Origin of the sequence: Streptomyces sp. NPDC001663 (assembly GCF_042893105.1) — a bacterium.
Classification (GTDB): Bacteria; Actinomycetota; Actinomycetes; order Streptomycetales; family Streptomycetaceae; genus Streptomyces.
This window is the reverse complement of sequence record NZ_JBIAUR010000009.1, coordinates 55846-113032: the sequence shown is the minus strand read 5'-3', so window position 1 is coordinate 113032 and position 57187 is coordinate 55846. Positions and strand designations below refer to the sequence as shown.

Sequence of the window (57187 nt, the reverse complement as noted above, 5' to 3'; positions counted from 1 at the left end):
CATGCAGCTCCGGTACGCCTTCAGGCTGTACCCCGACGCCGCTCAGCGGGCCGCGCTGGCCAGGGCGTTCGGGTGCGCCCGCGTCGTGTTCAACGACGCGGTGCGGGCCCGCGAGGACGCCCGCAGGGCCGAGCTGCCGTTCCCGACAGCCGGTCAGCTGTCCACGCGCCTGATCACCCAGGCCAAGCGGACGGCGGAGCGGTCCTGGCTGGGCGAGGTCTCCGCCGTCGTACTCCAGCAGTCCCTGCGGGATGCCGAGGCCGCCTACAAGAACTTCTTCGCCTCCTTCAAAGGCACCCGCAAGGGCCCGAAGCTCGGCGCACCGCGCTTGAAGTCCCGTAAGGACGCCCGGCAGTCGATCCGGTTCACCGCCAACGCCCGCTGGCACCTCACCGGCAGCGGCCGGCTGAGCCTGCCGAAGATCGGCGCGGTGAAGGTGAAATGGTCCCGCACCCTGCCCGCCACACCGTCCTCGGTCACGGTGATCAAGGACGCGGCCGGCCGGTACTTCGCGTCCTTCGTCATCGACACCGACCCCGCCGCTGATGCGGCACGGATGCCCGACACCGACCAGAGCATCGGCATCGATCTCGGCCTGAGTCACTTCGCGGTCCTGTCCACCGGCGAGAAGATCGACTCCCCGCGGTTCCTGCGCCGCGCAGAGAAGAAACTGAAGAAGGCCCAGCGAGAGCTGTCCCGCAAACAGAAGGGATCGAAGAACCGCGACAAGGCCCGCCGCAAGGTTGCCCGCGCCCACGCCCAGGTCGCCGACGCGCGCCGGGAGTTCCACCATCAGCTTTCCACGAGGCTGATCTCCGAGAACCAAGGGATCGCCGTAGAGGACCTGTCGGTGAAGGCTCTGGCCCGCACCAGGCTGGCCAAGTCCGTGCACGACGCCGGATGGGCACAGTTCATCAACATGCTCCAGTACAAGGCGCAGCGCTACGGCCGCACCCTGGTGAAGATCGGCCGGTTCGAGCCGACCTCCCAGACCTGCTCCACCTGCGGCGCCGTGGACGGACCCAAACCCCTCAGCGTCCGGGAATGGACCTGTACCGCCTGCGGCACCGTCCACGACCGGGACCACAACGCCGCACTCAACGTGAAGACGGCCGCCGGACTGGCGGTATCGGCCTGCGGAGCGCCGGTAAGACCGGGAGTAATCCCGGCACAGCGCGAAGAAACAGGAAGCCAGGGACTCCCGACCGGAAACCGTGCCGCCTAGCGGCACAGCGCCCAGCCAGGGAAGGCCAAAATCCTCGCCCTTCAGGGCGAGGAGCATGTCAAGGCTTTCCGTCCTCCACCGAGGGCGCGGGAAGACCGGGACCGCGGACGGCGTCCAGCACCGCCTGCCCCTGGTTGTCGACGGACTTCGTGAACAGCTGCTGGGAGTAACCGAAGACGACGGCCCAGGCGATGATCTGAGCCGTCGAGTCGAGCGCACTGAGCCCCGGGATGAACCCACCGCGCATCAGCAGCAGTCCGAGCACCGCGGTGAGCGCACCGGTCGGCAGCTTCAGCAGCGCGAGCACCACCGGCACGTTGTACGGCAGCGAAGTTCCCCTGATCCGCCGCAGTGCCGCCGCGGACGCGATCCCCGCGGACACGACACCGACGATCTCGACGACGAGGTAGTCACCTTCACGGGCGGTATTGGCGATCGACGTTGTCGTGGGTTTGGTCGCGCTGACGGCGCTCGCCTGCGTCGGGCAGACGACCTGGAACTTGCCGTGAACCTCCGGTGTGAAGCACAGCGGGACCATGTCCTTCCACGCATAGGCGGCGATGGCGAGGCCCACCGCCGCGAGCGTCAGACCGATCGTCACCACCACGACGATCCGTACGAAGCTCCGCACCCGCAGCGTCTCCTTGCGCAGCAGCCGCCGGGCCAGGCTGACCGTCTCGGCGAGGAAGGCACGGTCGCTGGGCGCGAGCTTGGAGTTGTTCGGATCGTTGAGCTTGCCGGCGATCTCAGTGATGCGCTCGTGGCGCGGATCGGTGGGTGTGAAGTGCTCCTCGACGAGGGCCACCATCTGCGGAAGGAGCGCCTTGACGTCGTCCAGCGACGCCAGCCACACCATGAGGTTCAGCGCGGCGTCGACGTGCGACTGGGCGACGCCCGTGTGCGCCGCTCCCCTCATCATGGGATGGTCTTCATGCTCGAGGGTCTTCGTGGCCGCATCGAGTTCCGCGCGTGCCTTCTCCGCGTAGTACGGGGCCAGGGCGCTGCGTTCACTGTCCTCGAGCGCTCGCGTTTCGAGGGCATGGAGGACGGCGTCCAGTTCGGCGATCCTCGCGAGCAGGAGTTCCTTCTGTTCCCAGTGCCCGCGCTCCTTGCGAGAGGCCCAGAACGGCATCTTCCGTCCGAGACTGCCCGCCCATGATCCCGTCCTCTTCCCGTTCATTCCGCGTCTCCTCGCCCACACGTGCCACCGACCAGGCATGCAGAGATGAGGTTCGGCGTGCGCACGGGACGACTTGACGGTGCCTCGCCCAAGTGGAGGGAGGAACTCACTGCAGAAGCGTTCTCTCGCCAAGGTGGATCACCCCGTGTTACGAAGAACCATGCCTGCACACGAGGGACTCGCGACGCACCGCACCTACGACGCCGTGATCGTCGGCGGCGGACACAACGGCCTGGTCGCCGCCGCCTACCTGGCCCGGGCCGGACGCTCCGTACTGGTGCTGGAGCGGCTGGACCACACCGGGGGCGCCGCCGTCTCCACCCGGCCGTTCGCCGGTGTCGACGCGCGGCTGTCGCGCTACTCGTACCTGGTCAGCCTGCTGCCGAAGAAGATCGTGCGGGACCTCGGCCTCGACTTCCGCATCCGCACCCGCACCATCTCCTCGTACACCCCCGTGGAACGGGAAGGCCGGCCCACCGGACTCCTCGTGGGCGGCGGCCAGGCGCGCACCCGGGAGGCCTTCGCCCGGCTCACCGGCTCCGACCGCGAGTACGAGGCCTGGCAGCGCCTCTACGGCATGACCGGCCGCGTCGCCGAGCGGGTCTTCCCGACCCTCACCGAGCCGCTGCCGGAGCGCGAGGAACTGCGCCGCCGCATCGACGACGAGGAGGCCTGGCGCACCCTGTTCGAGGACCCGATCGGCGTCGCGATCGAGGAGCGCTTCACCGACGACCTCGTCCGGGGCGTCGTCCTCACCGACGCCCTCATCGGCACCTTCGCCGACGCCCACGACCCCTCGCTGCGCCAGAACCGCTGCTTCCTCTACCACGTGATCGGCGGCGGCACCGGCGCCTGGGACGTCCCCGTCGGCGGCATGGGCGCCCTCACCGACGCCCTGGCCACCGCCGCCCGGGACGCGGGCGCCGTCATCGCCACCGGCCACGAGGCCGTGCGCATCGACACGGACGGCCGAACCGCCGAGATCACCTACCGGACCCCCGACGGCGAGGGCGTCGCCGCCGCCCGGCACGTCCTCGTGGGCGCCTCCCCGCAGGCACTCGCCGAGCTGACCGGCGACGCAGCCCCGGCTCCCGCCGAGGGCGCCCAGCTCAAGGTGAACATGCTCCTCAAACGGCTGCCGATGCTGCGCGACAGCTCCGTCGACCCACGCGAGGCGTTCTCCGGCACCTTCCACATCGCCGAGGGCTACGACCAACTCGCCGCCGCCCACGCCCAGGCCACCGCCGGCGAACTCCCGGCAGCACCGCCCTCCGAGATCTACTGCCACTCCCTCACCGACCCGACGATCCTCGGCCCGGACCTGGTCGAACAGGGCTACCAGACACTGACGTTGTTCGGCCTTCACACCCCCGCCCGGCTCTTCGAACGGGACAACGACGCCGTACGGGACGAGCTGTTGAAGACGACACTCGCCCAACTCGACGCCCACCTCGCCGAACCGATCGCCGACTGCCTGGCCGTCGATGCCGACGGCCGGCCCTGCATCGAGGCCAAGACCCCACTCGACCTGGAACGCGACCTGCGCCTGCCCGGCGGCAATATCTTCCACCGCGAACTCGCCTGGCCCTACGCCCAGGACGACACCGGCCGTTGGGGCGTGGAGACCCGGCACGCGAACGTGCTGCTGTGCGGGGCGGGCGCCGTGCGCGGCGGGGGAGTGAGCGGCGTACCGGGGCACAACGCGGCGATGGCGGTACTGGAGGCGACGGGCGAGTGACCGACTCGGCGCGGGACTTCTACGACTCGCTCGCCGCCGACTACCACCGCATCTTCCCGGACTGGGAAGCGAGCATGACCCGCCAGGCCGCGGCACTGGACGGCCTCGTCCGCCGCCAACTCGGCGCCGGGCCACACAAGTTGCTCGACTGCGCCTGCGGAATCGGCACCCAGGCGATCGGGCTCGCCCGCGCCGGACACCGGGTCGTCGGCAGCGACCTGAGCCCCGTCGCCGCCGCCCGGGCCACCGCAGAAGCCGATGCCCGCGGGATCGGCCTTCCGGTCGTGGCGGCGGACATGCGCCAACTGCCCTTCCGGTCAGGCGAGTTCGACGTCGTTGTCTGCGCCGACAACTCGCTCGCACACCTGCTGACCGGGCAGGACGTGGCGGCCGCCCTCCGCGCCATGCGGCGCGTACTCAGGGACGATGGGCTGCTCCTGCTCACCCTCCGGGACTACGACGAACTCCGCCGGACCCGCCCGGCCGCCGCGCCTCCCCAGGTGTCGCACGGCGCCGACGGCCGCTCGATCACCTTCCAGCTCTGGCACTGGCACGACGACGGCGAACACTACGACCAGGAGTACTTCCAGCTCCTGCCCGACGGGGAGGACTGGGAGGTGCGGGTGCGCCGTACGACGTCCTGGGCGCTGACCCGGAGCGAGGTGACCGACGCGGCGGCCGCGGCCGGCTTCGCCGACCTCGCCTGGCACACGCCGGACACCAGAGGCTTCTACCAGCCTGTACTGGCAGCGAGAGCGGGCTAGGGGCGCAGCCGGGGGAGCCTCGTCCTCGACGCACTGTCGATCATCCGGTGTGAGTCACATCTCGTTGTACACAAACGGCCGATCTGCCTAGCCTGCGGGGGTCCGTCCCGGGTGGCCTCCGCCGCCGGAACGCCCAGACCTGCGGAGACGGGGACTGCGGTCCGTTCAGAACAGCTCCCCTCGCAGGCTCCGTCGAGGAAGCCCCCACTATGCACCTTTCCATGTCTCCTGCCCGCCTGGGCGTGGCCGGCGCAGCCGCGGCGGCGCTGCTCCTGCCGCTCGCCGGCCAGGCCTCCGCCGCCCCGTCCGTCACTCAGGACAGCCTGACCCCGACCACGATGACCGCGGGCGTCGCGACCTCGGCCAAGCTGACCGTGCACTCGTCCAGCTGCTTCACGGCCAAGACGCTCGGCGTCGGCGTGCGGGACGCGGCCGGCAAGAACCTGGACTTCCCGGGCAACGCCTCGAATGTCCGAATATGCCCGAGCGGTGTGAAGTTCACCAGCGGCTCACGCACGCTGCCCGCCGGCACGTACACGATCTTCGGCTTCTGGCAGGAGTCCGGCGGGGCCTGGCACAACCTGCCGTCGAAGAAGCTGACCGTCGGCGCGGCCTCGGCCACCGCGAGCCCGACGCCGACCGGTGGCAGCGGCTCGCCGATCTCCGGCCAGTCCCTGACCTGGTCGGACGACTTCTCCAGCAGCATCGCCTGGGGCTCGAAGTGGGTCGGCGACACGAGCTCGTCCTACCGCTACGGCGACCACAACCCGGACGACAACAAGCTCGACTGGCTGGACCAGGGCAAGGTCACGACCTCGGGCGGCATCGCCACCTTCACCGCCCAGCCCTCCTCGCACACCCTGGAGAACGGCAAGCAGGCGTGGGCCACCGGCCTGCTCACCACCGAGGGCTCCAGCGGCGGCTTCCAGGTGAAGACCGGCGACTACGCCGAGACCCGGGTCAAGCTGCCCTCCGGCAGCGGCGCCTGGCCGGCCCTGTGGACCTGGAAGGACGGCAACGGCGAGATCGACTCCTTCGAGTACCACCCGGACAACCCGAACCTGCTGGAGCTGACCAGCCACGTCACCTCAGGTTCCGACTACTACACCGACTCCGGCGCGATAGCCCCCGGTCAGTGGGTCACCATAGGCACCCACTACGGTGCCGACTCGGTGGACTGGTACGTCAACGGCAAGAAGGTCTACTCCGACGGCCACGGCGTGGGCAGCAACTTCTCCGCGTACCTGATCCTCAACCTGTCGGTCTGCGCCGGCCAGTACCACCCCGCGCCCAGTGGTTCGACGCCGCTCACCATGCAGGCGGACTACGTGAAGGTGTACCGCTGATCAGCTGACGGACAGCGTGAACGGCGTGCGGTCGTTCCCCGGAGCGCAGTCGTCGTCGCTGACCACCTGGACGTGCCCCTCGGCCTTGGCGCCGGGGGGCACGTCGGCGTCCACCCGGACCGGAACCAGCGCGGTGGCCGTCCGCAGCCGCGCCAGCCCGGCCCCGAAGGTGCACCGCACCACGCGGCCGGCCGCGTCGGCCCGGCAGTCCTCCGGGAAGTACGGCCCCTCGGCGGTGAATCCCTGGGGCAGGTCCACGACCACGGTGAACGGCGAGGCGGTCCGGTCCGGCCCCTGGTTGGACACGAAGGCGTGCACCACGGTACGGCCGCCGGGCGGCGCGGGGTCCGGGTCGAGCCGGACCACCTGCAGGTCCGAGTCCGAGGGCGCGGCCGCCAGGCCGGTCGCACACACCACCGCCACGCCCACCGCGAGCGCGGTCGCCACCCTTCTGGCCATCCGACGCCTCCCACTCTCCGTGCATCGATCGCTGCTCACGGTAGTGGGGTGGTGGGGGATTCGCAGGTCAGCACCCGTCGACGGCGGGGCCCGATCGGCTGAAGGCGGCGGCTAATCGGCCGACGGCACCCACCCCGCCGCCACGATCCGCGCCGAGTCGGCCGGTCGCGCCTCGTCGAACAGGACGTCGTCGTCCGTCGTCTCGACGCGGAGCCCGTCGACGTATGCGCCCCGGCCGACGTACAGCTTGTCGGTCGTGTACCGCCAGCGCAGAGCCAGTCCCGCGTGTGCCGGGAGCGCCGCCGTCACTCGGTGCCAGGCCCGGCCCGACCAGCCGGTGACCGAGCCCGAGGGGTGCTCCTGCGGATCCTCGCCCCGGCGCACCGTCGTGAACGGCACCGGCTGCCAGGTCGTGCCGCCGTCCGTCGTGGCCTCCAGGATCAGGACGTCCGACTGGGGTTCGGTGTCCCACCACAGGGCGGCGCACAGTCGTACGTCTTCGGACGTCGTGTCGAGCGCAGGGAGCGTGAGCGTGGCGCTCGCCGCGCTCGCCATGCCGGAGAACCATGCCGTACGGCCGTGGGCGGGACGGACGGGCGCGGCGCGCGCGAGGTTGTTGCCCGCGGCGACCCGCGGAGCGGAACCGGACCGCCAACTGCGCACGGGATGTACCGAGTTGCCGAGCACGACGAGGAAGGAGTCGGTTGTCGGATCCAGGACGAGTGAGGTCCCGGTGAAGCCGGTGTGCCCCGCGGTGCGCGGGGTGGCCATCGCACCCATGTACCAGTGCTGGTAAAGCTCGAAGCCCAGGCCGTGCTCGTCGCCGGGAAACGCCGTGTTGAAGTCGGTGAACATCAACTCGACCGACTCCGGCCGCAGGATGCGCGCCCGGCCGTAGCGGCCGCCGTTGAGCAGCGTCCGGCCGAGCACCGCCAGGTCCCACGCGCAGGAGAACACCCCGGCGTGCCCGGCGACTCCGCCGAGACTGTAGGCGTTCTCGTCGTGCACCTCACCCCACACAAGGCCCCGGTCCAGGCCGGACCAGGGCTTGCGGGCGTCCTCCGTGGCCGCGATCTTCGGCTTCCAGGAGGCGGGCGGGTTGTAGCGGGTGCGATCGAGGTCGAGCGGTGCGGTGATCTCGTCGCGGAGGAGGACGTCCAGCGGGCGGCCGGTGATCCTTTCCAGCACCAACTGGAGGGAGATCAGGTTCAGGTCGGAGTAGAGGTATTTGGTGCCGGGCGGGTTGATCGGTGCCTCGTCGAAGACGAGTTGGATCTTCTCGTCGTGCGTCGGTGCGTTGTACAGCGGGATCCAGGCGCGGAACCCCGAGGTGTGGGTGAGGAGCTGACGGATCGTGATGTCCTGCTTGCCCGCCTTCCCGAACTCCGGGACGTACGAGGCGACCGTGCCCTCCAGCTCGAGCGCGCCTCGCTCCATCTGTTGCACGGCCAGCAGCGAGGTGAACAGCTTGGACACCGAGGCCAGGTCGAAGACGGTGTCCTCGGCCATGGCGATCTGCTGGTCGGCCGGGAACTCGACGCCGGTGTCGGTCTTCTCGTCGTACGCCTGATAGCGCACCGCCATGCCGATGGGCCGGTGCAGTGCGACGGTGCCGCCGCGTCCGGCGAGCAGCACGGCGCCCGCGTACCAGGGGTGCCTGGGGGAGGGGCCGAGGAACGCCTCGGCGTCCGTGACCAGTTGACGCAGGTGGGCCGGGAGCAGGCCGGCGCGTTCCGGGGAGCCGTGGTGCAGGGTGGGGTGCCCGGAGCCGGACGCTGCCTGCGCCGCCGGGCCGGCCGGGAACGGGGCGATGGCCAGGGCGCCGCCCAAGGCCATGGCTCTTCGGGCCAGTTGGCGTCGGGAGAGTCCGAGCCCGCCTGCTGCGTCATCGGTCACCCGAGAAACACTCGTGTCGGCAGTGAGGCATGTCAACAAGGCATCCCGCCCAATAAATCTGACGGTGTATCAGAAAAGCTCTTCCGTCGACCGGAGGACTGCGGCATTCTGCGCCCATGCAGACGGAGCTGAGCAAGAAACTGGGAGTCGAGCACGCCATTTTCGGCTTCACGCCGTTCCCCGCCGTCGCAGCGGCCATCAGCCGGGCCGGCGGCTTCGGAGTGCTCGGCGCGGTCCGCTACACCGCCCCCGACGACCTCAAACGCGACCTCGACTGGGTCGAGGCGCACGTCGACGGGAAGCCGTACGGCCTCGATGTGGTCATGCCCGCGAAGAAGGTCGAGGGCGTCTCCGAAGCCGACGTCGAGGCGATGATCCCGGAGGGGCACCGGCAGTTCGTGCAGGACACCCTCGCCAAGTACGGGGTGCCGGAGCTGGCCGAGGGCGAGGTGTCCGGCTGGCGCATCACTGGGTGGATGGAGCAGGTCGCCCGCAACCAGCTCGACGTCGCCTTCGACTATCCGATCCGGCTCCTCGCCAACGCCCTCGGCTCGCCGCCGGCCGACGTGGTGGCCCGTGCCCACGAGCAGGACGTGCTGGTCGCCGCGCTCGCGGGCAGCGCCCGGCACGCCGTCAAGCACAAGGAGGGCGGCATCGACATCGTCGTCGCCCAGGGTTACGAGGCCGGCGGGCACACCGGCGAGATCGCCTCCATGGTGCTCACCCCCGAGGTCGTGGACGCCGTCGACCCGCTGCCCGTGCTCGCCGCCGGCGGCATCGGCAGTGGGCAGCAGGTGGCCGCGGCGCTCGCCCTCGGCGCGCAGGGTGTGTGGCTGGGCTCCCTGTGGCTGACCACCACCGAGGCCGAACTGCCCTCGCCCAGGCTCATCGAGAAGCTGCTCGCGGCCGGTTCCGGCGACACCGTCCGCTCCCGCGCCCTGAGCGGGAAACCCGCACGCCAGCTCCGTACCGAATGGACCGACGCCTGGGACGACCCGGCGGGACCCGGCACCCTGCCCATGCCCCTGCAGGGCCTGCTCGTCGCCGAAGCCGTCTCGCGCATCCAGAAGTACGAGGTCGAACCCCTGCTCGGCACACCCGTCGGCCAGATCGTCGGCCGGATGACCAGCGAACGCAGCGTCCAGGCCGCCTTCGACGACCTCACCCGCGGCTTCGAGCAGGCCGTCGACCGCATCAACCGCATCGCCGGAAGGAGCGGCAAGTGACGAGCACGCCCCCCGCCGGATTCTGGGCCCAGGCCGGCACCGACCCCGACCGCACGGTGCTGATCGCCCCCGACGGCGAGCAGTGGAGCGCCGGACGCCTGCACGCCGCCGCCAACCGCCTCGTGCACGGACTGCGCGCCGCGGGCATGAAGCGCGGCGACGCCTTTGCGGTCGTCCTGCCCAACGGCATCGAGTTCTTCACCGCCTATCTGGCCGCCAGCCAGGCCGGGTTCTACCTGGTCCCGGTCAACCACCACTTCGTCGGCCCGGAGATCGGCTGGATCGTCGCCGACTCGGGCTCGAAGGTGCTCATCGCCCATGAGCGGTTCGCCGCGCCCGCCCGCCACGCCGCCGACGAGGCGGGCCTCCCGGCCACCCACCGGTACGCGGTCGGCGAGGTCGAGGGCTTCCGGCCGTACGCCGAACTCCTCGACGGACAACCGGAGTCGGCGCCCGCGGACCGCGAGCTCGGCTGGGTCATGAACTACACCTCGGGCACCACCGGCCGCCCGCGCGGCATCCGCCGCCCGCTGCCCGGCAAGCGGCCCGAGGAGGCCTACCTCGGCGGCTTCCTCGGCATCTTCGGCATCAGGCCGTACGGCGACAACGTCCACCTGGTCTGCTCGCCGCTGTACCACACGGCCGTGCTCCAGTTCGCGGGCGCGTCGCTGCACATCGGCCACCGCCTGGTCCTGATGGACAAGTGGACACCGGAGGAGATGCTCCGGCTGATCGACCGTGAGAAGTGCACCCACACCCACATGGTCCCGACCCAGTTCCACCGGCTGCTCGCACTGCCCGAGGACGTCCGGCGCTCCTACGACGTCACGTCCATGCGGCACGCCATCCACGGCGCCGCCCCCTGCCCCGACCACGTCAAGCGGGCGATGATCGACTGGTGGGGCGAGAGCGTGGAGGAGTACTACGCGGCCAGCGAGGGCGGCGGGGCCTTCGCGACGGCCGAGGACTGGCTCAAGAAGCCCGGCACCGTCGGCAAGGCCTGGCCGATCAGCGAACTCGCGGTCTTCGACGACGACGGCAACCGGCTGCCCGCCGGTGAACTCGGCACCGTCTACATGAAGATGAACACCGGCGGCTTCGCCTATCACAAGGACGAGGCCAAGACGAAGAAGAACCGCATCGGCGACTTCTTCACCGTCGGCGACCTCGGCTACCTCGACGAGGACGGCTACCTCTTCCTCCGCGACCGCAAGATCGACATGATCATCTCGGGCGGCGTCAACATCTACCCCGCCGAGATCGAGTCGGCCCTGCTCGCCCACCCCGCCGTCGCCGACGCCGCCGTCTTCGGCATCCCGCACGACGACTGGGGCGAGGAGGTCAAGGCGGTCGTCGAAGCGGCCCCCGGCCACGAACCGGGCCCAGCCCTCGCGACCGCGATCCTCGACCACTGCGCCGAGCAACTCGCCGGCTACAAGCGGCCCAAGAGCGTCGACTTCATCGCCGAGATGCCGCGCGATCCCAACGGGAAGCTGTACAAGCGGCGGCTGCGGGATCCGTACTGGGAGGGGCGTACGCGGCCGGTGTGACTGGGGCACGTCGCATCACGATGCGGCAACAGGGCCCAGTGGACGGTGGCCGAAACGAACCTGGCCCAGGGCCGGTGCGTCACAGGAACGGCACCACGTTCGCCGTATCCGTCGGCCCTTGGGGGACCCCATGCGCAGGCACACCGCTCGCGTAATCAAAGTGCTGGTCGCACTCGCCCTGTGCACCGCCGGAAGCGGAGTCGCCGCCGGCTGCGGCAGTGAGAAGGCCGGCAGCCGCGGCGACGACTCGGTGCGGAACTCGCAGGGCCGCGCCCGTGAGGTCGCCGACGCCTGGCACGGCTCCGAGGCCGCACGGGTGTGGGCGAAGGGCTACTACCCCATGGGGGAGGTGCTCGAGCTGCCCGAGGGCGCCTTCCACACCGACGCCGACAAACGCGCCTACACCACACAGAACTTCGTCCTCCGCGGCACCCTCCCCACCACCCCGAAGAAGAACGGCCAGGTGAAGTGGGAGAGCGGCGGATCGCTCAGTCTGCCGTTGATGACCGCACGCGAGGCCTACGACACCGTGGCCCGCGGCGGCAACGACGGACCGCACCTCACCGTCACCGACGCGAAGCTCGGCGAGACGACGCTGGCCACGAGCCGCGGCCCGGCGACGGTCCCGGCCTGGCTGTTCACGCTCGAGGGCTACGACACCCCGCTCAAGCGGGTCGCCCTGAGCCCGTCACGGCCGCCCAAGGCGCCGATCGACCCGGCGGCGGAGGTGCCCAGTGACGAACTGTGGCCGGTCGAACGGCTGGTGGAGGTGACCGACGGCGGCAGGTCCGTCACCGTGATCGCCTCGCACGGCGCCTGCGACGACGGCCCCGCCGTGGACGTCCTGGAGACGGACGACAGCGTCGTACTGTCCGCCTCGATCGTCGGTACCAAGGACGGTGCCTGCACCAGCCAACTGCTCGGCGAGAGGACGCCGGTGAAACTGGACCGGCCGCTGGGCGACCGTATCCTCCTGGACGCGTTCACGGGCCGCCCGGTACCGGTCGAGCAGGACGGGCGGCGTTGAAGCCGGACACTGAACGGTCCCCGTCCCGCGCACCCTGCGCAGGACGGGGCCGTAGGCCGGTCAGCGGTGCTCGCCGACCTGGATGATCCTCAGCGCCGGCGAGGACAGGATGTCCTTCTCGCAGAACCGGGCCGTCACCCACTTCTCACCGGAGAACAGCGGGGTCTGGTCGCTGTAGTGCGGCGAGTTCGGGTTCTCGGACTGGGAGTACGTCAGCAGGGTGCGGGCCACCGGGCAGTGGCTGCCGTCCCAGCCCACCGCCTGGATGTGGCTGGAGCCGAACGACACCTCCGTGTAGCCGCCCTGAGCCGCGTCCCAAATCGGCTCGATCTTGTTCCACACGCCCAGCTCCTCCGTGCCGCCCGGGACGGGCATGCGCTCGCCGTTCCGCACGACGTACTGGTGCTCCCCGAGCCGGGAGTCCAGCGGGATGCCGGCCGACCGCAGCTCGGCGACCGCGTCCGCGAGGGCCGTGGCGAAGCCGGGCGCGCCGGTGTTGAGCGTGTTCGGGGTGCGGACCGGGTCCGCCGCCGAGAACGGCACCTTCCACCGCCGGGCGGGCGGCACCGCGGCCATCAGCTTGCGCCAGAAGCGGTCGAAGAGCAGGGCGCCACGGCTGTCGGTGTCCATGGTCCGGTCCCAGGCCGCAAGCACCGGGCAGGCTTCGCGCACGTCAACCGCCGTGCCGTCACCGGCAGTTGCCGTGCCCCCGGGCAGCGCGGCACACGCCTTCGCCGCGTCGGCCGCGGCCAGCTCGCCCACGGGCACCCGGTTCGCGAACTCCTGCCGCTGCAGGTCCCCTACGGTCAGGCCACCCCGTTGCGCCATCGCCGCCACGTCCTCGATCGCGCCCCGCGTTCGCAGCGAGCGCTGCGTCCCGACGGTGCCGAAGATCCGCTCGTACCCCGTGAGCGGACGGTCGAGGTTGGTCAGCCACGCACTGTCGTTGGAGTTCTCCGCATACGGCGCGTCCCTGAGCGTGGGCATGCGGGCGGGCCCGAAGATGCCGGGCTGTACGGCGTCGGTGTCACTGCCGATCGCGCAGTCGCCGCGGGAGCCGTCGAGGACCGCCAGGCCCGCCTGCGGGTAGGTGACCTTGCCCAGGTCCGTGGAGCAGCGCGCCGCGAGGTCGTTGGTGATCCGGGGCAGCACCTGCGACTGGGTGTAGAGGGAGTGCCCCGAGGAGTCCGCGGCGACGGTGTTCACCCAGGGCAGCCCTTGATGCCGGGCGAGGGAGGTGAGGACGTCCGCCGTGCTGCGCGCCTTGCCGAAGCCGAGCGAGGTGTCGGCGAACCGCAGGTTCGCGGCGTTGGGGTCGTTGAGCGCATACGCCGTCGTGGCCGTCCAGGGCAGCGGCGGATCGCCCTCGGCGTCGGCGACGACCGGGCCGTAACGCGTCCACCACTGGGTGCGAGTGACCGGGGCGCCGTCCTTGACCGCCACGGACACGGTCCGCTTCGTCATCCGCTCCCGCTTGCCGTCCACCAGATAGACGGTGGGATCGGCAGGGTCGAGGGCCAGCCGGGTCAGGTTGAACGGGACGCCGGTCGAGACGGTATGGCTCCACGCCACACGGGAGTTGTAGCCGATGGAGACGGTCGGCGTGCCCAGCAACGAGGCGCCGGCGACGTCGAGTTCGCCCGGAATGGTCTGCTGAACCTGCCAGAACCGGCGACCACCGTGCCACGGGTAGTGCGGGTTGCCCAGCAGCAGACCGCGGCCGTTCGCCGTGGTGGCGCCGCTGAAGGCGACCGCGTTCGACCCCATGTCCGCGTCGGTGGAACGGGCGCGGACGGCCTTGATCAGGGCCTGGGCGTCGGCGTCCGGAGCGTTGACCGTGGAGCCGGTGGGTGGCCGGGCCGAGGTGATCTCGTCCACGGAGCCGCCCTGGCCCCCGAGTACGGCGATGGCGTAGAAACGGGCGGCCACGTCCACGGAGGTGACCGGCCGCACCCAGGCGGCGCCCCGGCACGCGGGGTCGGTGATCGGGTTCTGCGCCAGCCAGGCGTTGTACCCGGCGGCGAAGCCCCGCATCAGGTCCTTGACGTCCCCGCTGGGGCCCCGGGGCGCCGGTTCGGCGAGCAGTTTCTGCACCGTTCCGGTCTCCCGCATGCCCCGGAAGTACAGGTCGCTGGAGAGATTGTCGGAGGCCGACGAGAGGGAGAAGTCGGTCGCCGCGTCGGGCCCGAAGAAACGCGAACGTTCGCCGCGGACGGTCACGAACCCGTCGGCCAGCGTGCACACCTGGTCGGCGGCCTGCGCCCAACCGGTGCCGAAGCCGAGGTCCGGGTAGTCCCCGGCCACGATGTGCGGAATGCCGTACTCGGTGTAGCGGATGACGGCGGACAGTCCGCCGTGCGAGGGATGTTCCTGGCGACCGTCCTGTTCGGCCGCGGCGGCCGGCAGCGCGGTCGCGGCCGTGAACAGGGCCAAGGCCGCTACGAGCAGTCGTCTCGGGCGGGTGCGCAATGGTGCCTCCCAACGTCATTGAGGGAAGGAGCGGTTGAGCGTGCCTACAGGCGTGACCCTCCCAGGTGCTTGACCCGCCCCGGCGGCGGACCGAGGATCATGAGTCATGACGCAGGGACACGGCAGCACGGTTGACGGGGTGCTGCGGCGCAGCGCCCGGCGCACCCCGGCGAGGGTCGCGGTGGAGTACGGCGACCGCAGGTGGACGTACGAGGAACTGGACGAGGCCGTCTCCCGCGCGGCGAGCGTCCTGCTCGACCAGGGTCTCGCCCCCGGAGACCGGGTCGGCGCCTACGGCCACAACTCGGACGCGTACCTCATCGGCTTCCTCGCGTGCGCCCGCGCGGGGCTCGTCCATGTGCCGGTCAACCAGAACCTCACCGGTGACGACCTCGCGTACATCGTCGGCCAGTCCGGCAGCTCAGTGGTCCTCGCCGATCCCGACCTGGCCGCTCAACTCTCCGACGACGTCCGTACGTTGCCCCTGCGCGACGCGGACGACTCACTGCTGGCCCGGCTGACGACCGCGCCCGCGTACGACGGCCCCGAGCCGCGCACCGAGGACCTGGTGCAGCTGCTGTACACGTCCGGTACGACGGCCCTGCCCAAGGGCGCGATGATGACCCACCGCGCCCTGGTGCACGAGTACCTGAGCGCGATCACCGCACTCGACCTCAGCGCGGGCGACCGGCCCGTGCACTCCCTCCCGCTGTACCACTCGGCGCAGATGCACGTGTTCCTGCTGCCCTACCTCGCGGTCGGCGCGACGAACATCATCCTCGACGCACCCGACGGCGACCGGCTCTTCGACCTGATCGAGGCCGGCCGCGTGGACAGCCTGTTCGCCCCGCCCACCGTCTGGATCGGCCTGTCCAACCGCCCCGACTTCGCCACCCGCGACCTCGGCGGACTACGCAAGGCGTACTACGGCGCCTCGATCATGCCGGTGCCGGTCCTGGAGCGACTGCGCGAGCGCCTGCCGAAGCTGGCGTTCTACAACTGCTTCGGCCAGAGCGAGATCGGCCCCCTCGCCACCGTCCTGGCGCCCGACGAGCACAAGGGCCGCATGGACTCCTGCGGCCGCCCCGTCCTGTTCGTCGACGCCCGCGTGGTCGACGAGGACGGCAAGGACGTCCCCGACGGCACACCCGGCGAAATCGTCTACAAGTCCCCGCAGTTGTGCGAGGGCTACTGGGACAAGCCCGAGGAGACCGCCGACGCCTTCCGCGACGGCTGGTTCCACTCGGGCGACCTCGCGGTGCGCGACGCCCACGGCTACTACACGATCGTCGACCGGGTGAAGGACGTCATCAACTCCGGTGGCGTACTGGTCGCTTCACGCCAGGTCGAGGACGCCCTGTACACGCACGAGTCGGTCGCCGAGGTCGCCGTGATCGGGCTCCCCGACGAGCGCTGGATCGAGGCGGTCACCGCGGTCGTCGTCCCGCGCGGCGAGGTCACCGAGGAGCAACTCATCGACCACGCCCGCGAGAAGCTCGCCCACTTCAAGGCACCCAAGCGGGTGGTGTTCGTGGACGAGCTGCCGCGCAACGCGAGCGGGAAGATCCTCAAGCGGGAGCTGCGGGACCGGTACTCGGACCTGCCCTCCGCCTCCTCGCCAGGCCCATCCGCGGATTCCTGAACCGCCCCGTCTGGTGGGCGAGTCGCTCAGCCGGAGAACAGTCCCAGGAGGGAGGCCAGGATGGCCATCGCCGACTGCGCGATGTCCGCCCCGGCACCGGTCATGAGAGCACGCAGCCGTTCGATGCGGCCACGGACGGCGGGGACGTCGGGCTCGGGCTGGGCCGCGGCACGGGCGAGGTCATGCACGGCGCCGGCCGCCTCTTCGCGCTGAGTGTCGTTCAAGTCCCGGCTGGAAAGCACCAGTTCGAGCAGCTGGGTGAGGTCGGCGGCTCCGGTGGCAGACCCGTAGGTGTTCTGGAAGTCCCGTACGACGGTGTCCTTCGGCCGGTTGATGAACGTCGTGTTCGTCCCCTGGAAGTAGAAGTTCTCCGACACCTTGGCTCCTGACATGACGACGACGCGGCTGTTGTTGATCACGATGCCCTGCTGTTCCGGTCCACGGGCGGGGACGAGCGCCGCCTTGATCGCGTCCTCGGCCTTGCGTACGCGGTCGAACGCGGCGGCATCGGCGGCGCGCGCGGGAGAGACCAGGCTTCGCAGGACGGTGGCGGGAGACCGGGGCGGCTCCGACCCCTGGTAGTCCCGGTACTCCCACTGCGCGTGCAACCGATCCCAGTCGGCTCCACCGCTTTCGTCCGGCACCCCGGAATCGACGCGCAGAGCTTGCTGGATGCCGCCGAAGAGCGCGCGGAAGTAGGCGGTGGAGGTGTCTTCGATACGGAACACGATCTTCTCGCCCTCTTGGGACGGGCCGTATCGAGCGTGGAAGAAGACCAGACACGGCAGCAGTTCGGGACCGAGTCCCAGCGCCGACGCGATCTTGTATGCCCCCTGCGGTTCGTACGGGGCCCATTGGAGCCATCGCATCACGGACAGGGCGCGGTACAGCTCGGGTTCCAGGTGTTCGCGCCAGTAGCGTTTCGAGGCCCGGGAGTCGACTCTGCGTTCGATGACGAACACGCGCGTGGAGGGACCCGACAAGGCGTTGAGATCGTCGAAGTGCGTCCGGACGTACGCGGCGAGCTCCGCGTCGGCGTCCGTGTAGAGCAGGATGCCCCACAGCCGGGGGCCGCCGTCCGGGGCGTCGGCGTTCTCGGTCAGCTGGAGAAGACGGATCAGTTCAGCGGTGTTCGGGATCGGGGCCATTTCGTAGGAGGCCTCGGCAGGATGCTCGATGCGGAGCTCGAGCAGGTCTCCGTCCGCGAGACCGGTCTCGTCCAGGCGCGAGCGCTCCGGCAGACATTCACCCGTGACGGGATCGATGAGTTGGACGGACAGGACGGTGTCCGCCCGGGATTCGAGAGGGTCCGACGTGGCTCGCGTCCCCGGCTCCGGGCGGGCGAGACCCAGTCGCCGTGCTTCGGTCAGGGCGTGGGCGGTGAAATCCGCCACGAGCAGGTCAACGGGCGCCGAGAACTCGAAGGACCGCTCGTGCATGCTCCGATCGAGGTCGGCCCAGCGCTGGAGACCGCCGTTGGCGCCGGCGGCGAACTCACCCGTGCGCAGGCGCTCGGTGAGAGCGCTCCAGTGCCCCCAGCCGTAGGGGCCGTAGCCGACCGTCCAGTCCCCTTCTCTGACGTCGATCGTGAAACGCATGCCCCCGCCTCCCCGTGTTTTCGGACTCCCCAAGTGTGAGGCACGAGGCGGCTCGGGCGCGGGTGTCTCCTGATGTCCTCCCGGTGATCCTCAAAGCGGACGGAGGTCCACGATCCGCCGGATCTTGCCCACCGACCGCTCCAGCGACTCCGGTTCGACGATCTCCACCGCCACCGAGACGCCGATGCCGTCCTTGACGGCCGCCGTGATCGCCCGCGCGGCGGCCTCTCGCACCTCGGGGCCGGCGTCGGGACGGGCCTCGGCCCGCACGGTGAGGGCGTCCAGGCGCCCCTCGCGGGTGAGCTGGAGCTGGAAGTGCGGCGCCACGCCGGGCGTGCGCAGCACGATCTCCTCGATCTGCGTGGGGAAGAGGTTGACGCCCCGCAGGATCACCATGTCGTCGCTGCGTCCGGTGACCTTCTCCATCCGCCGGAACACCCGCGCAGTGCCCGGGAGTAGGCGCGTCAGGTCCCGTGTCCGGTACCGGACGACCGGCATCGCCTCCTTGGTCAGCGACGTGAAGACGAGTTCGCCCTCCTCACCGTCCGGAAGCACCTCGCCCGTGATCGGATCCACGACCTCCGGGAAGAAATGGTCCTCCCAGATGTGCAACCCGTCCTTCGTCTCCACGCACTCCTGCGCCACCCCCGGGCCGATCACCTCCGACAGCCCGTATATGTCGACCGCGTCGATCGCGAACCGCTCCTCGATCTCCCGCCGCATCTGCTCGGTCCACGGCTCGGCACCGAACACACCCACCCGCAGCGACGTGCCGCGCGGGTCGACACCCTGCCGCTCGAACTCGTCGAGGATCGTGAGCATGTACGACGGCGTCACCATGATGATCTGCGGCTCGAGGTCCTGGATCAGCTGCACTTGACGGGCCGTCATGCCGCCGGACGCGGGGATGACCGTACAGCCGAGCCGCTCGGCACCGTAGTGCGCGCCGAGCCCGCCGGTGAACAGTCCGTATCCGTACGCCACATGAACCTTGTCGCCGGGCCGACCGCCCGCCGCACGGATCGATCGGGCCACCATGTCGGCCCACAGGGACAGGTCGTTGTCCGTGTAGCCGACCACCGTGGGGCGTCCGGTCGTGCCGCTGGAAGCGTGGATACGGCGGATACGGTCCTGGGGCACGGCGAACATCCCGTACGGGTAGTTCTCGCGCAGGTCCGCCTTTGTGGTGAACGGGAAACGGGCCAGATCGGCCAGGGACCGGCAGTCGTCCGGGCGGACACCGGCCTTGTCGAAGGACTCCCGGTAGAAGGGCACGTGCTCGTACGCGTGCCGTAGCGAGGCCCGCAGCCGCTCCAGCTGAAGCGCCCGCAGCGCCTTGGCGTCGAGCCGCTCCCCGGGGTCCAGCAGGTCCGTAGCATCCGCCATGGGGACTTCTCCCTAACCAACCGCATCAATCCGGGCGACCGATCATTCGGTCGACGTGTTCGGGATCAGTAATTCAGGCTGCCTTGGCGCAGGCAAGTGGTCTGCGCTCATTTTCTCACCGTGGAAGAGGGACTGCGTGAGCTCGGCCGGGAGACCGAGAGGATTGAGGAACTGCTGCGCAGCGGCGAGCAGGCGACGGCGGAGGCGGCGATCACCGGGTTTGATCGAGCCACTGGTCAGCTTGGAGGAGTTCGTGCGGGAAGCCGCGCGGCCGGCGAGTCCGCGCGTACCCGACATCACGCGCGAGGAGCTCGTCGAGATCGTGCGGAGGGTCCGCCTCCGGTCTGATCTACCACCCGCCGGCCGGATCGGCGGACGCCTCACCCGACCGGAGTCGACGCGGCCCTGGCCCATCGCCCGATCGCCCTGTGACACGTGGAACTCCATTGCGGTACCGGGCCGTTGGACAGGAGGATCGGCGCATGCCGATCTTCACCGCGTCCGACGGGACCGAGCTCGCCTACCACCTCCGGGGTGAGGGCGACCCGCTTGTCGTCCTGCCCGGTGGTCCCATGTGGGCCTCCTCCTACCTCGGCGACCTGGGCGGCCTCGCCGCGCACCGTCGGCTGGTCCTCCTCGACCTGCGCGGCACCGGCGACTCCGCGGTGCCGGCGGATCCGGCGACGTACCGCTGCGACCGCCTGGTGGACGACGTGGAGGCCTTGCGCGCCCACCTGGGCCTGGACCGCATGGACCTGCTCGCGCATTCGGCGGGCGGCAGTCTGGCGATGCTGTACGTCGCCCGGTATCCGCAGCGGGTGGCACGGCTGGCGCTGATCACCGCGATTCCCTGGGCGCTGGGGATGCCGGCCACCGCCGAGCACCGGCTGGCCGCGGCGCGGCTCAGGAGCGGCGAGCCGTGGTTCGCCGACGTCTTCCCGGCGTTCGAGGAGTGGCTGGCGGGCAAGGTCGACTTCGACCCGAAGATCGTGCCCTTCTTCTACGGTCGCTGGGACGACGCGGCCGCCGAGCACGACGCGCGTGCGGAGTTCAACGACGACGCGGCCGATATCTACGGCTCCGACGGCGCCTACGACCCACCGGCCACCCGCGCCGCACTCGCCCGGTTCACCGCGCCGGTCCTCGTCCTCGCAGGCGGGCTCGACGGCGGCCCCAGCCCCGAGCTGGCCCGCAGCGCCGCCGACATGTTCCCGAACGCGCAGTTCGCGGTGCAGCCCGGGGCCGGCCACTACCCCTGGGTGGACGACCCCGAGTGGTTCGCCGGCCGGGTCGCCGCGTTCCTGGACGGGGCGGGCGCCGCTCTGCCGTCGGCAGAGTAGGAGTCCGTAGCGCTGCCCGCTGGTTAGCGTGCCTGGCATGGACACCGCACCCCGCACCGTCAAGGCGAACGGCATCACCCTCGCGTACCGCACCTGGGGCCCCGAGGACGCACCGCCCGTCCTCCTGCTCCACAGCCGCGGCACCGACGGCGCGGACTGGACCCCGATCGCCGAACGCCTGGTATCGGGTGTGCGCCCACGCCGGGTGTACGCCCCTGATCTGCGGGGTCACGGGAGCAGCGACTGGCCGGGCGCGGGCCCGGACACGTACGCATACGCGACCATGCGCGACGACATCCGCGCCTTCCTCACCGCCCTGGGCATCGACCACGCGGACGTGGTGGGCCACTCCCTGGGCGGCGCCGTGGCCTACCTCCTCGCCCAGCAGACGCCGGATCTCGTACGACGCCTCGTGCTCGAGGACGTGCCCGCGCCGATCCCCCTCGACCCGCCCCGGCCGCCCGCCGAACGGCCCGACGGAGAGCTGCCGTTCGACTGGGCGATGATCCGCGCGACCGACGAACAGCGCAATGCGCCCGACCCCGTGTGGTGGGACCAGATGGGCCGCATCACGATGCCCACACTGCTGATCGGCGGCGGCTCCCGCAGCCTCATCCCACAGGACCAGATCGCCGTCCTGGCCGAACTGATCCCCGGCGCCCGGCTGGTGACCATCGACGCCGGCCACCTGGTGCACGAGACCCGCCCGGAGGAGTTCCTGGCGGTGGTGGAGGCGCTTCTGGCGGAGTGACGGCCGGCGGCCGCTGCCATTGAGGCCAGAGCAGCCCCGAAAAGAGATTCCTCCACACCTAAAGGCGCGGGTCCCCTCGCTAGTTCCCTGACCACATAGGTTCACCGGGTTGACGGTTCCGGCGGTTGGATCGGCCGCGAGGCGTTACCGTGCCTGCTGGTCGACAACGTCGTACGGCAGGGCCAGGTCGCCGACGCCCGCAGCACCTCGCCGGACGTGGTGGGCTGCCGGGCCGTGATCGAACTGATCGGCAGCCACGCGAGGTTGACCGGCACGACGCTGCAGACGGTGGGCAGCAAGGGCCACGACGGCTTCGCGCTGGCGCGCGTGCTGGCGTAGCCCCCGGCCGCTCAGGTCTTCGGGGTGAGGTCGAAGGCGGGGTAGGACGGCGTGGACAGCCCGAAGCCGGACGACGGGTAGCCGGACGGTGCGGGGGATGCCGTGGGGATGCCGTTGTCGTCGCAGAGCTGGGGCGCGGACGGCGCGAACACGTGGTAATCGACCACGCGCTTGGTCGGGAAGGTGACGTCGTCGCCGACGATCGTGTTGCCCGTGCTGATCTTGGTCGGCAGTTCGCGGTTCTTGAGCGGTGCGCCGACGTAGATCGCCTCCAGGAAGCCGTCGCAGGGGCTGGCCTTGGCCGAGGCGAAGCCCTTCGGCGGCTTCACGTCGTGGACCTTGCGGCCGTCGATGTGCAGTTCGGTGCGCTTGAGGGACCGCAGGGCGTAGTCGTAGTTCACCTCCCTTGAAAGCGGGTCGGCGGCCGAAGTGGCGCTGGACGGACGGTAGTTGACGCGCCAGTACTGGACCTGGACGGTCACCCGGTCGCACAGGGGCCCGTCGAAGCCGGGCATGGACTTGGGGAACCGGACCTCTCCCGGGCCCAGGGTGGGCGTGCCGACCTGCCCCCAGTGGACCCAGTCCACCGCCTTCGCCGTACTCCACTTCGCGTTCGGATGGCAGCCGGCCGCGTTCGTGGGGTAGATGTCCGACGGTTTGACCGCAGGGGTGGGCGAGGCCGTCGAAGGGGTGGCGGCCGGGGCCGCCGCGGTCGTCGTCGCGGAGGGGCTGGAAGCGGCGTCGTCACCGCCCCCGCCGGAACAGCCGGCGGCCGCCAGCACCGTCGCAACGATCATGACCGCACGAACCCGTCTGTGCGCAGTGGTCATCCCGCTTTCCCCCCGTCCACCCGATGGACAATCATGCTCCCAGGTGAAGTTGCCCGTCGGCCATGACGGAAAACTCACGTTTCGCGGGGTTCGAAGCGGGCGGCGGGCCATCAGGGCGATCATCGCAAGGTAGATCATGGCGGCAGAGCGGGCCGGGAGGGCTTCGTAGTCGCGGGCCAGGCGGCGGTGGTACACACCACCGCCGGCTCTCCGTAGAAGACGGCCAATGCACCCTGCACTGGTTCTGACACCCGGACGACGTGTCAGTTCCCACCGCGGGACCGTCGGGAGAGCGCCAGGGCCATACCACCAGCCAGCAGCAGCGCGCCGGCCGCCCAGGCGATCCAGCCGCCGCCGAATCCGGTGTCGGCCAGCGGTCCGGACCCTGCGGAAGGGCCGCCCGAAACGGAGCCGGACGCTCCGGCCGCGGAGCCGCCCTGCGCCAGCCGCAGGGTCAGCGCCGCGCTGTCGTTGGAGGCGTCGGGGTCGAGCCCCTTCATGACCTCCAGCGTGCGGACCTGGCCCGTGGAGACGGCCGGGGTACGGGGGCCGATGGCGACGGTGAACGACAGGACGTGTCTGTCCCCCGGGGCGGGGTCGTGGAAGGTGCACTGGTAGGAGGACCGGCCCATCCGGGGGCCGGGGTCCGACCCGTCGTCCGTGGGCGGCGGCTGGCAGTTGTCCGGGATCTTGGTGGCCTTCGTGCCCGGCGGCAGCTTGACGAGGACCGGGAGGAAGGCGTCTTCGTCGAGGAGGTCCTGCACCACCGCCGGCCCCCGGTCGATCACCGTGGCGTGCAGCGTGGCGTGACCGCCGCGCCGCCCGGTGGCGGTGTCTCCGGTGACGGCGAAGTCGGCGTGGTTGACGCTGTCGACGTAGGTGGTGAAGTACCGGTCGGTGTTCCCGTCGGACGGCATCGCACCCTTGGGGACCAGGGTCAGCGGGGTCCCGGGGCCGTTCGCCGGGGCGGCGCTGGTCAGCGGGGTGAACTGGTAGAAGATCTTGTCGCGCAGGGCCTCGTCGCCGACCTTGACGCGCAGCGGCGACGACAACGCGTACTGCCGGCCGGGCTCCACCGGGGTGGGGAAGTCGCACAGGGTCTCGTGCACGATGTGCCCCCCGCGGCCGCTCGCGGACACGTCGCGGCAGTTGGACCAGGAGCCCTGGAGGTGCAGCCCGGCGGTGGTGTCGATCAGCAGCTCCACCCCCTTGGCCGCAGGGAGTTGGCCGTTGTTCCACACGTCGAGCGGAAAGCTCAGCGTGTCGCCCGGCACCGCGTTCAGGTGCTCGGCGGACGCGCTCACCTTCAGCTGCGTCTTGCCGTTGGTCAGGGTGAGGTGGTCGCCGGTGACGGTGGCGTCCGACGCCGTGCCGGAGACGGTCACGGTGCCGCTGCTGCCGACGGCCGCACCGGGCTTCGGAACCAGCGTGATGACGTGGTAGTCCGAGGTGGCGGACGCCAGGTCCAGCGTGCAGAGGTTGCCGTTGCAGTGCTCCGACGGTTCCGGCTCGGCGAAGTCGGCCACTCCGGACAGGTCGACGGTCAGGTGGACGTGGTGTGCCGTGCCCCCGCCGGCAACCTTCCACCGGTAGACCATGTACACGCTCGCCGGCTCCGTCCCGATGAAGAGCTCGTGCTCGGTGAACCGGACCGTCATCTCTCGTGCGGCGTCCGCCGTGTCGGCGCGGGCCGGACCCGTGCTGAACGCCCCTGCCACCAGCGCCACCGCGCCCGCCGCCGCCGTCGCGACCGCGCGTACCCGTGATCGTCTTGCCATCCGACCGAAACCTTCCCCGCGCGCCGGGAGGGTCCCGGCCCGCCGTGCTTCACAGGTGTGACCCGCGAGGTGCGGAAATGGTTGCGGCCAGCCGGGCTCAGGTGTCCGCGCTGCCGGGCACGATGTGACGTGGTCCAGGAGGCCGGACACGGATGATCACATGACGGACCGGGAGTACCCCCGGCAGCGGGTCACTCGGGGTGAGCACGACTGGGTGATGGCCTGGACGTCCGAGAGGACCTTTCACATTGCGTGTGGGCCAGGCAACCTGACCGAGGCGCTCTCGATGTTCCGTACCTGGGCGTTTGAAGACGTCGCCCGCACATCCAACCGTCACGACCACCAACCCGGCGAACCTACGCGGTCACAGCACTGGCCGGCTGATGGGGATGGAGTCCCTTCGGGCCCGGTGAAGACGCTCACCGTCACTGCGACCCTAGGGACGCCGTCCCGCACGAGCGCGTCCTGCTAGGCCGTCCGATGACTTCGGACCGCGTCGGCCGAGATCACCCGGACTGCGGACCGTACGCCGTCATGAAGCGGTCCCGGAACTTGTTCATGGTCCACTCCGGGGCGTTGCCAGCCGGCTTGATCCCCTCGGTCCAGCCCCAGTCGGACACACGGTCCAGCACCTTCGGGTCGCGGGCGACGATCGTGACCGGCACGTCCCTGTTGGCGCTGCCCCCGGTGACCGTCGGGACGGGCTGGTGGTCGCCGAGGAAGACGAGGACGGTGTTGTCGTCGCCGTAGCGCTGCATCCACTGGGTCAGGCTGTCCAGGGAGTACTGGATGGCCTTGCGGTACTCGGTGCGCACGCGCTTCGCGCTCTTCCAGACCTGCGTGGGGTTCGTGCCCTCCTTCTTGATCTTGTAGAAGACCTTGCCGTCCCCGAGGTCCTTCCAGTCGATCATGTGGGCGATGGGGGACCAGGGGTTGTGGCTGGAGGCCAGGATGATCTCCGCCATGATCGGGTCGCGGTTCTTCTTGCTGTGCTCCAGCTTCTGGAAGGCCTCCAGGCTGAACTGGTCCGGCACCGGCGTCCAGCTGAAGTACGGACCCTGGTAGCCGAGGTGCGTCGAGTCGTAGATGTGGTCGAGGCCGAAGTACTTGCCCTCGGGCCAGGCCTTGCGCACGCCCGGGACGATGCCGACCGTGCGCCAGGCGCCGGTCTTCTGGAAGTAGCTGGTGAGGGTCGCGCGGTCGCTGGTGGTGAGGGTCCGGTACCGCTGCTGGTTCTTGATCCACAGGCCGGACAGGAACGTCGAGTGGGCGAGCCAGCTGCCTGCGCCGGTGACGGGGGACTTGAGCCAGCCGCTGCGCGCCGCGAAGCCGGCCGACTTGAGCCTGGCGTTGCCTTCCTGGAGCGTCTTGTCGATCTCCGGTGCCATCGACGGATCGTCGATCGCCACCCGGCCGTAGCTCTCGATGAAGGTGAACATCACGTCCTTGCCGCGCAGTCCGGTCAGCAGCTGGTCGGACGGGGTCTTGGCGAAGGCGTCGACGGCCATCTGCTTCTTGAAGACGTCGGCGTCACCGAGGCCGTCGCGGACGTACTGCACACGGTTGGCCAGGTACTGGGCGTAGCCCTTGGTGGCGATCGTGACACCGCCGAACTGCACACCCATGGTGAAGCAGACGATCCACGCGGTGGCGAGGACCAGCGTGGTGCGTACGGCCATGGGGCGGTGCAGGGCCATCACGTCCGCCAGCCGCATCATCGCGAGCGCGCTGAGCACGAGCACGAGGATGAGCAGGACGATCGCCCCGACGATCGCGAGCACCTCGCCCGAGCGCCCGAACGAGTCCTTCACCCAGTCCGCCCCGTCGCTCAGCAGAACCCAGTCGAAGACCAGGTCGAACGGCCGGGCCAGGGTCTGGCGGAAGCCCATGTCGAGGCACTTCAGGACGGCCGACAGCCCGAGGAAGGCCCCCAGGGCGACGGCCGTGATCCGCCGTGCCTTGGACGGCAGTACGAGGAGGACCGCCGCGAGGAAGATCGCTTCCACGGGGAGGCGGAGGAAGGACCGGACAGTGATCCAGTCGAGGCGGTTGGGCACGAGGAGCACGACGAGCACCAGCGCACCGGCCAGCACACTCGTGCCCACCCGCACGGCACGGGCGGTGCGGGGGTAACGACGGCGCCAGCCGAACCAGCCGGGGCGGCTTGCGGCAGGTTCGGGTGCAGCCTCGGCGCTCGGAGGCGCCGACTCTTCGGAGATCTCGGAAGCCTCGGAAGCGCCGCCCGCCTCCGTAACCTCCTCAGCCTCAGCAGCCTCCGCATCCGCAGCCTCGGCCGCTCCGCCGTCGATCACCGGCTCCGCCGGTCCGCCCGGTTTTGCCGCCGTGTCCTTCCCCGGCCCGTCGGTATCAGGGTCGACGGCCGTGTCGGCGTCCGGCAGTTGACGATGGGGCGTGAGGTGCGACACCCGTAGGTCCTTCCGTGCGAAGCGCGCTGATGGCACGGCGAACCGGACCCGCCGGGCCGGGCCGCCAACCTCGCGTACGGCCCTACGTCACCCTCCGTTCAAACACCCGGGTCAACCGCGCGCAAAGAGTACGCCCGTCGCCCCCGGCGGGCCCACCTGCGAGTCGCTGCCTCCCGCCTACCGGTCCGCCGCGACGGCCACCTCCCGGGCCCACCGGTAGTCCGCCTTGCCGCTGGGCGACCGCCGTATCGTCTCCGCGATCACCAGCTGCCGGGGGATCTTGTAACCGGCGAGATGCGTACGGCAGTAGGACTGCACGTCCTCCAGCGAAGGCCGTGGCGCGCCCTCCCGCAGTTGTACGACCGCCGCCACATGGTTGCCCCACTTCGTGTCCGGCACCCCGGCCACCAGCGCGTCGTACACGTCCGGATGGGACTTCAGCGCCTGCTCGACCTCCTCCGGATACACCTTCTCCCCGCCCGTGTTGATGCACTGCGAGCCCCGGCCCAGGACCGTGACCACGCCCTCCTCGTCCACGGTCGCCATGTCGCCGAGCAGCACCCACCGCTCGCCGTCCTTCTCGAAGAAGGTCTCGGCGGTCTTCTTCGGGTCGTTGTAGTAGCCGAGCGGGACGTGACCGCACTGCGCGACCCGGCCCACCTCGCCCACGGCGACCGGTTCGTGGGTGGCCGGGTCGACCACCTGCGTACGGGAGTTGACGCGGATGCGGAAGCTCTGCCCGGCGCCGGAGTCGGCCGTCGCCGTGCCGTTGAAGCCGGACTCGGACGAGCCGTAGTTGTTGAGCAGCATCGCGTTCGGGACCAGCTCCTGGAACTGTCGGCGCACCGTCTCCGACAGCACTGCGCCGGACGAGGACACACTGAAGACGGACGAGCAGTCCGTGCCCTTCATGGGCCCGCCCAGCGCGTCGATCAGCGGCCGCAGCATCGCGTCGCCGACCAGCGAGATGCTGGTGACCTTCTCCTTCTCGATCGTCCGCAGCACCTCCTCGGGCACGAACTTGCGGTGGATCACGACCCGTTGCCCGAAGTTGAAGCCGATGAAGGAGGTGAGCGTCGAAGTGCCGTGCATCAGCGGGGGAGTGGGGAAGAAGGTGATCCCGGAGCCGCCGGCCGCGACCCGCTCGGCCAGCTCCTGCGGCTTCTTGACCGGCTCACCGGTCGGCGCGCCCCCGCCGAGCCCCGAGAAGAACAGGTCCTCCTGGCGCCACATCACGCCCTTGGGCATCCCGGTGGTGCCGCCGGTGTAGATGATGAACTGGTCGTCGCCCGACCGCGCCGGGAACCCGCGTTCCGGCGACCCGCCCGCCTCGGCCTGCGCGAACGGCACGGCGGCAACCCCGTCCTTTGCCCCGCCCACCCGCACCAGATGCCGCAGTTTCGGACACTGTGGCAGCGCCGCCGCCACCCGCCCGTCGAACTCCGCGTCGAAGACCAGCGCCACCAGATCGGCGTCCCGGTACAGGTACACCAACTCGTCTTCTACGTACCGGTAGTTGACGTTGACGGGGACGACCCGTGCCTTCAGGCACCCGAACACCGTCTGCAGGTACTCGATCCCGTTGTAGAGGTGCAGCCCGAGGTGTTCCCCGGGGCGTATCCCGGCGTCGATCAGATGGTGGGCGATGCGGTTCGCCGCCACGTCCAACTCCGCGTACGTCAGACGGCGTTCCGCGCCCGTGCCCGGGTGGTCGAGGTACACCAGGGCCTCGCGGTCCGGCACCACGTCGACGATCGACTCGAACAGATCGGCAAGGTTGTACTCCACCGCTCCTCCTGACCCCGGGCGTGCCTGGCAGTTGCCGGTTCGCCGGTCATCAGAGCAAAGGGGGCGACAACTGTGAAGGGTCCGCGCGAAGAAATCTGACTGACTGTCAGAAAACCCTTGAAGTGACTCCCCTCCTACTGCAACCTGTTCTCGTTCTTTCAGAGGGGAGATAGGTGATGGGTGGGACCGAACACCTCACCGTGCAGCGCGAAGGCGCCACACTGGTGCTCACGCTCAACAGGCCCGACGCCAAGAACGCGCTCTCGCTGTCCATGCTCGTCGGCCTGTACGACGGCTGGATCGAGGCCGACGAGGACGACGCGGTCCGCTCGATCGTGCTGACCGGTGCCGGCGGCGCATTCTGCGCCGGCATGGACCTCAAGGCCCTCGCCGGCAAGGGCATGGAGGGCGAGCACTACCGGGACCGCCTCAAGGCCGACCCGGACCTGCACTGGAAGGCGATGCTGCGCCACCACCGCCCCCGCAAACCGGTGATCGCCGCCGTCGAGGGGTACTGCGTGGCCGGCGGCACCGAGATCCTCCAAGGCACCGACATCCGCGTCGCGGCCGAGTCGGCGACCTTCGGCCTCTTCGAGGTCAAACGCGGACTGTTCCCCATCGGCGGCTCCACGGTCCGCCTGCAGCGCCAGATCCCACGCACCCACGCCCTGGAGATGCTGCTCACCGGCCGCCCCTACACCGCCCGCGAGGCCGCCGACATCGGCCTCGTCGGCCATGTCGTCCCCGACGGCACCGCGCTCGCCAAGGCCCTGGAGATCGCCGAACAGATCAACGCCTGCGGCCCGTTGGCGGTCGAGGCCGTTAAGGCATCCGTCTACGAGACCGCCGAGATGACGGAGACGGATGGCCTCGCCTCCGAACTCAAGCGCGGCTGGCCCGTCTTCGACACCGCCGACGCCAAGGAGGGCGCCCGCGCCTTCGCGGAGAAGCGACCGCCCGTCTACAAGCGCGCCTGAACCCCACAGGCTTGGCGTCCAAAGGAGATCGGCATGCCCGAAGTCCTCAAAGCCCCCCTCGCCGTCGAGTTCCCCTTCACCCGCTCCCTCGGCCCCGTCCAGAGCGCCTTCCTGACCGGGCTGCGCGAGCGCGTCGTCCTCGGGGTGAAGACCGTCGACGGCCGCACGCTCGTCCCACCCGTCGAGTACGACCCCGTCACCGCCGACGAGCTGCGCGACCTCGTCGAGGTCGCCCCCACCGGCACGGTCACCACCTGGGCCTGGAACCACGAACCCCGCCGCGGCCAGCCCCTCGACACCCCCTGCGCCTGGGTCCTGGTCCGCCTCGACGGCGCCGACACCGCCCTCCTGCACGCCCTCGACGCGCCCGGCCCCGACGCCGTGCACACCGGCATGCGCGTCCGAGTCCGCTGGGCACAGGAACGCAAGGGCGCCATCACCGACATCGCCTGCTTCGAGCCGTACGACGGCGAAGCAGCACAACTGACGGGCCACACCGGCGAGTTCGAAGACGCGATCACCGGCATCGTCGCCGCCGCCCGCCTCGACTACACCTACTCGCCGGGCCGCGCCCAGACCGCCTACATCCACGCCCTCTCCGACCGGCGCACCGTCGGCGAACGCTGCCCGTCCTGCCGCAAGGTGTACGTCCCGCCCAGGGGCGCCTGCCCCACATGTGGCGTCGCCACGTCGGAACAGGTCGAAGTGGGTCCGCGCGGCACGGTCACCACCTACTGCATCGTCAACATCAAGGCGAAGAACCTCGACATCGAAGTCCCGTACGTCTACGCCCACATAGCCCTCGACGGCGCCGACCTCGCGCTGCACGGCCGTATCGGCGGCATCCCCTACGACCAGGTGCGCATGGGACTGCGCGTGGAACCGGTGTGGACGGAAGGGGCCCGCTACCCCGACCACTACCGCCCCACCGGCGAACCCGACGCGGAGTACGACACCTACAAGGAGCTGCTGTGACGCGTGAGATCCGTGAGATCGCGGTCGTCGCCTTCGCCCAGACCGACCACCGTCGCACCAGCGCGGAGCTCTCCGAGGTGGAGCTGCTGATGCCGGTGCTGCACGACGTCCTCGCCCAAACCGGCCTCAAGACCGCCGACATCGGCTTCACCTGCTCCGGCTCCAGCGACTACCTCGCCGGCCGCGCCTTCTCCTTCACCCTCGCCCTCGACGGCGTCGGCGCCTGGCCGCCGATCTCCGAGTCGCACGTCGAGATGGACGGCGCCTGGGCCCTGTACGAGGCGTGGACCAAACTCCTCACCGGCGACGCGGACACCGCCCTCGTCTACTCCTACGGCAAGTCCTCACCGGGCTCCGTACGCGACGTCCTGACCCGCCAGCTCGACCCCTACTACGTGGCCCCCCTGTGGCCCGACTCCGTCGCCCTGGCCGCCCTCCAGGCACAGGCGCTCATCGACGCGGGCGACACCGACGAGCCCGCGCTCGCCGCCGTCGCCGCCCGCAGTCGCGCGGACGCCGCCGCCAACTCCCACGCCCAGCTGCGGGGTTCGGTACCGCAGGGCGACTATCTCGTACGGCCCCTGCGCACCGGCGACTGTCCGCCCATCGGCGACGGTGCCGCCGCCGTGGTCCTCGCGGCGGGGGAGCGGGCCCGGGAACTGTGCGGGCGGCCCGCCTGGATCCGCGGCATCGACCACCGCATCGAGGCCCACAGCCTGGGCGTCCGTGACCTCACCGACTCGCCCTCCACCCGTCAGGCCGCCGAACGGGCCGGAGCCTTCGAACAGCCCGTCGACACCGCCGAGTTGCACGCACCCTTCACCTCGCAGGAGGTCGTGCTGCGCAAGGCACTGCGGCTCGGCGACAGCGTTCGCGTCAATCCGTCCGGCGGGGCCCTCGCCGCCAACCCGATCATGGCCGCCGGGCTCATCCGCATCGGAGAGGCGGCCGCCGCCATCCACCGCGGCGAGTCCGACCGGGCGCTCGCCCACGCCACCTCCGGGCCCTGTCTGCAACAGAACCTGGTCGCCGTACTCGAAGGGGATCCCCGTTGACGTCTTCCCCCGCCTAGAGGCGGGGGATTCCAGCGGTCGCCCGCTGGGTTTCCTGCTTCACCGACGACCGCCCCGTCCGGGAGGACTCCCGTTGAGGTCTTACACCGTCTCCACAGGCAGACGCCGCCAGCCCGGCGGCCAGGATGTTGCGTGCCGCGTTCACGTCGCGGTCATGCACCGCGCCGCAGTCACACGTCCACTCGCGGACGTTCAGCGGCAGCTTCCCGCGCACCGTCCCGCAGGTTCCACACAGCTTCGAGCTGGGAAACCACCGGTCGATCACGACGAGTTCGCGCCCGTACCAGGCGCACTTGTACTCCAACATGGAGCGCAATTCCGTCCAGGCCGCATCCGAGATGGCGCGTGCGAGCTTGCCGTTGTTCAGCAGGTTGCGGACGCTCAGGTCCTCGATCACCACCACTTGGTTCTCGTGGACGATGCGCGAGGTCAGTTTGTGCAGGAAGTCGCGGCGCCGGTCGGCGATCCGCGCATGAATTTTGGCGACGCGACGCCGCGCTTTTTCCCGGTTCGCCGAGCCCTTCACCTTCCGCGACAGCTCACGCTGCGCGCGGGCCAGGCGGGCGCGGTCACCCCGCTCGTGCCGCGGGTTGGTGACCTTCTCCCCGGTGGACAAGGTCACCAGGGAGGTGACCCCGGCGTCGATGCCGACCGCGTTCGTGGTGGCGGGGGCTGGGGTGATGGTGTCCTCGACGAGCAGCGAGACGAACCAGCGGCCGGCCGCGTCGCGGGACACGGTCACCGTGGTCGGCTCCACACCTTCGGGCAGCGGACGCGACCAGCGGATGTCCAACGGCTCCGTCATCTTGGCCAGCGACAGGTGCCCATCGCGCCACGTGAAGGCGCTGCGGGTGTACTCGGCCGACGCGCTCGACTTCTTCCGGCTCTTGTAGCGCGGGTACCGCGCCCGCTTGGCGAAGAAGTTGGCGAACGCCGTCTGAAGGTGACGCAGCGCCTGTTGGAGCGGGACGGAGGACACCTCCGCCAGGAAGGCGAGTTCCTCGGTCTTCTTCCATTCCGTGAGTGCGGCGGACGACTGCACGTAGGAGATGCGGCGCTGCTCGCCGTACCAGGCCCGGGTGCGTTCCTCCAGCGCCTTGTTGTAGACGAGGCGGACGCAGCCGAACGTGCGCGACAGCTCAGCCGCCTGCTCGTTCGTGGGGTAAAAGCGGTACTTGAACGCCCGCTTGACCTGCCGCGACATGGCTCACATTCCATCAGCTCCCATGTGAGTAGAGGATGGTGGCCGATGGCCGGAGACCGCTGGTCCGCCTTGACGGCGAACCAGCTCTTCCTGCCCTTCTCCGCAGGAGCTTCGTTTCCTCCCCGGCCCGAAGGTCGGCGTATCCACGAAGGAAGGCCCCGATGAGCAAGGAGCCCGTGGCCGTCGTAGGGATCGGCCAGACCAAGCACGTGGCGGCCCGGCGGGACGTGTCGATCGCGGGGCTTGTGCGCGAGGCGGCCAGGCGGGCTCTTGAAGACGCCGAGTTGACATGGGCCGACATCGACGCCGTCGTCATCGGCAAGGCGCCCGACTTCTTCGAGGGCGTGATGATGCCCGAGCTGTATCTCGCCGACGCGCTCGGCGCGGTGGGCAAGCCGATGCTGCGCGTGCACACGGCCGGTTCGGTCGGCGGCTCGACTGCGCTCGTCGCTGCCAACCTGGTCGCGGCCCGCGTGCACGGCACCGTCCTGACGCTGGCCTTCGAGAAGCAGTCCGAGTCCAACGCCATGTGGGGCCTGTCCCTGCCGATCCCCTTCCAGCAGCCGCTGCTCGCCGGGGCGGGCGGCTTCTTCGCGCCGCACGTGCGCGCGTACATGCGACGCAGCGGCGCGCCCGACACCGTCGGCTCCCTGGTGGCGTACAAGGACCGGCGCAACGCGCTCAAGAACCCATACGCCCACCTCCACGAGCACGACATCACCCTGGAGAAGGTCCAGGCCTCGCCGATGCTGTGGGACCCGATCCGTTACTCGGAGACCTGCCCGTCCTCGGACGGTGCCTGCGCGATGGTGCTGACCGACCGGGCGGGCGCGGCCCGTGCGCCGCGGCCGCCGGCCTGGATGCTCGGCGGCGCGATGCGCAGCGAGCCCACCCTCTTCGCGGGAAAGGACGCCGTGTCGCCGCAGGCCGGGAAGGACTGTGCCGCGGACGTGTACCGGCAGGCCGGGATCGCCGACCCGCGCCGCGACATCGACGCGGTCGAGATGTACGTGCCGTTCTCCTGGTACGAGCCCATGTGGCTGGAGAACCTCGGCTTCGCCGACGAGGGCGAGGGGTGGAAACTCACCGAGGCCGGGGTCACCGAGCTGGACGGTGACCTGCCCGTCAACATGTCGGGCGGTGTCCTGTCGACCAATCCCATCGGCGCCTCCGGCATGATCCGCTTCGCGGAGGCGGCGCTGCAGGCGCGCGGGCAGGCCGGAGAGCACCAGGTGGAAGGGGCCAGGCGGGTCCTCGGGCACGCCTATGGCGGCGGATCGCAGTTCTTCTCCATGTGGCTCGTGGGGAGCGAACCCCCGGACTCTTGAAAGTCTCCGGAAAGGTCCCCCTCACGTGGCCTGTTGGCATCAGAAACCGATCGCTAGGCTGGCCGCGGACGACGAATCGGGAGGAGCACGGACGTGGCCGAGAGCACCATCCAGCAGCACCCGCTTGCGGGCTGGGACAAGCCTGAGCTGGACCTCAGCACCGCCGATTGGCACTCGAGCAGCCGTGGCCTGGGGGATGTCCAGATCGCCTTTGTCGAGGGATTCATCGCGATGCGCAACAGCGGCCGCCCGGAAAGCCCTTCCTTGATCTTCACGCCCGCGGAATGGGGCGCGTTCGTGTCGGGGGCGCGGGAAGGAGAGTTCGACCTGACCTGATCCGGCGGGCGATCCGGGGGGTTGTTCCACCCGTCTTTCCGGACACACGACCTTCAGCGCCCTTCCCGGGCCGATGGCTGAGCGAGGCTGGCCCCGGGAAGGGAAGGTCGTGTTCCGGAGATGAGGAAGCCCATGAGCAGCACCCTGCCGGTCCTCGCGGCGGTCGACGGTTCGGACGACAGCCTGCGCGCCCTGGACTGGGCCCTCGACGACGCCCGCAGACGCGGGGCGCCGCTGCGGGTGGTCCACGTACGGCAGTACGCCGCGTGGGCGCAGCCCGGCGTGCTGGTCGCCGGGCCGCCGGAGCCTGCTGCGGATCCGGTGCTCGAACAGGTGCGCGAGTATCTGGCGGGCCGTGCCGACCGGCGGGTCCTGGAGTACCTGGGCGCGGAGGGCACACCGGGCGCCGTGCTGCCCGAACTGGGCTCCACCGCACGGCTGTTGGTGCTCGGCTCCCGCGGCCGCGGCGGATTCGCGAGCCTGCTGCTCGGTTCCAACGGCCTGGCCGCCGCCCGTGACGCCGAGTGCCCCGTCGTCGTGGTGCCCCGGCCCGGACGGCAGGTGCACGGCGACGCACCGGTCGAGCCCGGCCCGCGCGTGGTCGTCGGACTGCAGGTGGACAGCCCCGACGAGGCGACCCTCGCCTTCGCGTTCACCGAGGCAGCACTGCGCGGAGCCCGCCTCCAGGCGATCGCCGCCTACACATGGCCGTTCCAGAGCTGGGCGGCCCCCGGCGAGCTCGTCCCGTCGATGGTCGACCAGCGCGCCGTGGAGAACGAGACCTGGGCCCTGGCGGAGGGCTTCCTCGCCCCGCACCGCAAGAACCACCCCGAGATCCGGGCCGACGCCTACGCGATGCCGGGCGACGCGGCCGGGCTGCTGGTCGCGGCCTCCAGGGACGCCGACCTGGTCGTGGTGGGCCGGCATCGGCGCCGTCTGCTGGCCCCCGCCCGCATGATGGGCTCGGTCACCCACGCGGTGCTGCTGCACGCGGCGGCACCGGTGGCGGTGATTCCGCCCGCGCCGGGGGAGGAGTAGGGCCTGGGGCGACCGCCGGATCAGAGGCCCGGGTGCCAGAGTCGCCGGGGCGGCGAGAGCCGCCCGGCGGGACAGCCGCAATGGCCCGCGGTCAGAACCGCAGCGGTGCCGGGTCCGGTGCCGTCGTTGAAGTCGCACCCGGTGGGGACGGTCGTAGCCGCGATGCGCGCGCCCGACCTCGTGACGGCCGCGGCAGCCGGGCCGGCTCACGGCCACAGCAGCTGCTTGTGCCAGCCCGCCTCCTCGCGCAGGTAGACGAGCCGCGTGTGCCGGCGCTCCTTGTCGCCCTGCCAGAACTCGACCGACTCGGGCCGTACGGAGTGCAGCGTCCAGCCGGGCGCGACCAGGCCGGGCTCGGCCTCCAGCCGGACCAGGGACTCCCTGACCGCCGCGTCCCGCTCGGCGAGGTCCGCGAGCGGCTGCGACTGGCGGCCGAGCAGCGACTCCGCGCGGGCACCGATGCCTCGCGCCAGGAAGTCGGCGGCGCTGTCCGCGGCGGGCGCCGCGACGACGGGACCCCGCACCCGGACCTGGCGCGCCAGCTGCGGCCAGTAGAAGGTGAGGGCGGCGAAGGGGTGCTCGGCGAGGTCACGGCCCTTGGTGCTGCCGCTGTCCGAGGCGAACTGCCAGCCGTCGGGCCCCACGCCCTTGAGGATCAGCGTGCGTGCCGTCGGATTCCCGTCCGCGCCCGCCGTGGAGAGCGTCATCGCGTGCGGCTCGCGCACACCTGCCTCGACCGCCACGATCAGCCACTCGGTGAACAACTCCACCGGAGTCCCCGGCGTGGCAAGCGGATCGAAGGCAGGCAGCTGCCCGGCGAAGACCTCGAGACCGCGCAGCAGCTCGCGCAGATCCTCCATGAACCCTCCCCCTCAGGCGCTAATGGATGAACTCGAACCTATCATTAGCTGCATGCCGGAACTGCTGACCAGGGACGCCCGCCTCGCCCTGGACCTCGCCCTCACCATCCGCCACGACGGACACGGCGGCGTCGCCGACGACCTGACCGACCCCGCCGGGCTCACCGCCTGGGTCCGCGCCCACCCCGAGGCCCTGCCGGACACCACCGGCTTCGTCGCCGACGACGCGCACCTGGCAGCCGTACGGGATCTGCGCGCCGCCGTCCGTGCCCTCTTCGCCCGCGCCGTACGCCCCGCCGCACCCAGCCCCGCCGACGCCGCCCGCCTCCTGCCCGCGTCCGAAGCCGTCGCCCGCCTCAACGCCGCGGCCGCCCGCACCCCGACCGTCCCCGTGCTGCACTGGGCCGACGACGCCGAACCCGTCGTACACAGAAAGGCAGTTGAAGGCGCGGACGAACTCTCCGCGGCCCTCGCACACGCTGCGATCGCCTTCCTCGCGAGCCCCGACCGGCAGCGGCTGCGCGCCTGCCACGCGCCGCGCTGTGTGCGCTACTTCCTCAAGGAGCACCCGCGCCAGGAGTGGTGCAAGCCCTCCTGCGGCAACCGCGCGCGCGTCGCCCGGCACCACGAACGGCACCGGAACATCGCCTGAATCGACTCCGGTCAGTAATGGTCGAACCGGGTCGCGCGACCCTCGCGAGGCGTACGCTGAGGTGCTTGTAGGTCACGGTGTGCGCCCGCTCCCCGCGCGGACGTGCCACCGCGGCAGGGGGTACGCCATGGGGCAGCGCGTGTGGAGCAGCCGAACCATCTTCGAACGGGAAAGCGAACTCGCCGCCGTCGACGAGGCGTTGGCAGAGCTCACCGGCCTGCGCAGGGACGGCGCCGAGTCTCCCGACCGCCCCCGCGGCGCACTCCTCGCCTTTGCCGGGCGCGCCGGTATCGGCAAGACCACCCTCCTCGCCGAGGTCCGCCGGCGCGCCGCCGCCAGGGGCTGCACCGTACTGTCCGCCCGCGGCGGCGACCAGGAACAGCGCGTCGCCTTCCACGTCGCCCGCCAGCTGCTGCAGCCCCAGTTCGCCGGGTCCGCGGAGACCGATCTGCGTACCTCGCTGGGCAGTTGGTACGACATCGTCGGACCGGCCCTCGGCCTGTGCGCCCCGAGTGGTGGCGCTCCGCCCGATCAACAGGGCCTGCGCGACGGCCTCGACTGGGTGCTCACCCATCTCGCCGCGCTGCGCGCGCCGATGGTGCTCGTCCTCGACGACGCCCACTGGGCCGACGCCGAATCCCTCAGCTGGCTCGCCGCGTTCGCACCCCGCGCCGAACAACTCCCGCTGCTCGTCGTCGTCGCCTACCGGCCCGACGAACTCCCGGACCACGCCGAGTCGTTCAAGGGACTGCCGGGACGTGCGGGCGGGCGTCCCCTCGACCTGGAACCGCTGAGCGCCGCCGCCGTCGGCCGCCTCGTGCGCGAGGCGCTCGGCGCACAGGCCGACGACGCGTTCTGCCGTGAGTGCTGGGCCGTCACCGCCGGAAACCCCTTCGAGACGGTCGAGTTGATCGCCAAGGTGCGCGACCGCGGCGTCACCCCGACCGAGACCGGCGCCCACCTGCTGCGCGACCTCGCCGCCGCCGTCAAGGGCAGCGGCCTCATTGCCCGGCTCGAACGGCTCGGCACCTCGACCGTGCGGTTCGCCTGGGCCTGCGCCGTCCTCGGCACCGAGATCCGCCCCTCCCTCGCCGCCGCCGTCGCCGGGCTCGGCCAGGAGGAGGCCGCCGACGCCGCCGACGCCCTGCGCGGTGCCCGCATCCTCACCGGCGCCGAGACCCTGGAGTTCGTCCACCCGCTGATCGCCACCGCCGTCTACCGGGCCATCCCGCCCGGCGTCAGGGTCGCGCTGCACGGCCAGGCCGCCTGGTGTGTGATCAACGACGGACAGGGCCCCTCCGCGGCCGCCCGCCACATCCTGGAGACCCACCCCGACGGCGACAACTGGGTCGTGCAGCAACTGCGCGCCGCCGCCGAGGAGACCCTCCGCGCCGGCGCACCCGACGCCGCCCGCAGCTACCTCGCCCGCGCCCTGCGCGAACCCCCGCCGTACGAGGACCGCGCCGCCGTCCTGTACGAACTGGGCTCCGCGTCCCTGCTCACCGAACCCGCCACCACCGTCAACCACCTGCGCGCCGCCCTCGAGGAACCCATCGCCCACCCCCGCCTGCGCCAGCACATCGTCTACCGGCTCTCCCAGGTCCTCGCCCACAGCGACCGCCTCGCCGAGGCCTCCGACACCCTGGCCCGCGAGATCCGTGTCACCGACGACGCCCGCGTCAAGCTGCGCATGGTCGCCGAGCAGTTCATGTGGGACGCCTTCCGCGCCGACGAACCCGACCACCCCTCCCGCTCCCGGCGCATGGCCAAACTCGCCGACCGTCTCAGCGGCCGCGACCTCACCGAGCGCTACATCATCGGCCTGCGCACCTGGGACGCGATCCTGCGCGGCGAGCCCTCCCACGTCGCTCTCCACCACGCCGAACGCGCCCTGGCCGGCGGCCTCGGCTGGGCCGAACCCGACCGCGGCTTCGAGGTGCCTGTCCTGGTCGCCCTCGCCTTCATGTACGCCGACCGCCCCGGCCGCACCGAAGAGCTCTTCACGACCGGCATCGCCGACTTCGAACGCCAGGGCTGGCGCGGCGCCCACCTCTCCTTCGCCTACACGCTCCTCGCCTACGTCCGCTACCGGCGCGGCCGCCTCGCGGAGGCGGAGGACTTCGTCCGCGCCGGCCTCAGGCTCGCCGAGCGCGTCGGCCCCGGCACCCCCGCCCACTGGTACGCCGTCGGCATCCTCATCGAGGTGCTGCTCGCCCGCGGCCGGGTCACCGAGGCCGCCGAGACCGGCGACCACTACTCCTTCTGCGCGCCGTTCCCGGCCGCCGTCGTCTTCCCCGACGCCCAGACCGTCCACGGCGAACTGCTGCTCGCCCGCGGCCTGACCAAGGAGGCGGCGGAGGAGCTCGCCGCGGCGGGCCGCCGCCTGGAACCGCGCGGCATGCGCAACCCCGCCTGGTGCCCCTGGCAGCTCCACCTCGCCCGCGCCGAGGCCCACGACACCCCCGAACGCGCCGTCGCCACCGCCCTCGAGGCGGTCGCCCGCGCCCGCCAGTTCGGTGCGCCCTCCGCCGTCGGCCAGGCCCTGCGCGTCGCCGCCGAGGTCTCCTCGGGATCGGCCCGCATCAAGTACCTCGAGGAGTCCGTCGCCCACCTCGAACGCTCCCCGGCCGCCTACGAACTCGCCTGCGCCCTGGTCGCCCTCGGCACGGAGCTCCGGCGTACCGGCCGTGCCAGGGAGGCCGCCGAGTACCTCTACCGGGGGCTGGACGCGGCCGTCCAGTGCTCGGCCGACGGGCTTGTCGAAGCCGCCCGCGACGAACTCGCCGCCGCCGGATTGCGCCCTCGCCGCCTGCACAGCACCGAGACGGACACCTTGACGTCCCGGGAACGTGTCGCGGCGAACATGGCGGCTCAGGGCTGCACCGAGGCAGAGATCGCCAGGGAGCTGAGCATCGACGAACCCGCGGTCGTACGCCTGCTCTCCGCGGTCTACCGAAAGATGGGCACCGAGATCACTGGGCTTACAGTGGCGCTGAAGCCGACCTGAGGGCAGACCTGCCCAGGGGCGCGGGGAACTGCACGATCAGCCCCCAAAACCCGCCCCCGAACGACAACCGCCCCCGGCCCACTGACCGGCGCTGTCCACGTACCATTGGCGACATGTCGTTCCTCCGCCGCCGCAGCGCGACCCCCGCCGGCCCCGACTTCGACGTCCTGGCCATGGACCCGGGCGACTGGCCCGGCAATCTCGGCGCCGGGCTGCTGCCCGCCCCGGACGGCAGCTGCCAGGGCGTCTTCCTGCGGTACGACCTGTTCGGCGGCCGCGGCCCCGCCATGATCATCGGCAACCTCCCCGAGGGCTCGCCGGCCCGCGAGGTCGCCGAGGGCGAGATCCCCTTCGAGGTGGCCCAGCTGCTGCTCGCGCTGGAGAACGAGGAGGAGGTGACCGTCGTCGGCGTCGAGGACATGCCGGTCATGCAGGGCGACAACCTTCTGATCGTGCGCCGCCTCAAGCTCTCCGAGAGCCGCATCTCCTGCGTCCAGTTCGACCGCAGCGACAACGTCCTGGTGACCATCGCCGCCTGGGACCGCCCCATCACCGACGACCTGTACGCCCTGCTGAAGCCGCTCCCGGCGGAGCTTTTCCAGCAGGGCTGATCCCGGCTAGGACACCGACGGCAGCACCTGCACGTCCGCGGCGCGCACGAACGCCACCCGGTGTCCGAACTGGATCTCGTAGTACAGGTCCTTGCCGACCACGACCCGATGCGAGTCGGTGGTGAAGGTGACCGCGTAGTAGTACTCGCCCGGCACCCTGTCACCGACGACGTACTTCTGCCCCTTCGGCAGGGTGTACGGCAGCGGGGACACCGCCTGGGCGGGCACTCCCGTCGGGTAGGCCGTGGCCTCCGGGTAGGCGCGCCCGTACACCGGGACGCTGTCCAGACCGTCCTTGGGCGTCACCACGAAGCCGGACGCGCTCACCGCGGTCGGGTGCTTCTTCGGGTTCTTGAACCAGGCCTTCTGGCCCAAGTACCAGATCGCCGTCCAGTCGCCGTACCGGTCGGCGACCGCGTACTGCTGCCCGGTCGAGACCCGTGAGCCCACGTCGTTGACGTCGATCGTCGAGTCGGCGCCCTTGTGCAGGCCGGCGTCCTTGATCAGGGCGGAGTTCTCGTCGTGGTCGGAGTACAGCCGCACCTCGCTGGAGCCGTGCGCCGCGCAGGGCTCGCCCGCGGTGACGCAGCCCGTGTACTGCGGCTGGTTGGTCGAGTAGTCGGGCCGGATCGTCACCAGCCCGCCGCTCTTGCCGGCGGTCCGCTTGAAGGGGTGGCCGAGCAGCTCGAAGTAGTGCCGCCAGTCCCAGTAGGGGCCGGGGTCGGTGTGCATGCCGGGGATGGTCGAGGTCGTCGGGCCCGGCACGTTGTCGTGGCCCAGGATGTGCTGCCGGTCCAGCGGGATGCCGTACTTGGCGGAGAGGTACTTCACCAGCCGCGCCGAGGACCGGTACATCGCCTCCGTGTACCAGGCGTCCGGGTTCGCCAGGAAGCCCTCGTGCTCGATGCCGACCGACTTGGCGTTGACGTACCAGTTGCCCGCGTGCCAGGCCACGTCCTTCGCCTTGACGTGCTGGGCGATGAGACCGTCCGTCGAGCGGATCGTGTAGTTCCACGACACATAGGTCGGGTCCTGGACCAGCTTCAGTACGCCGTCCCAGGCGCCCTCCGTGTCATGGATGACGATGTACTTGATGCTCTGCGACGCCGGGCGGTCGCCCAGGTCGTGGTTGCCGTAGTCGTTGTCCCCGAACTCCTCGTACGGGGCCGGGATCCACTCGCACGACACCGACTTCGGGCACTCCGTGCCGTCGTCGGAGACGGAGCGCAGACCGGTCTTCTTGATCTGCGCGGTCTCGGGGGCCAGGCCGGGCCGGGCGGCCAGCGCGACCTGCTGACCGGCGTCCGTGGTGCGCTGCTCGCCGGTGCGGATCACGTCGTACACGTCGTTGGCGTACGCCGCCGCCGTTGCCGTGTCGTCCGCGCCCGAGAAGCGGGCCACCGCCCCGTACCAGTCGGCCGGGTCCTCGCTCAGCGGCAGGCCGAGCTGCTTCTGGGCGGCGGCCAGCAGGGCCGCACCGCCCGCCACGTTCGCGGTCTCGTCGCTGCGAAGTCGCTCTGTCGGGATGCCGGTGAGCTGCGCCGCCTTCACCAACGTCTTGAGCCGGGCCGGGAGTTGGGAGTCCTGCGGCACCTTGGTGTCGGGATGCAGGGCCGCGCGGGCGGAGTCGCCGCGGGCGTCCTCCGTGCCCTCGCTGTGGTGGGAGGTCGCGGCGAGCGCGGTGCGGGCGTCGGTGAGGTGCATCGGGCCGTAGCCGCCGGTCACACTCGGCGTGCCGCCGTGTGCGTCCCAGCGGGACTGCAGATACGAGACGCCCAGCAGCACGCTCTGCGGGACGTGGTACGCGGCGGCCGCCGAGGCGAACGCCAGCTGCAGCCGCTCCGTGGCGGGCGGCGCATCGGACGGGGCCATGCCCAGCAGAGGCAGCAGCAGAGCCGCGGAGGCGACGGCGCCGGCGGTTCTGCGGGCTCGTCTGTGGCCGGGTGCGGACGCGGTGTCGGTGGCGGATCCTCGCAATGCAGCCTCCTGGGACGGACGAGCGTGGCGGGGCGTGCAGGGCCGGTCGGTGGGTCTGTGTTACCGGCTGGCCGACGATCCGTCAATCATGCCCAGAGGCAGGGGATTTCCCATGTCAACACGAGCGTGCAGGAGTTTCGCGGCGGCGGTGCACGGGCCTGCGGAGCGTCAGTGGCGTACACCAGTGGCCGTGAGGAAGCAGGTCGGGACATACGAAGGTCCGCGGTGTGCCGCTGTCCCGGGCACACCGCGGACCTTCGTCCCCGTCAGCGAGTGCCGACCGCCGCGCGTACGGCCCGACGGGCCAGCTGGCAGTCGTCGTGCAGCCGCCTCAGCAGCAGCCGCTGTTCCTCGCCGGACGGCGCAGCACCCGGGTGGGCCGCTCCCGGTGCCGCCGGGGTCATCTCGTGCATCGAACGCTGCACGGCCATCTCGTAGGTACGGATCTCACGGGTCAGGACCAGCATCAGGTTCACCAGGAACGCGTCCCGCGAGGCCGGGCCCGCCGACTGCGCGATCTGGCTGATCTGACGGCGGGCCACCGGGGCGTCGCCGAGGACCGACCACAGCGTCGCCAGGTCGTAGCCCGGCAGGTACCAGCCCGCGTGCTCCCAGTCCACCAGCACTGGACCGGCCGGTGAGAGCAGGATGTTCGAGAGCAGTGCGTCGCCGTGGCAGAACTGGCCCATGCCCTGCCGGCCCGCCGAGTGCGCGATGCCGTGCAGCAGCTTCTGCAGGTCGCCCATGTCCCGGTCGGTGAGTAGCCCCAGCTCGTGGTACCGCGAGATGCGGGCCGCGTAGTCGAGCGGCGCGTCGAACGTGCCCGCCGGCGGCCGCCAGGCGTTCAGCCGGCAGATCGCGCCGAGTGCCGCCCTGATGTCCGCCCGCGGCGGGGCCTCCGCCGGGTGGCGCTGCAGTGCCGCCACCCGGCCTGGCATCCGCTCGATGACCAGTGTGCAGTTGTCCGGGTCCGCCGCGATCAGCCTCGGCACCCGCACCGGAGGGCGGTGCCGGACGAACGAGCGGTAGGCCGCTATTTCATGGCGGATCCGCTCGGACCACGCTGGGGAGTGGTCGAGTAAACACTTGGCGACGGCCGTGCTGCGCCCGGTCGTTCCGACCAGGAGCACGGACCGTCCGCTGCGGCGCAGCACCTGCACCGGAGCGAACTCCGGGCAGATCCGGTGCACCGACGCGATGGCCGTACGCAGCTGGGCGCCCTGGGGGCCGGACAAGTCGAGTCTCCCGCTGAGCGGTTGGGTGCCGAGCCCGGCGGGGCGCCGCGTGCGGCCCGCGCCGATCACCGGGGCCGCCGGGCGCGCGGCGGGGTCGAGGTAGGGGCCGCTGCCCGCCGGGCGGGGGTGCAGCGACCGGGGCGGGGCGGACACGGAGGACGATGCTGCGTACATGGGCGAAACAGATCCCTTCGTGTGCCTGCGACGACGGTGCGCTACCCGGCCCGGTCCCTTGGATGCACCCTGGGGAATGCGTCCTCTGTTTCCAGCTCTGTTTCCAGAAGGCGACCGGGTCGGGGTGGCGCGTTCCTACCTGACACCCGATGCCCAGTGGCACACCATCTGGCGCACCCTGGCGAACCCTGGCGAATAGTCGCCCGGCATCTTTCACCGGGCTACTGTCAACTCAGCCGAGAACCTGGGGGCTTGACGTGAGCGGACAACCCAACACCCGTCTCTCGGACCTGTTCGGCCTGGCCGGCTGGTCCAAGGGTGAACTCGCGAGGCTGGTCAACCGGCAGGCGGCGGCCATGGGCCACCCGCAGCTGTCGACCGACACCTCCCGGGTGCGGCGTTGGATCGACATGGGGGAGATCCCCCGCGATCCGGTGCCGCGGGTGCTGGCGGCTCTGTTCACCGAGCGTCTCGGCCGTGTCGTGACCATCGAGGACCTCGGTCTGGTCCGGCACGGGCGTGCGGGGAAACGGCAGGACGCCGGGAGTGTGGAACATCCCGACGGTGTGCCGTGGGCGCCCGAGCGGACGGCTGCGGTCCTCACCGAATTCACGGGAATGGACCTCATGCTCAACCGACGCGGCTTGGTGGGTGCGGGTGTCGCGCTCACCGCAGGATCCGCACTCAGCAGCGCCATGCACGACTGGCTGCACACCGATCCGGCCCTCAGGGCCGACGCTCCCCGACTCGACGATCCCCTGCATGCCGACCCCGCTGGGTTCGACCGCTACGAGGCCGCCCCCATCGGGTCGCAGGAGATCGAGGAACTGGAGCGCTCGGTCGAGGTGTTCCGCGCCTGGGACGCGGCCCGCGGCGGCGGGCTGCAGCGCAAGGCAGTCGTGGGGCAGCTCAACGAGGTGGGCGGTATGCTCGCCTACCGTCACCCCGACCATCTCCAGCGGCGTCTGTGGGGCGTCGCCGCCAACCTCGCCGTCCTCGCGGGCTGGATGTCGCACGACGTCGGCCTGGAGCCCACGGCCCAGAAGTACTTCGTCATCGCCGCCCATGCGGCCCGTGAGGGCGGTGACCGGCCCCGCGCCGGAGAGGCGCTCTCCCGAGCGGCTCGCCAGATGGTGCACCTGGGCCGGCCCGACGACGCACTCGACCTGATGAAGCTCGCCCAGTCCGGCTCCGGCGAAGAGGTGCTGCCGCGCACCCAGGCGATGCTCTACACCATCGAGGCCTGGGCACAGGCCTCGATGGGCAAGGGCCAGGCGATGCGCCGCACCCTCGGCCGGGCGGAGGACCTCTTCGTCTCCGACAAGGGCGACGTGCCACCGCCGAGCTGGATGCAGATGTTCAAGGAGGAGGACCTGTACGGCATGCAGGCCCTGGCCTACCGCACGCTGGCCGAGCACGACCCCGGAGCGGCCGCGCACGCCCAGCACTACGCGGAGAAGGCCCTGGCCCTCAGGATCGACGGGCGCCAGCGGTCGAAGATCTTCGACTTCCTGTCCATGGCCTCGGCCTGCTTCATCGCCGACGACCCCGAACAGGCGGACCGGTACGCACGCCTGGCCCTGATGTCGATGGGATCGAACTCCTCCCACCGCACCTGGGACCGGCTGCGCCAGATGTACCGGCTCACCGCCGAGTACTCCAGCTACCCGAAGATCAACGAGCTGCGGGAGGAGATCAAACTGGCGTTGCCGAGGACGGCGAAGGACGGCAACACCGCACGGGCATAGGGGGTTCGTGCAACTGCCAGTAGTCTCACGCCGCTTTGGCGTTTCACATCACCCGGCCAAGAGGCCTCACATCACCCTGGCCACGAGCACGCACGCGTCGTCCGCGCGCTCGGCCCGGCCGAACTCCTCCACGACCATCCGTACGCAGTCCTGTGCGGTCCGCGCCTCGGCGAAACGCGGGGCCAGGTCGAGGAGCGGGTTCACGGACTCGGTCTCCGTGCTGCCGTGCCTGCGCATCAGCCCGTCGGTGTGCAGCAGGAGGAGGTCGCCCGCCTCGAGGGTCTCGTGGACCTGCTCGTAGGTGGCGCCCGAGGTCGCGCCGAGCAGGACGCCGTCCGGTGCGTGCAGCCTGCGCCCCGTCCCGTCGCGGAACAGCAGCGGGGCGGGGTGTCCGGCCTGCGCCCAGGTCAGGGTGCGGGTCTCGGGCCGGTAGCGGCAGCACACGGCGCTGCCCAGGGCCGGTTGCACGGTGGCGTCGAGTAACTGGTTGAGCAGGGACAGCAGGTGCCCGGGCTCGGTGCCGGCCATCGCCATGCCGCGCACGGCGCCCAGCAGCGTCGCCATGCCCGAGGTGACGACGACGCCGTGTCCGGTGAGGTCGCCGACGTTCAACAGGGTCTGTCCGTCGGGCAGTTCGAGGGCGTCGTACCAGTCGCCGCCGATCAGTGCGCTCGTCGAGGACGGCAGATAGTGCGCCGCCAGGTCCAGCGTCTCGGGTCCTTGGTGCGGGAGCCGCAGGGAGCCACGCCACGGCGGCAGCACGGCCTCCTGCAGCTCGACCGCGAGCCGGTGCTCGGTCTGCGCACGGTGCTGCTGGCGATGCAGCGAGTCACGGGTCTCGCTCACCGCCCTCTGGCTGCGGCGCAGTTCGCTGACGTCCCGCAGCACGGCCCACATGGAGGCGGTGCTGCCGTCGGCGTCGAGCACGGGCTCGCCCATCATGTGCACGGTCCGCACGTCGTCGTCGGGGCGCACGATGCGGAACTCGCCGTCGATGGGCTTGGCGTCCACGAGGCAGTCCGTGACCATCGCCGTCAGCTTCGCGCGGTCCTCGTCCAGCACCACGGACGGCAGTTCGTCGAGGGTGAGCGGGGGAGCGGCGGGGTCACGGCCCAGGATCTGGTAGAGCTCGCCGGACCAACTCGCCTCGTCCGTAAGGAGGTTCCACTCCGCGCTGCCGACCCGGCTGAGCAGCGAGCCGCTGCGCGCGACGGGCGCCGCGGCCCGGGGGCCGGGTGCCGCCTCCGTGGCGGTCACGGGCGCGGGGCCGTCCCGCAGCTGCGCCAAGTGGGCGTCCAGGTCGGTGAGTTGGTGCAGCGCAAGGTCGCACAGCGCGCGCTGCCAGCGCTCCTGCGGGTCCGAGCCGTCGCCGTGCGCGTCCCGCCGTACGGCGTCCACGTCGCCCTTGAGCCGCCGCGCCTGCGATATCAGCGCGTCGACCGAGCCGCGTCCTGGCGGCTGGGCGGCTGGGCGATCCGCAGAGAGATGGGACGGCATGAAGCACTCCGATGCGGGGACGGTTCGACCGGGGCTGACGGCTCGAGGGACCGTTACGACTCTTGCACAGCCCGCGACGCCCTGTAAGGGATTTGGCAACACACGATACGGTGGTGCTTCTGGCATATGCCACAGTCTTCATGGAGCGCCCGTGCGGTGCGAATGGTGTACCTCACCGTGCAGGTCAAGTCGTAGGCCGCGTACGTGATTTGACGGATCGTCGAGGAGCTGCGGCACGCGTTCAGCCGCGTGTTCGACGACTTCTTGTTCTACGGGATCCGGTGGGCGCGGATCAACCCCGTGACGGAGGTGGGCCGTACCCATTGAAGGTGACGCAGGTCACATAAACTCGCAAGCGCTTCCACGTAATGCAAACGGCATCTGCGGGGTCGTAAGAGCACACCGGTAATCCGGCCGACCTCCGACCGCAGTGGAGACCGACCATGGACATCACGCTCGAGCAGCCCGCCCCCGGCCGTCTGATCACGGCCGACGAGCGGGAGCTCCCCGTTCCCGCCACGCTGCGCTACGTCTCCACGGACCCGCTGGCCGTGCACCTCGACTTCCCGCCCGAGGTCTCCCTCGACGGCACCGGCGTCACCTGGGCCTTCGGCCGCGCCCTGCTGGAGGAGGGGCTGCGCGGCCCGGCCGGCAGCGGTGACGTGCACATCTGGCCGTGCGGCGGCAACCGCACGGTCGTGGAGTTCCACTCGCCCTACGGCCTGGCGCTGCTCCAGTTCGACACCGACTGCCTGCGCCGGTTCCTGCTGCGCACGTACGCGGTGGTCGCGGCCGGGCAGGAGGACATCGGTGCGGCCGTCGAAGAGGGGCTGAGCTCGCTGTTCGGCAACGTGTGAGCGTGCTTGACGGCTCGGTCAGTACCGCAGGATGCCGGCGATGCCGTGCGCGTCGCCCAGCATCCCGTCCGGTACGAACCGGACGTCCGCGCCCGTCTCCAGGCACTGCTCGACGATCTCGTCCACGATGTCCTCGCGGGAGTCGAGGTCGCCGCTCTCGGCCGGGATCAAGTGGTCGCCGTGGCTGTCACGCACCGTCACGCGGTAGTTCTCCTCGACGGCGAGCAGGCGTACGCGGCCCTCGCGGGCGCTCTGCCAGACCTCGTCGACGCCGGCCGCGAACGCCTTGCGGCCACGGGCGGATTCGAGCTCCCGGGCCACGGCGTCGGTGCTTCTGCGGGTCTCGGCGGCGACCATCGGCCGTACCGCCTGCCACACGGCGTCGGGAGTGCCGTGCGTGAGGCCGCCGTGCGGCACGTGCACCGCCTCCTTGGTGACGCTGCCGACCTCGTCCAGCACGGACAGCGCCGCCTGCTCGCCGGTGATGTACAGCGGGCGCGGCTGTTCACGCAGGACCATGCCCATCGCGACATCGGCCTCCCGCAGGAAGTGGCGGGTGCCCTCGTCGCGGAAGGTGCTCGGCATGTCGCCGATGCGTTCCTGCCGCTCGGCGTCGAAGTTCTCCAGCCGCCTGGTCAGGGGGAATCCGCCGGTGCGGTCCTCCACGACGCGATCCAGGCCGCCGCTCCAGAGAGTGGCCCGGTCGGGGGAGACCGACAGCACCCAGAACGGCCGTTCGGCGGCGTGCGCGGAGACCAGGTTGCGGGTCAGGAAGGTGTCCGAGAGCACCACACGCTCCGGCACGGTTCGGGCGAGTGACCACACCTGGTGCTCACCCGGGGCGGCGAAGATCACCAGGCCGTCCTCGGCATGCGCCAGATCCACCTCCCTGAGGGCCTGGTCGAGGTGACGGACCACGTCGGAGCGCCGTTCCCGGGTCACCGAGGGATCGGACTCCAGCTGCTTTTTGGCCTCGGCCACCACATTGCGCAGCCGGACCGGATCCTGGGCGTTTTCGGGCTCTCGGCGATGCGTCGGCGTCAGCACGGACACGGCCGGATAGGCACGCGGACGCCGGAGCTCGGACAGGGTTGAGGGACTCAGGTCGTGCTCCATAACAAGCACGATAGGGCCGTTTCGCCGATCGGGCATTAGGGGCAACCGCGCCGGGCATTCGGGATAATTCATTGCTAATCTCGCTCGGGTCGCCGGATGGCGCTCTTCGCATCGCCGATCAACGCCGATGCCTGACCCTCGCGGGACGTCGAATGACGCAGGTCGAGCAGGAAACCGGGGCCCCAGCCACCGCCAAGCTCTCCCTTCCGACGCTCACCACCATGGTGGTCGGCTCGATGGTGGGTGCCGGTGTCTTCTCCCTTCCGAGCCGCTTCGCCCAGGAGACGGGCGTGGCCGGCGCGCTCATCGCGTGGGCCGTCGCCGGTACCGGCATGCTGATGCTGGCCTTCGTCTTCCAGACGCTCGCGGTGCGCAGGCCCGACCTCGACGCCGGTGTGTACGCGTACGCCAAGGCGGGTTTCGGTGAATACCTCGGTTTTTTCTCGGCGTTCGGCTACTGGGCGAGCGCCTGCGTCGGCAACGTGACGTACTGGGTGCTGATCATGTCGACGATCGGCGCGATCGCGCCCGCGCTGGGCGACGGCGACACCGTGCTCGCGGTGGTGCTCTCCTCGGTGGGGCTGTGGCTGTTCTTCCTGCTCATCAGCCGCGGCGTCAAGGAGGCGGCGGCGATCAACCGGATGGTCACGGTCGCCAAGGTCGTGCCGATCCTCGTCTTCGTCGTTCTCGCGCTCTTCTACCTCAAGCCGACCGTCTTCGCGGACAACTTCGGCGGCGCCGACTACGCCGGATCCCTGTTCCAGCAGGTCAAAGGCACGATGCTGGCCACCGTCTTCGTGTTCCTCGGCGTGGAGGGCGCCAGCGTCTACTCCCGGCACGCGGCGCGCCGCGAGGACGTCGGCCGCGCGACCGTCCTGGGCTTCCTGAGCGTCTTCGCCGTCTTCGCGTCGGTCACGATCGTGTCGTACGGCCTGATGCCGATGGCCGAGATCGCCGAACTGCGCCAGCCGTCCATGGCCGGCGTCCTCGAGAGCGCGGTCGGCACCTGGGGCAAGGTCTTCGTCAGCGTCGGCCTGATCGTCTCCGTGCTCGGCGCCTATCTCGCCTGGACGCTGATGGCTGCCGAAGTGCTGTTCGTGGCCGCCAAGGACGACGACATGCCGCGCTTCCTGAAGCGCTCCACGGCGGCCGACGTGCCCGTGCCCGCTCTGGTGATGACCACCCTGCTCAGCCAGATCGTCCTGGTCGTCACGATGTTCTCGGACGACGCGTTCAACTTCGCGCTCGACCTGACCAGTGCGCTGACCCTGATCCCGTTCCTGCTGGCTGCGGGGTTCGCCGTGCGGATCGCCCTGGCCGGAGACCGGTCGGGAAAGGGCGAGTTGGTGGTGGCCGGGCTCGCCACGGTCTACACCGCGTTCCTCATCTACGCGGCCGGGTTCAAGTTCGTCCTCGTCTCCTTCATCATCTACGCCCCCGCCACGGCCCTGTTCGTGATGGCCCGCAGGGAACAGGGCCGACGGCTGTTCTCGCCGCGCGAACTCGTGATCCTCACCGTCTCGGCCGTCGGCGCCGTGACCGGGATCGTCGCCCTGGCGCTGGGCTGGATCAGCCTCTGACCCGCAGACCTCTCGGAAAGGTGCACCGTGACCAGTCAAGACCCCCCTCCCGCGTACGGCGTCCACTCCGAGGTCGGCAGGCTGCGCAAGGTGCTGGTCTGCGCGCCCGGGCTCGCCCATCGCCGACTCACCCCGACCAATTCCCGCGACCTGCTCTTCGACGATGTCATGTGGGTGGAGAACGCCCAGCGCGACCACGCCGACTTCGTCGCCAAGCTGCGTGAACGCGGCGTCGAGGTGGTCGAGTTGCACGACCTGCTCGCCCAGACCCTGGCGGTCCCGGGCGCCCGGGACTGGCTCCTCGACCGCAAGATCGTCGCCAACGAGGTCGGCGTCGGACTCATCGACACCACGCGCGCCTATCTGGAGTCCCTCGGACCCGAGCGGCTGGCCGAGTTCCTGATCGGCGGCCTGGCCACGGGCGACCTGCCGGAGGAGTACCGCACCGGATACCTCGCGCTGGCCCGGGAGTCGATCGGCGTCCGCGAATACCTGATGCCACCGCTGCCCAACACCCTCTACACCCGCGACACCACCTGCTGGCTCTACGGCGGCCTCACCCTCAACCCGCTGTACTGGCCGGCCCGGCACGACGAGACCCTGCTGATGAAGGCGGTCTACACGTTCCACCCCGACTACGCGGGCTCCACCGTGTGGTGGGGCGACCCCGAACTCGACTGGGGGCAGGCGACGTTCGAGGGCGGCGACATCATGCCGGTCGGGGGCGGTGTCGTCCTGATGGGCATGAGCGAGCGCACCTCGCGGCAGGCCATCACCCAGGTCGCCAAGGCGCTCTTCGCGCACGGCGCCGCGGAGCATGTCGTCGTGGCCGGCCTGCCGAAGCTGCGCTCCGCGATGCACCTCGACACCGTGTTCACCTTCGCCGACCGCGATCTGGTGACCCTCTACCCGGCGATCATGGACGGCGTCCACACCTTCTCCCTGCGCCCCTCCGACCGGGCGCCCGGCATCGACATCACCGACGAGGGCTCGACCCCGTTCGTCGACGTCGTCGCCAAGGCGCTCGGCCTGCCGAAGCTGCGGATCGTGGAGACCGGCGGCGACGTGTACGCCTCCGAGCGCCAGCAGTGGGACAGCGGCAACAACGCGGTCGCCCTGGAGCCGGGCGTGGTGTTCACCTACGACCGCAACACCCAGACCAACGCACTGCTGCGCGAGGCCGGCATCGAGGTCATCACCATCGTGGGCGCGGAACTGGGACGCGGGCGAGGCGGCGGGCACTGCATGACATGCCCGATCGTGCGCGACCCGGTCGAGTTCTGATCTAGGGGCGGGGCGTGCCCGGCGTGTCGATCACCGCGATATTGCCCTGGGCCACCGCGCACAGGGTCTCGGCGCCGCTCGCGTCGACCGTGGTCACATCGCAACGGCAGACGACCCGGGTACGGCCGGCCCGCACCACCTGGGCGTGTGCACGCAGCAACTCGCCGGTGGCCGGGCGCAGATAGTCGATGGTGAAGCCGGACGTGATCAGACCCGCCCCCACGACGGTGCCGGCGGCGAGCGTCAGCGTGTTGTCGGCCGCGTAGGAGAGCACCCCGCCGTGGACGAAGCCGTACTGCTGGAGCAGCTCCTCGCGGATGTCCAGCTCGAGCGTGGCCTCGCCGTCGCCGAACGCCGCCACCCGGGCGCCCAGCAGCCTGCTGAACGGCTGCTCCGCAAGGATCTTCCGGGCCAGCTCCAGATCCATCGTCCCGCTCATCTCCACCTCACTTCACCAGTGAAGTGAGGGTGGCGCGGACCGGTGACCTCTGTCAAGATCGGCCCATGCCCGAGCCCGACCAGCGTCTGTACTTCCTGTTGCAGCGGTCCGCGCACCTCCTGCGCACCACGCTGGACAGGCGCTGTCTGGCCGCCGCCGGCGTCACCACCGCCCAGCTCGGCGCGCTGTTCGCCGTGCAGGAACAGCCAGGCATCACCCAGCAGGAGCTGGCCCGCGTCCTCGGGCTGCGCGAGTCCGGGGTCACCGCACTCGTCGGCCGGCTCACCACGGCGAGCCTGTTGCTGAAGCGGACGCACCCGCGTGAACACCGGGCCGTGGTGCTGGAGTTGACGGAGGCCGGGGCCGCCGCCCTGCTGGCCGCGCAGCCGGAGGTCGACCGCTTCAACGCGGAGGTGCGGGAGCTGCTCGGCGACGACGGGTTCGTGTCGACGGCGGGGGCCCTGCAGCGGCTCGCGTACTGGCAGCCCTGACACGGCTCAGTCTTCGTCCTCGTCCGGGCCGCAGGAGCTGCCGCTCGGCGGCAGCCCGCCGTAGAGCAGGAAGTCGTCGACCTTGCGGTGCACGCACTTGGAGGAGGCGTAACCGGTGTGGCCCTCGCCCCTGTTGTCGAGCACCACGGCCGAGGAGCCGAGCCGTTTCGCCGTCTCCACGGTCCAGCGGTACGGCGTCGCCGGGTCGCCGCGGGTGCCGACCAGGAGCATCTTCGCGGTGTGCAGATCGCGCACCTTGTCGCGGATGAAGTCGGTGCCCTTGGGGCGGCCGTAGCACATGAGGAGTTCGGTGAGGCGGTAGCGGCCGAAGACCGGTGAGGCCTGCTCGTACTCGGCGCGCAGCCGGCCGAGGTCCTCGGTGATCCGGTCGGCGCCGGGGCGATCGGGATCGTCCGCGCAGTTGATCGCCATCAGCGCCGCCGGAAGATTGTCGAGCGGGACGTCGTTCTCGTCGACCAGGCCGGCCCCGGGCGTCTCGTTGCCGCGAGGGGCGGCCCCGCCGGCTGTGAAGCCCATGATCCCGCGGGTGTCGCCGTCCTCGACCAGCTGCGCGAGCGCGCGTTCCAGCGAGGGCCACAACTCCTTGCTGTAGAGCGCCTGTCCGATGGCGCCGACGAGGTCCTGCCCGGAGAACGCCTCGCCGAAGTCGCTCGGCACCGGATCCTCGTCGAGTGAGTCGATGAGATTGACGACCTGGTCCCGGGCGTCGCGCGGGTCCTGTCCGAACGGGCAGGCGATGTCCTTGGCGCACCAGTCGATGAAGTCCTCCAGCGCCGTCTGCTGTCCCTCGGCGCCCGCCACTCCCTGCTCGGACATCGGCTCGGTCAGGGTGTCGACTCCGTCGAGCACCATCCGGCCGACCTTCTTGGGGAACTGGGCCGCGTACACCGCGCCGAGCCGGGTTCCGTAGGAGAAGCCGAGGTAGTTGAGCTTCTTGTCGCCGAGGGCCTGGCGCATCACGTCCAGGTCGCGCGAGGCGTTCACCGTGCCGATGTGGGGGAGGACTGGCCCGGAGTGCTTGGCGCACTGGGCGGCCGCCTTGCGTACCTGTTCGAGCACGGCCTGCGGATGGCTGATGTCGGCGCCCTCGTCCGCCGCTGACGAGACCTCGTCGGTGCCGTCGCCGCAGCTGACCGGGGAGGACCTGCCGACGCCGCGCGGGTCGAAGGTCACCACGTCGTAGCCGTTCGTCAGGCCCATGAAGTCGTCGCCGCCGGCGGCGAGTTCGGGGACGCCCGCGCCGCCGGGGCCGCCGAAGTTCAGCAGCACCGAGCCCCGCTTCTTGCCCGTCGCCCGGTAGCGCGCGAGCGCCAGGTCGAGGGTGCCCGCCTTCGGGTCGGCGTAGTCGAGGGGTACGGTGACCTTGCCGCACTGAAGGTCCTTGGGCATGTCCTCGCCCTTGCATTTCGACCACGCGACCTTCTGGTCGTAGAAGCGCGACAGATCCGGCTCGGGCCCGTGCGAGGCCGCCGCGGGCAGCCCCGCGGCCAGCAGGGTCAGGCTTGCGGCTCCGGTGACGGCACAGCGTCGTATGGCGGGCCGCTTCGACAGCTTGGCCAGCATCAATGCCTCCATGGGCGCCCGCCGGGGACCGGTGGAACGGCGCCCTCGATCACGATAAGCGGACGTTCCGGGCCCCGCCTCCCGACGAGCGGGATCGCACCACGTGACCTACCCTGTGCGCCTTCCTCGCGCCTCCTCCGTGCGTATGCGGCGGTTTTGCCGCTAGTTCGATAACCGTGCCGCTCGATGGGGTGAAAGGCCGATAAGCCATAACTCGGATGGTTCGCCCGCGTTTTATCCCGTGCGGGCGAGTGCCCGCTTCCTCGGCGCGGGCACATGTCCGCGACCATGTCTGGAAGGCAGGGAAACCTATGCGAAGGGTTACCCGAAACGGTGTGATCGCCGTCGCCGCTGCCTCGGGCGCGATGGCCCTGACGATGCCGGTGACCGCCGCCTTTGCGGCCGACGGGGCCTCCGCGGACGGTGCCACCGCCGACTCGGGCGGCGTGCTCTCCGGCAACACCGTCCAGGTCCCGGTGCACGTCCCGGTGAACGTGTGCGGGAACACCGTGAACGTGGTGGGGCTGCTCAACCCGGCCGCGGGCAACAGCTGCGCCAACAAGGGCGGCGGCTCTGCGGAACGCGGCAGCGAGGCCCACGGCAGCGGAAAGGATTCACCGGGGGTCGTCTCCGGGAACGTCGTCCAGGTCCCGGTCCATGCGCCGGTGAACGTCAGCGGCAACACGGTGAACGTGATCGGCGCCGGGAACAAGGCCACCGGGAACGAGTCCACCAACGACTCCGGCCGCCATTCCCGCCCGAAGGCGTCCGCCCCCTCCGGGACGGTTCCGCAGCCGGCGTCCGCCCGGCACACCCCGGCGCGGCATTCGGCGGCCTCCCTCGCCCACACCGGCACCGACCAGACCCTGCCCGCCGCCGTGGCGAGCGTCGCGCTGGTGCTGGGCGGAGCCGCCGTCCGCCGCCGCTTCCGCCCTCGGGTCACGCGCTGACCGTGCCCGCACAGCACGGGACCCAAGGCCCTGCCGGCCGGGTGACCGGCAGGGCCTCCGGCGGTTCGGTCCGACGGCCGTGGACTGCCAACTGCCCCACACGCAGGCCCAGTCGGATCCGGCCAACGACCCGATCGCCCCGTGACGCGCGCCGCAAGATCCGCAAGGATGCTGCGGGCGCGTTCGATCATCGCGTACCGAGTCCGCCGTACCGCCACGGAATGGAGCGCACACATGGCCCCTGAGGCCCTCGAAGACCTCGTCGTCACCCAGGCCGGACCCGGCGACTGGCCGGTGATCAGCGGCTGGGCCGCGGACGAGGGATGGAATCCGGGGCTCTGCGACGGACCGGCGTTCTTCGCGCAGGACCCGGAGGGCTTCTTCCTCGGCCGGATCGACGGCGAACCGGTGTCGGCGATCTCCGTCGTCAACTACGGTGACGACTACGCCTTCCTGGGCTGCTACCTCGTCCGGCCCGACCTGCGCGGCCGCGGCCACGGCCTCACCACCTGGAAGACCGCGCTGGCCCACGCCGGCACCCGCACCATCGGACTCGACGGAGTGGTGGCCCAGCAGGACAACTACCGTCGCTCCGGCTTCGAACTCGCCCACCGCACGGTCCGGTTCAGCGGATCCGCGCCCGCGGTGGCCGAGCCTCCCACCGGCGTGCGTGCCGTGGTGGACGCCGACCTCGCGGACCTCACGGCGTACGACAGCGCCTGCCACCCGGCCGACCGCCCCCGCTTCCTCGCGCACTGGCTGACCGCCCCCGGACACCGTGCGGTCGTGCGCCGCACCGGCGGCCGCGTCACCGGCTACGGAGTGATCCGCCCCGGTCGCGACTCACTCCGTATCGGCCCCCTCTTCGCCGACACCGCCGAGGACGCGAGCGCCCTGTTCGCCGCCCTGACCGCCGACACGGCCGGCAGTGAAGTCGCCGTGGACGTGCCCGAGACGAACGCGGCGGGCATCGCCCTGGCCGAGGCGGCCGGCTTCACCCCCTCCTTCGAGACGGCCCGCATGTACACGGGCCCGGTGCGGCCGTACGCCCGGGAAAGGGTCTTCGGCGTCACCACGCTGGAGCTCGGCTAGCGGGCCGTTGCCGTGAGCAGGACCATCCCGGAGTCGCCGTAGTCCGGCAGGGTCGGGTCGGTGTCGATGCGGGCGATGGACAGGGCGCGGGTCAGCGGCGCGAACACCTTCGTGACCAGGTCCGGGTTCACGGGGCAGCCCGGCCAGTGCGACGCCGGGCCGATCCGGTAGGTGGGCATGTTCTCCATGAAGGCGGCCACCAACGACCCGCCGGGGACCACGCACCGGACGAAGGCGCGGCAGAAGTCGGCGAACTCCGCGTAGTCCTCGGTGGCGCCCTCGGCGACGAAGTGCATCGACGCCAGGTCGTATGTGCCGGGCTCGAGGGCCCGGACGTCGGCGTG

General features: G+C 70.8%; 46 protein-coding genes and 1 pseudogene (1 of these 47 cut by a window edge). 28 read left to right on the top strand and 19 right to left on the bottom strand.

The features are described 5' to 3' along the window. The first annotated feature begins 1 nt into the window (after position 1). Positions 2-1225, top strand: a complete 1224-nt coding sequence (locus tag ACFY1L_RS28225; protein ID WP_388830156.1) for an RNA-guided endonuclease InsQ/TnpB family protein — start codon at positions 2-4, stop codon at positions 1223-1225. A 58-nt stretch (positions 1226-1283) separates the two neighbouring features. On the opposite strand, the gene ACFY1L_RS28220 is transcribed toward ACFY1L_RS28225, so the two are convergent. After that, on the bottom strand, positions 1284-2405 hold the full coding sequence (locus tag ACFY1L_RS28220; protein ID WP_388830153.1) for a hypothetical protein: 1122 nt from the start codon (positions 2403-2405) through the stop codon (positions 1284-1286). Positions 2406-2565: 160 nt separating this feature from the next. Here ACFY1L_RS28220 and ACFY1L_RS28215 point away from each other — a divergent pair, with 160 nt between their 5' ends. The 3 genes from ACFY1L_RS28215 (at position 2566) to ACFY1L_RS28205 (ending at position 6253) form a co-directional block, all read left to right on the top strand. Continuing rightward, positions 2566-4143, top strand: a complete 1578-nt coding sequence (locus ACFY1L_RS28215) for a phytoene desaturase family protein (RefSeq protein ID WP_388830150.1) — start codon at positions 2566-2568, stop codon at positions 4141-4143. After that, complete coding sequence (locus ACFY1L_RS28210) at positions 4140-4907, top strand: class I SAM-dependent methyltransferase (protein ID WP_388830147.1); 768 nt, start codon at positions 4140-4142, stop codon at positions 4905-4907. Before ACFY1L_RS28215 ends, ACFY1L_RS28210 begins: the two co-directional genes overlap by 4 nt. A gap of 221 nt (positions 4908-5128) precedes the next feature. Next, on the top strand, positions 5129-6253 hold the full coding sequence (locus tag ACFY1L_RS28205; protein ID WP_388830144.1) for a hypothetical protein: 1125 nt from the start codon (positions 5129-5131) through the stop codon (positions 6251-6253). Here the strand turns inward: ACFY1L_RS28205 and ACFY1L_RS28200 are convergent, their stop codons facing one another. Then, a complete protein-coding gene (locus tag ACFY1L_RS28200; protein ID WP_388830141.1) occupies positions 6254-6712 on the bottom strand; it encodes a hypothetical protein in 459 nt (152 codons plus the stop codon). A 111-nt stretch (positions 6713-6823) separates the two neighbouring features. Beyond that, the gene (locus ACFY1L_RS28195; RefSeq protein WP_388831081.1) at positions 6824-8548 is read right to left on the bottom strand and encodes a serine hydrolase; all 1725 of its coding nucleotides are present in this window, start codon (positions 8546-8548) and stop codon (positions 6824-6826) included. A 176-nt stretch (positions 8549-8724) separates the two neighbouring features. Here ACFY1L_RS28195 and ACFY1L_RS28190 point away from each other — a divergent pair, with 176 nt between their 5' ends. From ACFY1L_RS28190 to ACFY1L_RS28180, 3 genes are all read left to right on the top strand, one after another. After that, positions 8725-9834 (top strand): nitronate monooxygenase, encoded by a 1110-nt coding sequence (locus ACFY1L_RS28190; RefSeq protein WP_388830138.1) that lies wholly within the window; start codon positions 8725-8727, stop codon positions 9832-9834. Continuing rightward, positions 9831-11384, top strand: coding sequence for an acyl-CoA synthetase (locus ACFY1L_RS28185; protein ID WP_388830135.1), 1554 nt, complete (start codon positions 9831-9833; stop codon positions 11382-11384). The genes ACFY1L_RS28190 and ACFY1L_RS28185 overlap by 4 nt, the downstream gene beginning before the upstream one ends. Positions 11385-11544: 160 nt before the next feature. Further along, entirely contained in the window at positions 11545-12411 is an 867-nt protein-coding gene (locus ACFY1L_RS28180) for a hypothetical protein (RefSeq protein WP_388830132.1), read from the top strand. Positions 12412-12471: 60 nt separating this feature from the next. Here the strand turns inward: ACFY1L_RS28180 and ACFY1L_RS28175 are convergent, their stop codons facing one another. Beyond that, entirely contained in the window at positions 12472-14880 is a 2409-nt protein-coding gene (locus tag ACFY1L_RS28175; RefSeq protein WP_388830129.1) for a penicillin acylase family protein, read from the bottom strand. A gap of 106 nt (positions 14881-14986) precedes the next feature. Between ACFY1L_RS28175 and ACFY1L_RS28170 the strand changes: the two genes are divergently transcribed. After that, complete coding sequence (locus ACFY1L_RS28170) at positions 14987-16522, top strand: acyl-CoA synthetase (RefSeq protein ID WP_388830127.1); 1536 nt, start codon at positions 14987-14989, stop codon at positions 16520-16522. A 26-nt stretch (positions 16523-16548) separates the two neighbouring features. On the opposite strand, the gene ACFY1L_RS28165 is transcribed toward ACFY1L_RS28170, so the two are convergent. Together ACFY1L_RS28165 and paaK are read right to left on the bottom strand one after the other, a co-directional pair. Continuing rightward, entirely contained in the window at positions 16549-18120 is a 1572-nt protein-coding gene (locus ACFY1L_RS28165; protein ID WP_388830124.1) for a hypothetical protein, read from the bottom strand. Positions 18121-18210: 90 nt separating this feature from the next. Further along, a complete protein-coding gene (gene paaK, locus ACFY1L_RS28160) occupies positions 18211-19506 on the bottom strand; it encodes a phenylacetate--CoA ligase PaaK (protein ID WP_388830121.1) in 1296 nt (431 codons plus the stop codon). Positions 19507-19988: 482 nt separating this feature from the next. Here paaK and ACFY1L_RS28155 point away from each other — a divergent pair, with 482 nt between their 5' ends. The 3 genes and pseudogenes from ACFY1L_RS28155 to ACFY1L_RS28145 form a co-directional block, all read left to right on the top strand. Continuing rightward, positions 19989-20846, top strand: a complete 858-nt coding sequence (locus ACFY1L_RS28155) for an alpha/beta fold hydrolase (protein WP_388830118.1) — start codon at positions 19989-19991, stop codon at positions 20844-20846. A gap of 37 nt (positions 20847-20883) precedes the next feature. Beyond that, positions 20884-21597 (top strand): alpha/beta fold hydrolase, encoded by a 714-nt coding sequence (locus tag ACFY1L_RS28150; protein ID WP_388830115.1) that lies wholly within the window; start codon positions 20884-20886, stop codon positions 21595-21597. A 153-nt stretch (positions 21598-21750) separates the two neighbouring features. Continuing rightward, positions 21751-21936, top strand: a pseudogene (locus tag ACFY1L_RS28145) (methyltransferase); the annotation flags it as partial. Between the two features lie 11 nt (positions 21937-21947). Here ACFY1L_RS28145 and ACFY1L_RS28140 read toward each other — a convergent pair. Further along, on the bottom strand, positions 21948-22733 hold the full coding sequence (locus tag ACFY1L_RS28140) for a hypothetical protein (RefSeq protein WP_388830112.1): 786 nt from the start codon (positions 22731-22733) through the stop codon (positions 21948-21950). Positions 22734-23029: 296 nt separating this feature from the next. Next, positions 23030-24544 (bottom strand): hypothetical protein, encoded by a 1515-nt coding sequence (locus ACFY1L_RS28135; RefSeq protein ID WP_388830110.1) that lies wholly within the window; start codon positions 24542-24544, stop codon positions 23030-23032. A 160-nt stretch (positions 24545-24704) separates the two neighbouring features. On the opposite strand from ACFY1L_RS28135, the gene ACFY1L_RS28130 reads away from it, so the two are divergent. Further along, complete coding sequence (locus ACFY1L_RS28130) at positions 24705-25016, top strand: Imm53 family immunity protein (RefSeq protein ID WP_388830107.1); 312 nt, start codon at positions 24705-24707, stop codon at positions 25014-25016. 34 nt (positions 25017-25050) lie between these two features. On the opposite strand, the gene ACFY1L_RS28125 is transcribed toward ACFY1L_RS28130, so the two are convergent. Both ACFY1L_RS28125 and ACFY1L_RS28120 read right to left on the bottom strand, forming a co-directional pair. Then, positions 25051-26970, bottom strand: a complete 1920-nt coding sequence (locus ACFY1L_RS28125; protein WP_388830104.1) for a sulfatase — start codon at positions 26968-26970, stop codon at positions 25051-25053. 177 nt (positions 26971-27147) lie between these two features. Then, complete coding sequence (locus ACFY1L_RS28120) at positions 27148-28758, bottom strand: acyl-CoA synthetase (protein WP_388830101.1); 1611 nt, start codon at positions 28756-28758, stop codon at positions 27148-27150. A gap of 176 nt (positions 28759-28934) precedes the next feature. Here ACFY1L_RS28120 and ACFY1L_RS28115 point away from each other — a divergent pair, with 176 nt between their 5' ends. The 3 genes from ACFY1L_RS28115 to ACFY1L_RS28105 are packed head-to-tail and all read left to right on the top strand — an operon-like array spanning position 28935 to position 31765. Then, positions 28935-29735: a crotonase/enoyl-CoA hydratase family protein gene (locus tag ACFY1L_RS28115; RefSeq protein ID WP_388830098.1), complete on the top strand. Its 801-nt coding sequence runs from the start codon at positions 28935-28937 to the stop codon at positions 29733-29735. Between the two features lie 33 nt (positions 29736-29768). After that, the gene (locus tag ACFY1L_RS28110; RefSeq protein WP_388830095.1) at positions 29769-30710 is read left to right on the top strand and encodes a Zn-ribbon domain-containing OB-fold protein; all 942 of its coding nucleotides are present in this window, start codon (positions 29769-29771) and stop codon (positions 30708-30710) included. Next, on the top strand, positions 30707-31765 hold the full coding sequence (locus ACFY1L_RS28105; RefSeq protein ID WP_388830093.1) for a thiolase domain-containing protein: 1059 nt from the start codon (positions 30707-30709) through the stop codon (positions 31763-31765). Before ACFY1L_RS28110 ends, ACFY1L_RS28105 begins: the two co-directional genes overlap by 4 nt. A gap of 13 nt (positions 31766-31778) precedes the next feature. On the opposite strand, the gene ACFY1L_RS28100 is transcribed toward ACFY1L_RS28105, so the two are convergent. Beyond that, positions 31779-32987, bottom strand: coding sequence for an RNA-guided endonuclease InsQ/TnpB family protein (locus ACFY1L_RS28100; protein ID WP_388830090.1), 1209 nt, complete (start codon positions 32985-32987; stop codon positions 31779-31781). Between the two features lie 161 nt (positions 32988-33148). Here ACFY1L_RS28100 and ACFY1L_RS28095 point away from each other — a divergent pair, with 161 nt between their 5' ends. The 3 genes from ACFY1L_RS28095 to ACFY1L_RS28085 all read left to right on the top strand — a co-directional run bounded on the left by ACFY1L_RS28095 (position 33149) and on the right by ACFY1L_RS28085 (position 35689). Further along, positions 33149-34315 (top strand): thiolase domain-containing protein, encoded by a 1167-nt coding sequence (locus ACFY1L_RS28095; protein ID WP_388830087.1) that lies wholly within the window; start codon positions 33149-33151, stop codon positions 34313-34315. A gap of 93 nt (positions 34316-34408) precedes the next feature. Next, positions 34409-34651 (top strand): DUF397 domain-containing protein, encoded by a 243-nt coding sequence (locus ACFY1L_RS28090; RefSeq protein WP_030927201.1) that lies wholly within the window; start codon positions 34409-34411, stop codon positions 34649-34651. Positions 34652-34783: 132 nt separating this feature from the next. Further along, a complete protein-coding gene (locus ACFY1L_RS28085) occupies positions 34784-35689 on the top strand; it encodes a universal stress protein (RefSeq protein WP_388830084.1) in 906 nt (301 codons plus the stop codon). Positions 35690-35895: 206 nt separating this feature from the next. Here ACFY1L_RS28085 and ACFY1L_RS28080 read toward each other — a convergent pair whose 3' ends face one another. Then, entirely contained in the window at positions 35896-36549 is a 654-nt protein-coding gene (locus ACFY1L_RS28080) for a pyridoxal 5'-phosphate synthase (RefSeq protein WP_388830081.1), read from the bottom strand. 52 nt (positions 36550-36601) lie between these two features. Between ACFY1L_RS28080 and ACFY1L_RS28075 the strand changes: the two genes are divergently transcribed. From ACFY1L_RS28075 to ACFY1L_RS28065, 3 genes are all read left to right on the top strand, one after another. After that, the gene (locus ACFY1L_RS28075) at positions 36602-37201 is read left to right on the top strand and encodes a CGNR zinc finger domain-containing protein (RefSeq protein WP_388830078.1); all 600 of its coding nucleotides are present in this window, start codon (positions 36602-36604) and stop codon (positions 37199-37201) included. 127 nt (positions 37202-37328) lie between these two features. After that, the gene (locus ACFY1L_RS28070) at positions 37329-40208 is read left to right on the top strand and encodes an ATP-binding protein (protein WP_388830075.1); all 2880 of its coding nucleotides are present in this window, start codon (positions 37329-37331) and stop codon (positions 40206-40208) included. 113 nt (positions 40209-40321) lie between these two features. Then, positions 40322-40819: a hypothetical protein gene (locus tag ACFY1L_RS28065; RefSeq protein WP_142149023.1), complete on the top strand. Its 498-nt coding sequence runs from the start codon at positions 40322-40324 to the stop codon at positions 40817-40819. Positions 40820-40825: 6 nt separating this feature from the next. Here ACFY1L_RS28065 and ACFY1L_RS28060 read toward each other — a convergent pair whose 3' ends face one another. Continuing rightward, positions 40826-42796 carry an N-acetylmuramoyl-L-alanine amidase gene (locus ACFY1L_RS28060; RefSeq protein ID WP_388830071.1) on the bottom strand — a complete coding sequence of 657 codons (1971 nt, stop codon included), beginning with the start codon at positions 42794-42796 and terminating at the stop codon, positions 40826-40828. Positions 42797-43062: 266 nt separating this feature from the next. Further along, entirely contained in the window at positions 43063-44205 is a 1143-nt protein-coding gene (locus tag ACFY1L_RS28055; protein WP_388830068.1) for an aminoglycoside phosphotransferase family protein, read from the bottom strand. A 257-nt stretch (positions 44206-44462) separates the two neighbouring features. Between ACFY1L_RS28055 and ACFY1L_RS28050 the strand changes: the two genes are divergently transcribed. Further along, entirely contained in the window at positions 44463-45953 is a 1491-nt protein-coding gene (locus ACFY1L_RS28050; RefSeq protein WP_388830065.1) for a hypothetical protein, read from the top strand. Positions 45954-46019: 66 nt separating this feature from the next. Here ACFY1L_RS28050 and ACFY1L_RS28045 read toward each other — a convergent pair whose 3' ends face one another. After that, positions 46020-47450: a PP2C family protein-serine/threonine phosphatase gene (locus tag ACFY1L_RS28045; protein WP_388830062.1), complete on the bottom strand. Its 1431-nt coding sequence runs from the start codon at positions 47448-47450 to the stop codon at positions 46020-46022. 443 nt (positions 47451-47893) lie between these two features. Between ACFY1L_RS28045 and ACFY1L_RS28040 the strand changes: the two genes are divergently transcribed. Further along, a complete protein-coding gene (locus ACFY1L_RS28040; RefSeq protein ID WP_388830059.1) occupies positions 47894-48307 on the top strand; it encodes an SsgA family sporulation/cell division regulator in 414 nt (137 codons plus the stop codon). A gap of 18 nt (positions 48308-48325) precedes the next feature. Here the strand turns inward: ACFY1L_RS28040 and ACFY1L_RS28035 are convergent, their stop codons facing one another. After that, positions 48326-49423 carry a chemotaxis protein gene (locus ACFY1L_RS28035; protein ID WP_388830056.1) on the bottom strand — a complete coding sequence of 366 codons (1098 nt, stop codon included), beginning with the start codon at positions 49421-49423 and terminating at the stop codon, positions 48326-48328. Positions 49424-49575: 152 nt separating this feature from the next. Between ACFY1L_RS28035 and ACFY1L_RS28030 the strand changes: the two genes are divergently transcribed. Both ACFY1L_RS28030 and ACFY1L_RS28025 read left to right on the top strand, forming a co-directional pair. Continuing rightward, positions 49576-51003, top strand: coding sequence for a basic amino acid/polyamine antiporter (locus tag ACFY1L_RS28030; protein WP_388830053.1), 1428 nt, complete (start codon positions 49576-49578; stop codon positions 51001-51003). Positions 51004-51030: 27 nt separating this feature from the next. After that, entirely contained in the window at positions 51031-52287 is a 1257-nt protein-coding gene (locus ACFY1L_RS28025; RefSeq protein ID WP_388830050.1) for an arginine deiminase, read from the top strand. 1 nt (position 52288) lies between these two features. Here the strand turns inward: ACFY1L_RS28025 and ACFY1L_RS28020 are convergent, their stop codons facing one another. Beyond that, the gene (locus tag ACFY1L_RS28020; protein WP_388830047.1) at positions 52289-52726 is read right to left on the bottom strand and encodes a PaaI family thioesterase; all 438 of its coding nucleotides are present in this window, start codon (positions 52724-52726) and stop codon (positions 52289-52291) included. A 65-nt stretch (positions 52727-52791) separates the two neighbouring features. Here ACFY1L_RS28020 and ACFY1L_RS28015 point away from each other — a divergent pair, with 65 nt between their 5' ends. After that, complete coding sequence (locus ACFY1L_RS28015; RefSeq protein WP_388830044.1) at positions 52792-53217, top strand: MarR family winged helix-turn-helix transcriptional regulator; 426 nt, start codon at positions 52792-52794, stop codon at positions 53215-53217. Positions 53218-53223: 6 nt separating this feature from the next. Here ACFY1L_RS28015 and ACFY1L_RS28010 read toward each other — a convergent pair whose 3' ends face one another. Then, positions 53224-54801, bottom strand: a complete 1578-nt coding sequence (locus ACFY1L_RS28010; RefSeq protein ID WP_388830041.1) for an alpha/beta hydrolase — start codon at positions 54799-54801, stop codon at positions 53224-53226. A 311-nt stretch (positions 54802-55112) separates the two neighbouring features. Between ACFY1L_RS28010 and ACFY1L_RS28005 the strand changes: the two genes are divergently transcribed. Continuing rightward, positions 55113-55751, top strand: coding sequence for a chaplin (locus ACFY1L_RS28005; protein WP_388830038.1), 639 nt, complete (start codon positions 55113-55115; stop codon positions 55749-55751). 234 nt (positions 55752-55985) lie between these two features. Beyond that, the gene (locus tag ACFY1L_RS28000; RefSeq protein ID WP_388830035.1) at positions 55986-56843 is read left to right on the top strand and encodes a GNAT family N-acetyltransferase; all 858 of its coding nucleotides are present in this window, start codon (positions 55986-55988) and stop codon (positions 56841-56843) included. On the opposite strand, the gene ACFY1L_RS27995 is transcribed toward ACFY1L_RS28000, so the two are convergent. Next, a protein-coding gene (locus ACFY1L_RS27995) for a class I SAM-dependent methyltransferase (protein WP_388830032.1) crosses the window boundary here: on the bottom strand, positions 56840-57187 show its end. Its footprint extends 381 nt past the window's final position; 348 of the gene's 729 nt are visible here — the last part of the coding sequence; the start codon falls outside the window, past its right edge — the gene reads right to left on this strand; the stop codon is at positions 56840-56842. The two genes, ACFY1L_RS28000 and ACFY1L_RS27995, sit on opposite strands and share 4 nt — an antisense overlap.

Bases quoted from the DNA above. Each gene is read 5' to 3' on its own strand.
- ACFY1L_RS28135 (WP_388830110.1), bottom strand. From the start codon at position 24,544: ATGGCAAGACGATCACGGGTACGCGCGGTCGCGACGGCGGCGGCGGGC.
- ACFY1L_RS28195 (WP_388831081.1), bottom strand. From the start codon at position 8,548: ATGGCCTTGGGCGGCGCCCTGGCCATCGCCCCGTTCCCGGCCGGCCCG.
- ACFY1L_RS28110 (WP_388830095.1), top strand. From the start codon at position 29,769: ATGCCCGAAGTCCTCAAAGCCCCCCTCGCCGTCGAGTTCCCCTTCACC.
- ACFY1L_RS28040 (WP_388830059.1), top strand. From the start codon at position 47,894: ATGGACATCACGCTCGAGCAGCCCGCCCCCGGCCGTCTGATCACGGCC.
- ACFY1L_RS28020 (WP_388830047.1), bottom strand. From the start codon at position 52,726: ATGAGCGGGACGATGGATCTGGAGCTGGCCCGGAAGATCCTTGCGGAG.
- ACFY1L_RS28085 (WP_388830084.1), top strand. From the start codon at position 34,784: ATGAGCAGCACCCTGCCGGTCCTCGCGGCGGTCGACGGTTCGGACGAC.
- ACFY1L_RS28015 (WP_388830044.1), top strand. From the start codon at position 52,792: ATGCCCGAGCCCGACCAGCGTCTGTACTTCCTGTTGCAGCGGTCCGCG.
- ACFY1L_RS28130 (WP_388830107.1), top strand. From the start codon at position 24,705: ATGACGGACCGGGAGTACCCCCGGCAGCGGGTCACTCGGGGTGAGCAC.
- ACFY1L_RS28010 (WP_388830041.1), bottom strand. From the start codon at position 54,801: ATGCTGGCCAAGCTGTCGAAGCGGCCCGCCATACGACGCTGTGCCGTC.
- ACFY1L_RS28205 (WP_388830144.1), top strand. From the start codon at position 5,129: ATGTCTCCTGCCCGCCTGGGCGTGGCCGGCGCAGCCGCGGCGGCGCTG.
- ACFY1L_RS28035 (WP_388830056.1), bottom strand. From the start codon at position 49,423: ATGGAGCACGACCTGAGTCCCTCAACCCTGTCCGAGCTCCGGCGTCCG.
- ACFY1L_RS28005 (WP_388830038.1), top strand. From the start codon at position 55,113: ATGCGAAGGGTTACCCGAAACGGTGTGATCGCCGTCGCCGCTGCCTCG.
- ACFY1L_RS28200 (WP_388830141.1), bottom strand. From the start codon at position 6,712: ATGGCCAGAAGGGTGGCGACCGCGCTCGCGGTGGGCGTGGCGGTGGTG.
- ACFY1L_RS28170 (WP_388830127.1), top strand. From the start codon at position 14,987: ATGACGCAGGGACACGGCAGCACGGTTGACGGGGTGCTGCGGCGCAGC.
- ACFY1L_RS28220 (WP_388830153.1), bottom strand. From the start codon at position 2,405: ATGAACGGGAAGAGGACGGGATCATGGGCGGGCAGTCTCGGACGGAAG.
- ACFY1L_RS28140 (WP_388830112.1), bottom strand. From the start codon at position 22,733: ATGATCGTTGCGACGGTGCTGGCGGCCGCCGGCTGTTCCGGCGGGGGC.
- ACFY1L_RS28155 (WP_388830118.1), top strand. From the start codon at position 19,989: ATGCCGATCTTCACCGCGTCCGACGGGACCGAGCTCGCCTACCACCTC.
- ACFY1L_RS28065 (WP_142149023.1), top strand. From the start codon at position 40,322: ATGTCGTTCCTCCGCCGCCGCAGCGCGACCCCCGCCGGCCCCGACTTC.
- paaK (WP_388830121.1), bottom strand. From the start codon at position 19,506: ATGGCGGATGCTACGGACCTGCTGGACCCCGGGGAGCGGCTCGACGCC.
- ACFY1L_RS28100 (WP_388830090.1), bottom strand. From the start codon at position 32,987: ATGTCGCGGCAGGTCAAGCGGGCGTTCAAGTACCGCTTTTACCCCACG.
- ACFY1L_RS28225 (WP_388830156.1), top strand. From the start codon at position 2: ATGCAGCTCCGGTACGCCTTCAGGCTGTACCCCGACGCCGCTCAGCGG.
- ACFY1L_RS28055 (WP_388830068.1), bottom strand. From the start codon at position 44,205: ATGTACGCAGCATCGTCCTCCGTGTCCGCCCCGCCCCGGTCGCTGCAC.
- ACFY1L_RS28080 (WP_388830081.1), bottom strand. From the start codon at position 36,549: ATGGAGGATCTGCGCGAGCTGCTGCGCGGTCTCGAGGTCTTCGCCGGG.
- ACFY1L_RS28190 (WP_388830138.1), top strand. From the start codon at position 8,725: ATGCAGACGGAGCTGAGCAAGAAACTGGGAGTCGAGCACGCCATTTTC.
- ACFY1L_RS28115 (WP_388830098.1), top strand. From the start codon at position 28,935: ATGGGTGGGACCGAACACCTCACCGTGCAGCGCGAAGGCGCCACACTG.
- ACFY1L_RS28165 (WP_388830124.1), bottom strand. From the start codon at position 18,120: ATGCGTTTCACGATCGACGTCAGAGAAGGGGACTGGACGGTCGGCTAC.
- ACFY1L_RS28045 (WP_388830062.1), bottom strand. From the start codon at position 47,450: ATGCCGTCCCATCTCTCTGCGGATCGCCCAGCCGCCCAGCCGCCAGGA.
- ACFY1L_RS28150 (WP_388830115.1), top strand. From the start codon at position 20,884: ATGGACACCGCACCCCGCACCGTCAAGGCGAACGGCATCACCCTCGCG.
- ACFY1L_RS28030 (WP_388830053.1), top strand. From the start codon at position 49,576: ATGACGCAGGTCGAGCAGGAAACCGGGGCCCCAGCCACCGCCAAGCTC.
- ACFY1L_RS28215 (WP_388830150.1), top strand. From the start codon at position 2,566: ATGCCTGCACACGAGGGACTCGCGACGCACCGCACCTACGACGCCGTG.
- ACFY1L_RS28095 (WP_388830087.1), top strand. From the start codon at position 33,149: ATGAGCAAGGAGCCCGTGGCCGTCGTAGGGATCGGCCAGACCAAGCAC.
- ACFY1L_RS28075 (WP_388830078.1), top strand. From the start codon at position 36,602: ATGCCGGAACTGCTGACCAGGGACGCCCGCCTCGCCCTGGACCTCGCC.
- ACFY1L_RS28070 (WP_388830075.1), top strand. From the start codon at position 37,329: ATGGGGCAGCGCGTGTGGAGCAGCCGAACCATCTTCGAACGGGAAAGC.
- ACFY1L_RS28000 (WP_388830035.1), top strand. From the start codon at position 55,986: ATGGCCCCTGAGGCCCTCGAAGACCTCGTCGTCACCCAGGCCGGACCC.